The organism is Thermogemmatispora onikobensis (assembly GCF_001748285.1).
Lineage (GTDB): Bacteria > Chloroflexota > Ktedonobacteria > Ktedonobacterales > Ktedonobacteraceae > Thermogemmatispora > Thermogemmatispora onikobensis.
On the sequence record NZ_BDGT01000001.1, the window covers coordinates 1 to 57,671 of the forward strand.

General features: G+C 61.6%; 40 protein-coding genes and 1 pseudogene (1 of these 41 running past the window's edge). 20 read left to right on the forward strand and 21 right to left on the reverse strand.

Going from position 1 to position 57,671, the window contains the following annotated elements:
- The first annotated feature begins 203 nt into the window (after positions 1-203).
- Both BGC09_RS00005 and BGC09_RS00010 read left to right on the forward strand, forming a co-directional pair.
- Positions 204-893 carry a metallophosphoesterase gene (locus tag BGC09_RS00005; protein WP_069801148.1) on the forward strand — a complete coding sequence of 230 codons (690 nt, stop codon included), beginning with the start codon at positions 204-206 and terminating at the stop codon, positions 891-893.
- Positions 894-1,112: 219 nt separating this feature from the next.
- Positions 1,113-1,595, forward strand: a complete 483-nt coding sequence (locus tag BGC09_RS00010; protein WP_069801149.1) for an Hsp20/alpha crystallin family protein — start codon at positions 1,113-1,115, stop codon at positions 1,593-1,595.
- A 107-nt stretch (positions 1,596-1,702) separates the two neighbouring features.
- Here the strand turns inward: BGC09_RS00010 and BGC09_RS00015 are convergent, their stop codons facing one another.
- Positions 1,703-3,211 (reverse strand): glycosyltransferase family protein, encoded by a 1,509-nt coding sequence (locus tag BGC09_RS00015; protein ID WP_069801150.1) that lies wholly within the window; start codon positions 3,209-3,211, stop codon positions 1,703-1,705.
- A 389-nt stretch (positions 3,212-3,600) separates the two neighbouring features.
- Between BGC09_RS00015 and BGC09_RS00020 the strand changes: the two genes are divergently transcribed.
- From BGC09_RS00020 to BGC09_RS00030, 3 genes are all read left to right on the forward strand, one after another.
- Positions 3,601-4,101 carry a redoxin domain-containing protein gene (locus BGC09_RS00020; RefSeq protein ID WP_069801151.1) on the forward strand — a complete coding sequence of 167 codons (501 nt, stop codon included), beginning with the start codon at positions 3,601-3,603 and terminating at the stop codon, positions 4,099-4,101.
- A 520-nt stretch (positions 4,102-4,621) separates the two neighbouring features.
- Positions 4,622-6,067: an NfeD family protein gene (locus BGC09_RS00025; protein ID WP_069801152.1), complete on the forward strand. Its 1,446-nt coding sequence runs from the start codon at positions 4,622-4,624 to the stop codon at positions 6,065-6,067.
- Positions 6,046-6,885, forward strand: coding sequence for a slipin family protein (locus BGC09_RS00030; protein ID WP_069801153.1), 840 nt, complete (start codon positions 6,046-6,048; stop codon positions 6,883-6,885). Before BGC09_RS00025 ends, BGC09_RS00030 begins: the two co-directional genes overlap by 22 nt.
- A 180-nt stretch (positions 6,886-7,065) precedes the next feature.
- Here the strand turns inward: BGC09_RS00030 and BGC09_RS00035 are convergent, their stop codons facing one another.
- Positions 7,066-7,725 (reverse strand): orotate phosphoribosyltransferase, encoded by a 660-nt coding sequence (locus BGC09_RS00035; RefSeq protein WP_052889045.1) that lies wholly within the window; start codon positions 7,723-7,725, stop codon positions 7,066-7,068.
- A gap of 1,224 nt (positions 7,726-8,949) precedes the next feature.
- Between BGC09_RS00035 and BGC09_RS00040 the strand changes: the two genes are divergently transcribed.
- Complete coding sequence (locus tag BGC09_RS00040) at positions 8,950-10,950, forward strand: ABC-F family ATP-binding cassette domain-containing protein (RefSeq protein WP_069801154.1); 2,001 nt, start codon at positions 8,950-8,952, stop codon at positions 10,948-10,950.
- Positions 10,951-10,996: 46 nt separating this feature from the next.
- Here BGC09_RS00040 and BGC09_RS00045 read toward each other — a convergent pair whose 3' ends face one another.
- Positions 10,997-12,862 carry a caspase family protein gene (locus BGC09_RS00045; protein WP_069801155.1) on the reverse strand — a complete coding sequence of 622 codons (1,866 nt, stop codon included), beginning with the start codon at positions 12,860-12,862 and terminating at the stop codon, positions 10,997-10,999.
- Between the two features lie 249 nt (positions 12,863-13,111).
- Here BGC09_RS00045 and coaE point away from each other — a divergent pair, with 249 nt between their 5' ends.
- Complete coding sequence (coaE, locus tag BGC09_RS00050) at positions 13,112-13,720, forward strand: dephospho-CoA kinase (RefSeq protein WP_069801156.1); 609 nt, start codon at positions 13,112-13,114, stop codon at positions 13,718-13,720.
- Between the two features lie 181 nt (positions 13,721-13,901).
- Here coaE and BGC09_RS00055 read toward each other — a convergent pair whose 3' ends face one another.
- The gene (locus tag BGC09_RS00055; RefSeq protein WP_069801157.1) at positions 13,902-14,087 is read right to left on the reverse strand and encodes a hypothetical protein; all 186 of its coding nucleotides are present in this window, start codon (positions 14,085-14,087) and stop codon (positions 13,902-13,904) included.
- 63 nt (positions 14,088-14,150) lie between these two features.
- Positions 14,151-15,485 carry a hypothetical protein gene (locus tag BGC09_RS00060; RefSeq protein ID WP_141727561.1) on the reverse strand — a complete coding sequence of 445 codons (1,335 nt, stop codon included), beginning with the start codon at positions 15,483-15,485 and terminating at the stop codon, positions 14,151-14,153.
- A 266-nt stretch (positions 15,486-15,751) separates the two neighbouring features.
- Here BGC09_RS00060 and BGC09_RS00065 point away from each other — a divergent pair, with 266 nt between their 5' ends.
- Positions 15,752-16,054: a GlsB/YeaQ/YmgE family stress response membrane protein gene (locus BGC09_RS00065; protein WP_069801159.1), complete on the forward strand. Its 303-nt coding sequence runs from the start codon at positions 15,752-15,754 to the stop codon at positions 16,052-16,054.
- Between the two features lie 176 nt (positions 16,055-16,230).
- Here BGC09_RS00065 and BGC09_RS00070 read toward each other — a convergent pair whose 3' ends face one another.
- Positions 16,231-17,265 carry an extracellular catalytic domain type 1 short-chain-length polyhydroxyalkanoate depolymerase gene (locus tag BGC09_RS00070; RefSeq protein ID WP_176728796.1) on the reverse strand — a complete coding sequence of 345 codons (1,035 nt, stop codon included), beginning with the start codon at positions 17,263-17,265 and terminating at the stop codon, positions 16,231-16,233.
- A gap of 361 nt (positions 17,266-17,626) precedes the next feature.
- Here BGC09_RS00070 and BGC09_RS00075 point away from each other — a divergent pair, with 361 nt between their 5' ends.
- Together BGC09_RS00075 and BGC09_RS00080 are read left to right on the forward strand one after the other, a co-directional pair.
- Complete coding sequence (locus tag BGC09_RS00075; protein WP_176728797.1) at positions 17,627-19,507, forward strand: ATP-binding protein; 1,881 nt, start codon at positions 17,627-17,629, stop codon at positions 19,505-19,507.
- Positions 19,504-20,277, forward strand: a complete 774-nt coding sequence (locus tag BGC09_RS00080; RefSeq protein ID WP_069801161.1) for a response regulator transcription factor — start codon at positions 19,504-19,506, stop codon at positions 20,275-20,277. The genes BGC09_RS00075 and BGC09_RS00080 overlap by 4 nt, the downstream gene beginning before the upstream one ends.
- 304 nt (positions 20,278-20,581) lie before the next feature.
- Here BGC09_RS00080 and BGC09_RS00085 read toward each other — a convergent pair whose 3' ends face one another.
- From BGC09_RS00085 to BGC09_RS00100, 4 genes are all read right to left on the reverse strand, one after another.
- A complete protein-coding gene (locus BGC09_RS00085) occupies positions 20,582-21,052 on the reverse strand; it encodes a hypothetical protein (RefSeq protein ID WP_069801162.1) in 471 nt (156 codons plus the stop codon).
- Positions 21,053-21,275: 223 nt separating this feature from the next.
- On the reverse strand, positions 21,276-21,998 hold the full coding sequence (locus tag BGC09_RS00090; protein WP_069801163.1) for a universal stress protein: 723 nt from the start codon (positions 21,996-21,998) through the stop codon (positions 21,276-21,278).
- The gene (locus BGC09_RS00095) at positions 21,995-22,291 is read right to left on the reverse strand and encodes a hypothetical protein (protein ID WP_069801164.1); all 297 of its coding nucleotides are present in this window, start codon (positions 22,289-22,291) and stop codon (positions 21,995-21,997) included. The genes BGC09_RS00090 and BGC09_RS00095 overlap by 4 nt, the downstream gene beginning before the upstream one ends.
- Positions 22,288-24,036 carry an APC family permease gene (locus BGC09_RS00100; RefSeq protein WP_069801165.1) on the reverse strand — a complete coding sequence of 583 codons (1,749 nt, stop codon included), beginning with the start codon at positions 24,034-24,036 and terminating at the stop codon, positions 22,288-22,290. Before BGC09_RS00100 ends, BGC09_RS00095 begins: the two co-directional genes overlap by 4 nt.
- A 589-nt stretch (positions 24,037-24,625) precedes the next feature.
- On the opposite strand from BGC09_RS00100, the gene BGC09_RS00105 reads away from it, so the two are divergent.
- The 3 genes from BGC09_RS00105 to rsmG all read left to right on the forward strand — a co-directional run bounded on the left by BGC09_RS00105 (position 24,626) and on the right by rsmG (position 29,042).
- Positions 24,626-26,029, forward strand: coding sequence for a sigma 54-interacting transcriptional regulator (locus BGC09_RS00105; RefSeq protein ID WP_069801166.1), 1,404 nt, complete (start codon positions 24,626-24,628; stop codon positions 26,027-26,029).
- Positions 26,030-26,187: 158 nt separating this feature from the next.
- A complete protein-coding gene (locus tag BGC09_RS00110) occupies positions 26,188-28,287 on the forward strand; it encodes a VWA domain-containing protein (RefSeq protein WP_069801167.1) in 2,100 nt (699 codons plus the stop codon).
- On the forward strand, positions 28,287-29,042 hold the full coding sequence (rsmG, locus tag BGC09_RS00115) for a 16S rRNA (guanine(527)-N(7))-methyltransferase RsmG (protein WP_084657764.1): 756 nt from the start codon (positions 28,287-28,289) through the stop codon (positions 29,040-29,042). The genes BGC09_RS00110 and rsmG overlap by 1 nt, the downstream gene beginning before the upstream one ends.
- A gap of 78 nt (positions 29,043-29,120) precedes the next feature.
- Here the strand turns inward: rsmG and BGC09_RS00120 are convergent, their stop codons facing one another.
- Positions 29,121-30,161: an alpha/beta hydrolase family protein gene (locus tag BGC09_RS00120; protein ID WP_069801168.1), complete on the reverse strand. Its 1,041-nt coding sequence runs from the start codon at positions 30,159-30,161 to the stop codon at positions 29,121-29,123.
- 429 nt (positions 30,162-30,590) lie between these two features.
- Between BGC09_RS00120 and BGC09_RS00125 the strand changes: the two genes are divergently transcribed.
- The 4 genes from BGC09_RS00125 (at position 30,591) to BGC09_RS00140 (ending at position 36,165) form a co-directional block, all read left to right on the forward strand.
- Positions 30,591-31,481: an FAD binding domain-containing protein gene (locus BGC09_RS00125; RefSeq protein ID WP_069801169.1), complete on the forward strand. Its 891-nt coding sequence runs from the start codon at positions 30,591-30,593 to the stop codon at positions 31,479-31,481.
- A 384-nt stretch (positions 31,482-31,865) separates the two neighbouring features.
- A complete protein-coding gene (locus BGC09_RS00130) occupies positions 31,866-32,405 on the forward strand; it encodes a (2Fe-2S)-binding protein (RefSeq protein ID WP_069801170.1) in 540 nt (179 codons plus the stop codon).
- 6 nt (positions 32,406-32,411) lie between these two features.
- Positions 32,412-34,805, forward strand: a complete 2,394-nt coding sequence (gene cutA, locus BGC09_RS00135) for an aerobic carbon-monoxide dehydrogenase large subunit (RefSeq protein WP_069801171.1) — start codon at positions 32,412-32,414, stop codon at positions 34,803-34,805.
- Between the two features lie 139 nt (positions 34,806-34,944).
- A complete protein-coding gene (locus BGC09_RS00140) occupies positions 34,945-36,165 on the forward strand; it encodes a 3-keto-alpha-glucoside-1,2-lyase-like domain-containing protein (RefSeq protein WP_176728798.1) in 1,221 nt (406 codons plus the stop codon).
- Positions 36,166-36,308: 143 nt separating this feature from the next.
- Here the strand turns inward: BGC09_RS00140 and BGC09_RS00145 are convergent, their stop codons facing one another.
- From BGC09_RS00145 to BGC09_RS00155, 3 genes are all read right to left on the reverse strand, one after another.
- Entirely contained in the window at positions 36,309-38,252 is a 1,944-nt protein-coding gene (locus tag BGC09_RS00145; protein ID WP_069801173.1) for a glycosyltransferase family protein, read from the reverse strand.
- Between the two features lie 364 nt (positions 38,253-38,616).
- Positions 38,617-39,591 (reverse strand): threonine ammonia-lyase, encoded by a 975-nt coding sequence (locus tag BGC09_RS00150; RefSeq protein ID WP_069801174.1) that lies wholly within the window; start codon positions 39,589-39,591, stop codon positions 38,617-38,619.
- A gap of 320 nt (positions 39,592-39,911) precedes the next feature.
- Positions 39,912-41,318 carry a solute carrier family 23 protein gene (locus BGC09_RS00155; protein WP_069801175.1) on the reverse strand — a complete coding sequence of 469 codons (1,407 nt, stop codon included), beginning with the start codon at positions 41,316-41,318 and terminating at the stop codon, positions 39,912-39,914.
- 572 nt (positions 41,319-41,890) lie between these two features.
- Between BGC09_RS00155 and BGC09_RS23190 the strand changes: the two are divergent.
- Positions 41,891-42,502 (forward strand): annotated as a pseudogene (locus BGC09_RS23190) (TetR/AcrR family transcriptional regulator); the annotation flags it as partial.
- Positions 42,503-42,545: 43 nt separating this feature from the next.
- Here BGC09_RS23190 and BGC09_RS23080 read toward each other — a convergent pair.
- From BGC09_RS23080 to BGC09_RS00180, 5 genes are all read right to left on the reverse strand, one after another.
- Positions 42,546-43,637 carry a zinc-dependent alcohol dehydrogenase gene (locus BGC09_RS23080; protein WP_069801176.1) on the reverse strand — a complete coding sequence of 364 codons (1,092 nt, stop codon included), beginning with the start codon at positions 43,635-43,637 and terminating at the stop codon, positions 42,546-42,548.
- Positions 43,638-43,833: 196 nt separating this feature from the next.
- On the reverse strand, positions 43,834-44,958 hold the full coding sequence (locus tag BGC09_RS00165; protein ID WP_069801177.1) for a mannosyl-3-phosphoglycerate synthase: 1,125 nt from the start codon (positions 44,956-44,958) through the stop codon (positions 43,834-43,836).
- Positions 44,959-45,587: 629 nt separating this feature from the next.
- A complete protein-coding gene (locus BGC09_RS00170) occupies positions 45,588-46,820 on the reverse strand; it encodes a hypothetical protein (protein ID WP_069801178.1) in 1,233 nt (410 codons plus the stop codon).
- Positions 46,821-47,045: 225 nt separating this feature from the next.
- Positions 47,046-48,257 carry a glucosaminidase domain-containing protein gene (locus BGC09_RS00175; RefSeq protein ID WP_084657767.1) on the reverse strand — a complete coding sequence of 404 codons (1,212 nt, stop codon included), beginning with the start codon at positions 48,255-48,257 and terminating at the stop codon, positions 47,046-47,048.
- Between the two features lie 130 nt (positions 48,258-48,387).
- Positions 48,388-50,190, reverse strand: a complete 1,803-nt coding sequence (locus BGC09_RS00180) for a hypothetical protein (RefSeq protein WP_069801180.1) — start codon at positions 50,188-50,190, stop codon at positions 48,388-48,390.
- A 299-nt stretch (positions 50,191-50,489) separates the two neighbouring features.
- Between BGC09_RS00180 and BGC09_RS00185 the strand changes: the two genes are divergently transcribed.
- Positions 50,490-52,769 (forward strand): glycoside hydrolase family 3 N-terminal domain-containing protein, encoded by a 2,280-nt coding sequence (locus BGC09_RS00185; RefSeq protein ID WP_069801181.1) that lies wholly within the window; start codon positions 50,490-50,492, stop codon positions 52,767-52,769.
- A 140-nt stretch (positions 52,770-52,909) separates the two neighbouring features.
- Positions 52,910-54,481, forward strand: coding sequence for a glycoside hydrolase family 43 protein (locus BGC09_RS00190; RefSeq protein WP_069801182.1), 1,572 nt, complete (start codon positions 52,910-52,912; stop codon positions 54,479-54,481).
- A 152-nt stretch (positions 54,482-54,633) separates the two neighbouring features.
- Here the strand turns inward: BGC09_RS00190 and BGC09_RS00195 are convergent, their stop codons facing one another.
- Positions 54,634-56,577, reverse strand: a complete 1,944-nt coding sequence (locus tag BGC09_RS00195) for a methyl-accepting chemotaxis protein (RefSeq protein WP_069801183.1) — start codon at positions 56,575-56,577, stop codon at positions 54,634-54,636.
- A gap of 93 nt (positions 56,578-56,670) precedes the next feature.
- On the reverse strand, positions 56,671-57,671 hold the 3' portion of the coding sequence (locus tag BGC09_RS00200; RefSeq protein WP_084657768.1) for an ABC transporter substrate-binding protein. It continues 805 nt past the right edge of the window; 1,001 of the gene's 1,806 nt are visible here — the last part of the coding sequence; the start codon falls outside the window, past its right edge — the gene reads right to left on this strand; its stop codon occupies positions 56,671-56,673.

The following is a 57,671-nucleotide window of genomic DNA, read 5'->3' on the forward strand; positions in this document are numbered from 1 at the left end:
AGCGGTCGAGGTGAAGGCTGGTGACCCACGTTCGAGCCGCACACCATTGCTCGAATAGGCGAAGCCGGGGAGAGCAGCCCCGGGTCGGCAGCTTCTGGTTGGCCCGGCTGCTCCCTTCCTACTGGCGCCGTGCCGTGGTCCGCCTACGGGCATGTTTTGCCTGTTGTTGCTGTCGTCGTAGTTGAAAGGGAGGTGAACCGTTCATGCGGAAGCATGTGAATACCATTCTGGCAACGGCTGAACCCTCGGGTCAGTTAGAAGCGTTGGAGCGTCTGATGCGTCAGGCGCAGGAGCTGGATGTACAGGCAGTGGCCATACTGGGCAATCTGGCCGCGCGCAGCCTCAGCCGGCGCGACTACGGTCGCTTCTTCTCGCTGTTAGCCCAGAGCCGCCTGCCCACGTTCTACGTGCCAGGGCCCGAGGATGGGCCGCTGGCCCTCTACCTGCAGGAGGCAGCCCAGATTGAGGTCATCTATCCCTACCTGCATGGTGTGCACGGGACCTTCGCCCTGGCTCCGGGCTATGTGGTTTTCACTGGCATGGGCGGAGCAATTACCGATGACCCTCAACAGGCACGCGAGGAACAGGAAAACTTACGCTATCCAGCCTGGGAGGTGGCCTATCGCTTGAAGTTCCTCTCTGAACTCAAAGACTACGAGAAGGTTTTCCTGTTCCATACGCCGCCCTATCATAAGGGCTTCCATGAAGCGGGCAGCCCAACCCTGGCCGAGCTGATCAAGAGCTATAGCCCGCGCCTGGTCCTGGTCAGCGGCCCAGAACGCAAGCGCGAGCTGCTCGGCACCTCTGCCGTGGTCGCTCCCGGCTCGCTCGCCAGAGGCGAGTACAGCATCATTGATGTGCAACACCAGACTGTCGAGGGGCGGACACTGTAACTCTGTCTGTAAGAGAGGAAAAAAGAGCAGGGGGAGATTGATCGTCTGACCGGTAGCGGTCTGCCCCGTTTGTTCTCGGTTAGGCGTCTCTCCCGGCGGAGGGTGAAGAGCTGCCTCCTCTTGCTGCGCCTGACCCTGCCAGGAACCGGAATGTGACCAACATCACGGTGCATAAGCGTTGACGCTATTGATTGGACCGCATTGAAAGGAGGTCACAGCATGGCACTGACGCGCGGTTTCGATCCTTTCTCCGAAATGCTCAGCCTGCGCGATGCCATGAACCGGCTGCTAGAACAGAGCTTTGTACGGCCAGGCTCGACCCTCTTCGGCACAGGGTCACGCATGATCCCTCTCGACGTGCTGGAGACCGAGCAGGGCTATCGCATCACCGCCCTGCTCCCGGGCGTGAAACCTGAAGATATCGAGCTACTTGCTCATGAGCATAGCCTGACCCTCAAAGCCAAATACCGCGGCAGCGAGGAGAGCGAGGGCCAGCAACAGGGCACCTGGCTGCTGCGCGAAATCGGCAGTGGCACCGTTGAACGCACCCTGGCCTTTGATCGCCCCATCGATGCCGATAAAATCGAGGCGCGCTATGAGAATGGGCGCCTGACCATGACGGTTCCCTTAAGTGAAGGCAGCCGTCCGCGCCGCATCAATGTCCGGGCAGCCATACCTGTCTCTGCTGGCGCTACCCCCTGATTTCCAGGGCCTGGCAGATACCTGAACGACGGATGCGCTCGCGTGGCGCGGAAGAAGCAGAGGCGCGAGCGCCGGCGAGGCAGCGCCATGACCTGGCGCCCGTCTCCTCAGCGGCGCCCCTCTGCTTCTCTTATGCTTCTGGTGGCTGCTCTCTCCCCTCCCTGCGCGGCCTGGGCCACCAGCCGTGGCGCAGAGCGCCGACGCAGGCCCAGCGCATTGAAGAGGTAGCCGACAGTGAGCAGCAAGAAGAGCAGGTTGCGCAGCTCGACCAGAGGAAGAAAGCCCGGTACGCGCCAGACCTGGGTAGCGTCCTGGACCCGAGTATAGAGGAAGGGATAAATGAGCGAGGTCTGCAGGGCGATCAGCCCGAACCACAGCAACCAGCGGCGCTGCGTCGCCGTCAGATAGGCCACAAGCGGCATCAGCCACATCAGATACTGCGGGCTGAACACTTTGCCCGTCGCCACGAAAACCAACAGAGCCGCCAGGGACGCCTCAGCAAAGGCCAGCCGCCCGCGCGCACTCTGCCAGAGCACCAGTCCATAGCCGGCCAGCAGCGCCAGCGTACTGCCGAGCGAGACGGCAGGAACCAGGGGGCTGAGCAGGTTAATCGAGCCGTAGGTATAGGCAACGCGCACCGTCTGCCCGACCAGGGCCGCCAGCCAGATCACCAGCGTGCCACTCGACTCAATCTGCACAGGACGCTGAGCGAAATATGCAAGCTGGCTGGCCACCGCTCCCTGGAAGTCCAGAAGTGCAAAGACTCCCGTGGTCCCGAGCACCAGCGCAAGACAAAGCAGCAGGTTTCGCCAGTGGCAGCGCCGCAGCCACGAGAGCGCTTGCGCCACCCGTCCTGAAATCCCCATAGTAGCCCTGGCTGCCCCCTGCGCGCCGGTGATGCTCGTCGCCCTTGCAGCCTGCTGCTCGGCAAAGAAAAGCGGGGGCAATAGCAGGAAAGGATAGATCTTGAGCAGAATAGCCAGAGCCAGCGCGCTATAGGCCGCTGTCCAATGGCGGCGCTCTGCGGCCAAAACACAGAGCAAGGTCAGGGCCGCTGGTACGAGATCAAAGCGCAACAAGGCCAGGCCCCACTCGCCCAGGAATAAGTAGCAGGTGAAGGCCAGGGCCGCTCCGCGTGGTCCCCAACGTAACAGGAGCCAATAGATCAACAGCGCAGCCAGCGCCATCAACAGCCCGAAAACGAGGGGATAGTAAGCCGAGGGCACAAGCAGGCCGGGGGTGAAGAGGATGAGCGTCAACGGAGGGTACTCGATGGGCAGCGTATGCAAAGGCGGCAGCTTCTCCGCCCGGGCGGGCAAAAACGAACAATCGATCTGAGGAGCCAGCGCATGGGCCTGGCCTCCGAACCAGAACGCCAGCCCGTAGCACTCGTAGCGCGTCACGTCCGACGTGGCCCAGACCATCTGCCAGGAAGAAAGTGCCAGCATGACCAGGAGCGCCAGCGCCAGAGGCAGGAAGGAGAGCGCTCCCCCAGTGGGCTCAGCCAGCCGTTCTAGCCCCCCTCTGACTCCCTGGGCCACAGCCGAGAGGGCGGAGACGGGGGTCTCCGCAACGGGGAGGCCTCCCGAACCCGAACTGCTGCGCACATTTGACATACCTTTCTCACCAGACTACAATTCGGAACAGCATCAGAGAAGAACGGCCCGACAAAGGGGCTGGCTTCTTCCCAGAAGTATTTGACGACTGCCTGCCTGCCTTATCCCATCGGGAGGCACCGGGAGCGCAATGCTCAGCTCGGGGCGCGCCCACTCTTCTCGCGTGTCGACCTCGACCCCGGTGTGATCAGCGCAGTCCGAGGCCAGGACCAGAGGCTTCTCTGGGAAAGGCAGCTCGCACCAAGGATAGAGCAACGGCTCTGGTCTGTCAAGCAGCCTGGGGCAAGCATCCTGCTCGCTCACAGCACCCGCTCTAACCCGCTAGATAGATAGATGGATCAGAGGCCGGGCAACAATTGCACTGCTTGTGAGAGGAGGACCCAATTCAGATGGCTGAGTCCGCCCGTTCCTACACAAAGACGCTCAAGATCGGCGATGTCGCTCCCGACTTTACCCTCAAAAGCCATGTCCGCGAAGATTGGCATCTCGCCAACTTCCGTGGCAAGAAAAACGTCGTTCTCGCCTTTGTGCCTTTTGCCTTCAGCCGCGTCTGCTCAGCGCAGCTGCCCTCCTATGAGCGCGAGCTGGAGCGCTTCCGGAGCGCTGACACCGAGGTGGTTGCCATCAGCATGGACAGTGTCTATGCCCTGGATGCCTGGTCGCAGGCGATGCGCACCTCCTTCCCGCTGCTCTCCGACTTCTATCCCCAAGGGGCCGTTGTCGACCTCTATGGAGTGCGTCATCCAGCAGGTATGGCGGAGCGTGCTGTCATCCTGATTGATAAGGAGGGCATCATCCGCCACATTGAGGTCACCGCGAGCCCTTCCGACCTGCCTGATAACCAGAAGCTCTTCGAAGTCCTGCGCACACTCCAGGCCCAGGCAAACTAGCCCGGCCAGGAGCGTCCTTCTCCAAGTCAGCCAGCCAGGTGCTCACTCAGTCGATCAGTGGCTGCCGCCGGCACCTGCAAAGAGCCTCTGGACGGCTGGCTGACTGGAGAGCGATCCCCCCTCCGCCCTATTCCGCACCGGAGCAACCGGACAGAGCGCATTGACGTGCCGAAGAATTTGCGCTATCATCTCCTATAGCAATAAGCAATATCCCAGACCAGTCAAAGGAGGCACGCACGGCCAGGGCGAGCACAACGCCAGCCGGATCGGGACGGCTCAGTCCCAGGCGGAGCGAGCGAGCGAACGAACGAACGAAGGAGTGGAGAGAGGTGAGAGCAAGACCAGGGGAAAGGCCATAAAGACCAGCTTAAGGAAGCAGAGGGGACGGTGATCGGCGGGCGGATCTTCCTCTGGGCTGAGCGCGGGCCTCTTTAGATCGAACTGGCCTGGGGCCTGGGATCGGCAGCAGCAGAGAGCTGCAGCAGGGCGCTGCAGTCTTCCACCGCAAAGGACAGAAGCTATGGACATGCGCCATCATCGACGAGCGCCGAACGGCGTGCGGTCCCTGATGCTCGGGCTTGTCTCCCTGATCGTGGCCCTCCTGGCTGGGGCAGGAATAGCCAGCCTGGGCGCACAACCCGCGTGGGCCGCCTCCCCACACGTTGATGTGGCCAACCTCAACAGCGACATCAACCCGGGCGCGGCGCGCTTCCTCCAGCAGGCCATTGCCACGGCGGCCAGCGATGGGGCACAAGCGCTAGTCATTGTCATCGATACGCCTGGCGGTGATCTAGACTCCATGAAGCAGATTACCCAGGCTGAGCTGGCCAGCACGGTGCCCATCCTCACCTATGTCTATCCGCCAGGGGCGCGCGCCGCCTCGGCGGGGGCCTTTGTGGCGCTCTCCGCTCCAATTGCAGCAATGGCTCCTACCACACGCATCGGCGCCTCCAGTCCAGTGACCAGCACTGGCAGCAATCTCGATTCCACGCTGCTCAAGAAGATCGAGAATGACCTCGTTGCTCAGATTACCGGCACCCAGAACCGCTACGGACGCAACGCCACCCTGGCAGCGAAAATGGTCACCGAGGCCGCTTCCTACGATGATCAGACTGCTCTGCGTGAGCACATCGTCGACCTCGGCGCTCGTTCGCTCTCCGAGCTGCTGCAGAGCGTTAACGGACGGAGCGTTACCCTGGCCTCCGGGCGCAGCGTTGTGCTGCACACCGCCGGAACCGCTCTCACGACCCTCAATCCAGGGCTGTTCGAAGTGCTCTATAGCTTTCTTCTGGACCCCAACGTGGTCTTTCTCCTCTTCATTATCGCTCTGATCGGCCTCTACCTGGAGATCTCCCATCCAGGGGCCATTGTGCCCGGCGTTGTGGGTGGCATCGCTCTCATCCTCTTCCTGCTGGGGGCGGGATCACTCTCTCCTAACTGGACTGGCCTGCTGCTGATGGGCCTGGCCTTAGTCTTGCTGGTTCTGGATGTCCGCCTGCCCTCGCATGGTGTCCTGACTGTGGGCGCGGTTATCTCGCTCGTTATCGGCTCCTTGCTCTTCTTCAACAGCGACCAGGCGGAGCATGGTCCAGGAGTCACCCCCTGGATCGTCTACCTCATGGCGGGAGTAGTTGGCTTGCTCAGCCTGGCGCTGGTCAGTGTCGTTGTGCGGGCTCAGCGCCAGCGCCGGCCCTCGGGTGTTGAGAGCATGATCGGGGCCTGTGCCGTCACGCTGACGCCGCTGACACCCAGTGGCAGAGTGAACTACTGCGGTGAGAATTGGGCAGCCAGTCTGGTTGAACCCTATACTGCCCTCGATGAGGGCTGCGAGGTGACCATTGTGGCCGTCGAGGGCCTCCGCCTCTATGTCCAACCGGGCCTACCGCCGGCCCCACCCACCGACGGTACACCGACAGTCCCACCCTCAGAAAAGGAGGATTCCCAATGGGAGACTCTCTCGCTATAAGCGCCATTGTCGTCATTGTTCTCATTGTCGTGCTCATCTTGCTTTCTGGCCTGCGCGTCATCCAGCAATATGAACGCGGCGTCCTCTTTGTCCTTGGCAACCTGCGCGGGACACGGGGTCCCGGCCTGTGCTGGATTCCCCCGGTGATCGCGCGCTTGCTGAAAGTCGACCTGCGCATCGTTACCCTGACCGTGCCCCCGCAGGAGGTCATTACCCGCGACAACGTCACCGTCAAGGTGACCGCCGTCATCTACTTCTACGTGGTCAATCCCGAGGCCGCTATTGTCAATGTCATGAACTACCTGCAGGCGACCACGCAGATTGGCCAGACCACCTTGCGCAATGTCCTGGGACAGTCAGAGCTGGATGAGCTGCTCGCTCAACGTAACAAGATCAATCGCGAGCTGCAGGCCATCATTGATGAATTCACGGAGCGCTGGGGCGTCAAAGTGACTGCGGTAGAAATCAAAGATGTGGAACTGCCAGCTACTATGCAGCGTGCTATGGCCAAGCAGGCGGAGGCGGAGCGCGAGAAGCGCGCCAAGATCATTCATGCCGAAGGTGAGCTCCAGGCCGCCACGCAGCTGGCCCAGGCGGCCAACATCATTGCCTCCGAGCCAGGTGCTCTGCAGTTGCGCTATCTGCAGACCCTGACTGAGATCGCGGTGGAGAAGAACTCAACCATCATTTTCCCTCTGCCGCTTGATCTCATCGAGCCGCTGCTCAGGACGCTGCATGCTGCTCGTGAGGGCCGGGCTGCTCCTGCGCCCCAAGATGGTCCACGCCCTACACCAGCCTCGCCTTACCCCCAGGGCTGAGCCGATCGATGTAGGGAGCAGCGAACAACGTGCGAGAGACGAAGAGAAGAGGCCTCGGCCCATAACCCCACTGGCGCGGCGCAAGCCTCCGGCCTCTTCCTTCCCTTCGCTCGCCCTGCTGCGTGCTCAGTTGCTTGCTGGTCAGGCTCCCCCTGGCGGCCCGCTACCAGTCCTCGCTGGCTACGATTGTCGCAGCTCTGCGCGCTTGCTTTGGAGATACTCGGAGCATACCCGATAGGTCTCTTCAGAGATCAGCCCGCGTGACATATAGTGATTGAGCATCACATCAAGCTTGAGGATGCTGATCAGATTATAGCCGTGCTGACGAAGGCGCTCGGTTGCTCCATGCTCGCGGTCGATCAGCACAATCACATCCTTGACCTTCAGACCGTGCTCTTCCAGCAGGGCTGCGGTCTCCAGCACACTGCCCCCCCGTGTGATCAGGTCATCGATAATCAGAGCGGTATCTCCCGGTGTGTAGCGACCCTCGATCCCTCGCTGGCCCGTCCCCTCGGGGCGGATACGTGCATAAATCAGCGGCGTATTCGTCTCCAATGAATAGGCCGTTGCCAGCAGCAGCCCGCCGACTGGCACGCCAGCCACCACGTTGAAGGGATGAACGCGCGGACGCCGCAGCGATTGGGCGAGGCTGATCTCTTGCTGCATCAACTTGCTGGCTACGCGCAGCGCCAGCGGATTGCTGATCAGCACCTTGGGATTGACAAAGACCGGGGAACTCACCGCCGACTCGCTGACCGTGAAGTTCCCAAACTGGACACCGTTCAGGTCGAATAGGGCCTGGGCTAGCCAGAGGTTATCAAGAGACTGCTCTTTGACCACGTGACATCCTTCCTTGCGACGAAGAGTTGGGTGGTAGGAGGATAAGATAGGCCTCTCGCTTGAGCACAGTATACCATACCACTGGAACAAGAAGGCAGAGGAGCAAGACACCAGCCAGAGAAGAAAGCTCCCTGCTTGTCTGCTTCTTTGCTGCCCCTCCCCTTCCTCCTCAATGAAAAAACTGTCATGCCACTGGCGCAACTCGGTCCATATTCTCCCGATTCTCTGAAAAAATATTCATCTAACTGGGCGCGTAGTTCATGCAGAGTTCATGACGATGAGCTATACTCTTTGACGTGGATGGTTGCCCGTGCCTTATACAAGCACATGCATCTTTGGATATGACAGCTGGATAGGTGGCAAGGGAGAGCACTGGAAGATGGGGCGAGGATGCTGGATGGAGGAAGCAGAGTGGTAGGAGATAGTGAGGTGGGCGAAGATGCGAGAATGGCAAGGGTGTGCCGTGGCGTGGCAGGCGGGTGGGATGGATAGGGGTGGCAAGGATGCGCTGTATAGGGCAAAAGTCGATGACGCAGCGCGCGGGTCGTAGGGTGGAGAGGGGGGACAAGAGAGCGAAATCACCGGCACCGAGGAAACGAGTAAGTAAGGGCTGGCAAAAGCTGACCGCTGTTTGGGCTTATCCCAAATGGGGACGTTCTGGCTTAGAGAACGGGTGGCAAGGGAGGAGGCTGAGAATAGGTGGCATCGCTCACGGGCAATCTTCTTTTCAACAGGCGGCTGGCTGGACGCTGCTCTGATCGGTCCTCTCTGGGCAGTACACAGGGAAAAGACCGTCGAGCATCCGGTCAGCCGCTCTGTCTGTCTTCCTTTCGGTGGGAGTCTAGGGCTACGAGGGCTGCAGCTCTCTGTAGGAAGCCCGCGCGCCTGCTGAGGAGGGGAGAACATCTCAGAGGCGCCTGAGAGTGCTTGCACCTGGCCTGCTTTTATGATACCCTGGTCTCTACCTGCTGATCCGGGCGGGACGCGACGCAGGGCTTTCAGGAGAGGCAAGAGTCAATTCCCACGGCCAAAGCCGGGGGTCCAACGCCAGGGAGGAAGGGAGGGGGCGCGCGTCCACCTGACCTGGCGGCGAGGTCGCGCTCTTGCCAGCGGGTGCGGACGGCCAGGTCTGGTCGCGGCGGAGATGGTCAAAGCACGGCTGCTCCACACTCGTACTCACTCACTCACTCGCTCACTCTCACTCAGAAGCGACTGCACTGCCCTATGCCACTGATTAGTGTCAACAGTCTCGGAAAAGTCTACGGCGCCGAGCGGCTCTTTGCTGATGTAACCTTCCAGATCAACGAGCAGGATCGCATCGGACTGGTCGGCCCCAACGGGGCCGGTAAGTCAACCTTGTTGAAGCTCCTGGCCGGCTGTGAGGAACCTGACGAGGGTACCATCCTCGTCGCTCGCGGAACCCGCATTGGTTACCTCTCCCAGACACTCGACCTGCAACCAGAGCGGACCCTCCGCGAGGAGCTGCTGGCGGTCTTCAACGATCTGCGCTCCTGGGAGCAGGAGCTGCAGGAGCTTGCTCTGGCTATTGCCAACGCTAGCGAGCGTGGGGATGCTCTTCAACGCGAGCAGTTGTTGCAGCGCTACGCCGAGCTCCAGCTGCGCTTTGAACATGCCGGTGGCTATACCTATGAGCAGCGGGTGCAGCAGGTGCTGGACGGCCTCGGCTTCAGTCGTGAGCTGCACGATGTGCCCATTTCTCAGCTCAGCGGCGGTCAGCAGCGGCGGGCTGCCCTGGCGCGCCTGCTCCTCCAAGAACCCGACGTGCTCCTGCTGGACGAGCCAACCAATCATCTTGATCTCGATGCCCTGGAGTGGCTGGAGGATTATCTGCAGGCCTGGAAAGGGACCCTGGTCGTCGTCGAGCATGACCGCTACTTCCTCGACAAGCTGGTGACCCGTATTCTGGAGCTGGCCTTTGGGCGCGTCGAGGAGTATCCTGGCAACTATAGCAAGTATCTGCAGCTGCGCGCCGAGCGCTTTGAGCGCCGTCTGCAGGAGTACGAAGAGCAGCAGGAATTTATTCAGCGAACCGAGGAATTTATTCGTCGCTATAAAGCCGGTCAACGCAGCCGGCAGGCCCGGGGGCGGGAGAAGCTCCTCAGCCGCCTGGAGCGTCTCAATCGCCCCCAGGAATTCCAGGAGCTGCGCTTTGAGCTGAAGCCCGCGCAGGAAAGCGGGCGCAGTGTGCTCTCTACCCACGGGCTGGTCGTCGGCTATCGTCAGCCTGGCCGCGAACCCCGGGCGCTGGTGCGTATGCCCGACCTGGAGATCCTCCGTGGCGAACGTATTGGCCTGCTCGGCCCCAATGGTGCCGGGAAGACCTCGCTGCTGCGCACCCTCATTGGCCAGCTGCCGCCGCTGCGCGGCAAAGTGGCCCTGGGCCACAACGTCCACATTGGCTACTACTCGCAGACGCACGAGGACCTTGATCCTACTCGTACAGTTCTGGATGAGATTCGCGAGGTAGCGGCTCTGAGTGAGGAAAGTGCCCGTGCTTTGCTGGCGCGTTTCCTGTTCGAGGGCGATGATGTGTTCAAGCCCATCGGCAGCCTGAGCGGCGGCGAGCGTAGCCGCGTGGTCTTGGCCAAGCTGGCATTGCAGGGGCCCAATTTCCTGGTGCTCGACGAGCCTACCAATCACCTTGATTTACCGTCTCGCCAGTTTCTGGAGGAGGTTTTAGCCACCTTCAGTGGTACCCTGCTCTTTGTCTCGCACGATCGCTACTTCATTGATCGCCTGGCAAGCAGGATCTGGGTGATCGTTGAGGGCTTGCTGCTCTCCTATGAGGGCAACTACAGTGACTATCGCCTGCGTCTCCAGCACGAGCACGGGCGCTTGCTGGCGCGGGAACGCGAAGAAGAAAGCGCTCACGGGATCTCTCGGAAGTCGCTCGGTCCAGAGACAGTGCCTGCGGAGGTCAGACCTGACCAGGCCGGGCGGAGTCCCGGGCGCGGGCGGCGCAGCCGCCGGGTGGGGCAGCCTCGCCCACGCAGTCTGGCCGCGGTTGAGCAGGAGATCGAGGAGCACGAGCAGCGGGTCCACACGCTGGAGGAGGCCCTCAATGAGGCCGCTGGCAAAGGAGACGTTGCTGAGCTAGAGCGGCTGACCAGCGACTACGAGACAACCAAAGCAGAGCTAGAGCGGCTCCTTGCCGAATGGGAGCAACTGGCGGCAGACCAGGCTGAGGCTGAGGCCCCCCATTAAGGACCGCCTGGAGCCGTGGGCCACGGCAGTGCCCAGTCAGCCAGGCTTAGCGACGGCGCACGCCACGCAGCCAGCCGCTCAGCAGCCCAACCAATGCCAGCAGCAACGGCAAGACAGCCGCCAGGCCAAGCCAGAGCAAAGCAAATAGGATGGCCGTAAAGCCCTGTGGGTTGGCCCCGACCAGTGCCACCAGGCGCGTCCTTCCACTCTGTGTCAAAAGCAGGTAGACTGGCAGCGCAGTAGCCAGCAGACTCATCAAGGGGATGGGGAGAAAACGCCAGAAGCCGTCGAAATAGCAGCCGGAGAGCGCATTGGCAGAGAGCACCGCCAGTCCCAGGCCCTCGATGGTCAACGGGAGAACTCCAGGAACTCCCGGATGGGTGGTAGCCAGCCAGGCCCCAAGCCCCCCCAGTCCCAGGCCGATCGCCTGCAGTAGCAGGCTCATGAGCAAGGCCCGCCCCCGGCGACGTGCGCCTCGTCCACTCCCGGCAGGACTGCCAGCCGTGCCTGCAGCGCTCGTAGCGGGTGAGGCCGGTCCAGCGCTGGAGCTGAGCGAAGGCGCGCCAGTGGGCGATGCTGGCGTCTGGGCCACTGCCATCTTGACCAGAATCGCCGACCTGATCGTCTGGGTCTCCGCGTTGTGTGGGTCTAATGACAGCGAACGTTCTACAGCCTGGAGGGCCTCTTCGAATTGCCCCAGGTTAGCCAGGAGAGCAGCGCGCATGCTCCAGGCCAGGGCGTTGCCAGGCTCCTGATGCAGCACCTGCTCGACCGCCTGCATGGCTTCAGCAAAGCGGCCCGCGGTCCCGAGGAGCTGCCCCTTAAGAAGGAGTGCCTCGGTATGAGTCGGCATAAGCTGCAGAGCCTGCTCCAAATGGGAGAGGGCATCAGCGGGCCGTTGCTGCTGGAGCAGGGCCCGGGCCTGCTGGAGCAGCAGTGCTGCCTGCTGCTCTGCGCCTGGCGCCGCCATCGCCAGTGCTGGCTGCTGAGGAGAGAGTTGAGCGATGCCTGTGGGAGCTTGGGGTGGCTGCAGCATCTGACCCATCGGCTGAACAGTCTGCGGGGCTGGCCCCGGATCTGCTGGCCACTGTGGTAGACCAGGTTGACCGCTGCCTGGGCCTATGCCGATCCTGGCCGCGGCTGCTGCCGGCGTCTCGGTCTTCTCTTCGCCTACCAGGACCACTGGCCCGAGCCCCTGGCCAAAGAGCTGCGGACGCTGCTGCTCTCCAAGGCTCTGCTGCAGGTAGAGGGCAAGGCGCTGAAAAATGATCTGCCCGCTGGTGGGATCTGCTGCTCCCCCGCACAATCCGAGCAAGAGGCGATGGGCCAGCATGCCTACATTCTGTTCCCCCTGCTCGGGCGCGAACTCGTTCCCGCGACAGGAACAGAGCAGGAAGCGATTGGGGAGCTGCTGCAAGGCGGCCAGGAGCATGGGACCGGGCAGTGGCTTGCAATCGAAAGGCGAGGCTCGCCGCTGCCCCCAAAAGCGTCCTGTCTGGAAGCAGTCAAGCACACAAACAATGGCCCGCGCCGGGCTGCGCCCGAGCAGCTGCAGCAGCGTCGTGGCGAGCTGCAAGCCACTGGCGGGCTGCTGATAGAACGTATCTGCCAGCGCAAGATACCCCTCAGCTCGCCCTTCATCGAGAAAAGCATGCCCGGCGAAATAGAAGAAGAGCGTATCATCGGGACCTGCGACTTGGAGGCAGAGCTGCGTGAGACACTGCTCGATGCGCTGCCGTGTGGCCTGCGCTCCAAGCAGCAGTTGTACATCAGAGGAATTCCAGCGCCCTCCCCGGCTATTCGTCAGCCAGTGCGCAATGGCCCTGGCATCTGTCTCGGCGTAACGAAGGGGGTGAAAGCTCCTATCCTGGTACTGATTAATGCCGATCAGAAGGCCCAGGCGTCTGCCCATGCACGCTCCTTACTGCGATAGCAAAGATTGCGGAGTTATTGTACGATAAATTTCGCCAGCCTGGAAAGAAATGGCGTACGTCGGTACTTTTGGCAGGGTGAAGGCAAAGGCTGGACTGGGACCGGGCGAGGACAAGCCAGACCCAGATAAGGTGACTGGCTTGCTCCTCTGCGGTCAACTGGGCCGGAAGCCAATCCGGCGGGCACCTGCTTGCCTCGATCATCTTGCGAGAGGAGCATTTGTGTCTCTATGCCTCGTGTGATTGGCCTGACAGGAAATATTGCCTGCGGCAAAACAACCGTGGGCAATATGCTGCTGAAACTGGGTGCAGAGCGCTACATTGATGCTGATGCCCTGGTCCACTCGCTCTATGAACCGGGCCAGCCGGTTACGGCTCAAATTGCTCATGTTTTTGGCCCCTCCGTTGTGACATCGGAGGGGCGAGTTGATCGTCGGACCCTTGGTAATATCGTATTCCGTGATCCCGAGGCACTGCGTCGGCTGGAAGCCATCGTTCATCCAGCGGTTGGCGCAGCCTTGCTGGGAGAGCTGAGCCAGGTCAGCCCCTCTGGCATCGCGGTGATCGATGCCGTCAAGCTGCTGGAAGGGAAGACGGCTGCGCTCTGTCAGAGTAAATGGCTGGTCATCTGCTCGCCAGAGCAGCAGCTTCGCCGCCTGATGGAACGCAATCGGCTCAGCGAGGAGGAGGCCCTGGTGCGCCTGCGTGCCCAACCTTCGGTCGAAGAGCGTCTTCCACTGGTCGACGAGGTGATCGATAACAGCGGCTCACTGGAGGAGACTCGTCGGCAGGTTGCCAGCGCCTTCGCTCGCTTCTGCCAGCATTTTCCTCCCTTCTGAAGGTGCCAGGTGAGGCGCGCGGCGCGCTCCCTTCCCGCGAAGAGAACAGGAATAGAGAGCCGGCCTTTCTGGCCGGCCTGCTCTCCTGTCAGTCAGACTGCTTTCCTGATGCTGCCCAGCCCAGCCTGGCTATCTGGCCTTGCCCAGGAGCTGCCCACCCAGAGCCGTTAGACCTTTCTGCTTAGAGTTCCTTATCCTGGTTCTCCAGTTTTCGATGAAGCTCTTCGATACGCTCGATCACCTCATCGAGGGTCCGCAGGCCCAGCTCCTCCATGTCCTCACGGATTGTCTCCAGAATTTCTAGCATTTCGAGATCGTCATACTCTTCAGCATCAAATTCTTCTTCCTGTTCAAGGTCATCGGTCATGGTGATACTCCCTTCTGAAATTGCTGCTCCGGCTCAGCCGGCGGCAGGCGAACCACTTGCCCATTATAGCAATGGGCCCTGGAAGAGAAAAGAGACAGCGCTATCTTGATAGTTCCAGCCGACCTGAGTGATAGCACCGGTGGTCAGCAAACGGGGAGCGGCGAGGGGTTGACCTTGGGCATCCAGCGTTGCCAGATACAGGCCGTTGCCCTCGTGAAGAAGGCTTTTTCCCTGCCACCAGAGCCGTCCGCGTGTCAGGAAGACAAGGCTCCGGCTATCGCTCCCCCAGAGGCTATTGGGCACTGGCTGTAACAGAGCGCTGACGGCTGGCAGCTGCTCGCCGGCTGCGCTCATCGGCCCCAACGGGGTCCGGTCGCTCAAGAGCAGCTGCTGTCGCCCCGTCTGGATATCGACCAGCCAAAGGCTATGGCGTCCATCGAGGAGCAGGAAGCGCCCGTCAGGTGACCAGAAGGGGACGCTATCGATCTCTGCCTGGATGCTCAGGCGAAGGCTTCCATCGAGGTTGACAATGAGATAGCGGCCATCGGCTGTCGAAGCCAACACTTGCTGCCCACTGCTTGACCAGGCAAACTGTCGGCAGCTACAAGTGAGCAGCGTCCGCGTCTCACCAGTTGGCTGCTGCAGGATCAAGGAGATCTGACTCGCTGAGCCATTGGGTACCGCAGAGATGGCGTAGAGAAAGGCCGGTTGCGTCTGGTGTGGCTGCCAGAGGACACGCTCCAGCGTAGCTGGCAGCGGGTGACCGGGTGGCAGCGTGCGCGTGAGCCAGCGCTGCTCAGTGCCAGTGAGGTTGATGGTGAACAGGCCATGTTGGTCAACTCCCAAGATCCTCCCGCCAGCGTTGCTGAGCGAGGGAATGGCCAGGCTGGCCGGTAGCGTCCGCGTCGCGATGCCGCCAGGCTGGTCGTTCTGGGCCAATTCCCAACGCAGCAAGGAAGTCTCTCCTCTGAGGGTAAGACGATAGAGAAGGCGGCTTCCCGTGGGGTCCCACCAGGCGTCACTGATGCGCACGGCGGCACTGGAGAAGAAGATTGGGATGGGCGAGCCACCATCAACGCCAACGGTATTCAATCCGGCAGGAGCATCGGGCACCAGCCCGGTCAGAGAGTCTGGTTTAAGACGGCGTCCCGCTGTGCTCGCCGCATAATCACTATCCAGCGTGCGGAACACCAGCAGGTGGTGATCAGGCGACCAGCCTACTCCCACCACAGGAGGGGTGTTCTCAACGACTTTGTAGGCGCCGCTGCCGTCGGGATAGATGGTCCAGAGCTGACCATCGCGCACAAAAGCGATTTTGGTCGTGCCGCTGTAGCCCGGGCTGCAGGCACTTGGTCCCAGGGCAAGCACGATACAGCTCAGCAGGACCAGAGTCACCATATGCCGCCTGCTGCCATTCATGCCTCAGAGTATAGCGCTCCCTTCCTTGCTCGTCAACCTTGTCAGGGAGCTGCCGGAAAAGCCGCCCTGCTCGCGCCCCTGAAAGGCGAATCTTGTATCCCTTTTTGATCACTTCACCGTGTTAGAGATGGTGAGTGTGATTTGTGCCAGCCACCGAATGGGAAAGTAAAGCAGGCTATCGGGCATGAATTGCTGTTCACTACACTGAATCTTCTTTTGTTCTACTCGAAGGAGGGACACCTATCATGGCAGCAGCTTCGCTTGTGCTCGCGGCCACCTTGAATCCTGGAGGCATCATTGCCTGGCTTATCATTGGTCTGATCGCAGGAGCGCTGGCCGGCTTTCTGGTGAAGGGAGGCGGTTTCGGTATCATCGGAGACATCATTGTTGGGCTGATTGGGGCCTTCCTTGGTGGCCTCATCATGGATCTGCTGGCACCCGGCGCCAGCTTCGGCTTCTGGGGTAGCCTGGTTGTGGCGCTGATTGGGGCCTGCATCCTGATCTTTCTTCTGCGCCTCTTCTCGCGTGGGCGCGGCAGCACTGTCTAAGAGGACGGCGTAGGCTCGCTTGAATGCTGACAGCTAGATTCACTTACCAATCAGCAGAGGAGTGAGTCCTGTCTCAATGATCAGGCAGGTGCACGAGTAAGCACAAAAGGGCCTTGCTCGTGCACCTGCGTTTTTTCTGGTGGCTGGACCATGCAGCTGTCACCTTCCCGCCGCGATCAGGCAGCCTTGATGCTGGGCAGTGGGTGAGCCACGAAGAACTGCCAGATCACAGCGGTGGCGCTGAGGGTATGGGTTGTCTTCCCAAGGTAGGGAACAGGGATCAGCGAGCCAGGCCAGGTATGGCCGCCCCCGGCCACCCGGTAGTGGACTACCAGGCCCGGAGCTGTGCAGTGGGACCATGCTTCGCCGGTGATATCGCTCTGGGTCAAGAAGACCGTAGGTCCTTGCTGGCAGCCATCGCGCCTGGCCCAGTCCTCCAGCCACTGTGGAATGGGAGGCAGGCCCAGACCTGGCATCCCCTCATAAGGAACAATGAAGTCGCCTGTCCCGTGAATCTCCAGGAGGGGGACGCTCCGCTGAGGGTGGCAGCCCCCGGGCAGCGGGTAGAAAGCGCCTGCCACAGGCGCGAAGGCCGCGATTTGTGTCGAGAGACGGCAGGCCAGCAAGGCTGTCAAACCGCCTCCATTCGACAGACCAGTCGCAAAAATACGCCGCAGGTCAAGGCACCAGTGCCTTTCCAGCGTCTGGAGTAAGTCACTCGTGAAGCGTACATCATCAACGGGCGTGGGATGGGGGCCATAGGCGTTCCAGCCAGTCTTGCCGTCGGGGGCCAGAACGCCATCGGGATAGACCACCAGAAAATTGGCGCGGTCCGCCAGTGAAGAAAAACCCGTATAGGTCTCCTGCTGCTGACCATTGCTGCCGTGGCCGTGGAAATTGAGCACGAGAGGCAGGGGCTGATCCGGCTGGTAGCCTGGGGGGATATGCAGGCGATAGCTGCGAGTGACCCTGCCTGACTGCAGAGTCGCCACCAGTGTCGTACCGCGGGCGGGGGCGGGTTGTCCGCAGCCTTGACTCTTCTGACTCGCCCCCGTTGGAGCCGTTGTCGCCTGGCTATTGTGGTTGCTCTCCGGGCTCCCACTGCCACTGAGGTTGTCTGAAGCATTGTTGCCGTGGCAGCCGCTCAGCAGCACCAGCAAGAGGAAAATCACCCACGCCACACGGGTACCCCTCCAACGAGCTTCTTGCATCAGGGTTGCTCCTTTATCTTGAGTTCTCATAGGGGGGAGCGCGGGGCGGCCTTCTCTGCCACTCCCCTTAGAAAAGACGCTCCAGCCGGCTTCATCTGGCGAATGCCTTGGGCAATCTTGCTAGCCTCTGCCTCCGCTCACCCCCGGCTCGACCGGACTGAGGCCAGTCTCGCTTGTCCCCCCTTGTCTGTTAGCAGGAAAGCAAGCAAAGAATTATAATAAAGGGAAGCGTCAAGCAGGGAGAGATCGCTCCCTGCTCCCAATGGAGGAACGGGAGCTGTATCCCGGTCCGGCCCTGCCCTGGTTGGTTAGCTCCGGGGGCCGTGGCTGCGCCGGGTGCAGAGCAAGGGGCATCGCGACCATGAGAGAGCAACGCCATTCAGGTGACCACTTCCCGCCGTTATTGGAGCGACCGCAGCGTAGCTGGCGACGCCTGCTGATTGATACCCTGCTGGCCTTTTTCGCCGCGGCGCTGGTCACCGCCGTGATCTATACCTTCGCGCTCTATCCGCGCATTCCGAACATTTCGCTGCTCTATCTACTCGTGGTGCTGGCGCTGGCCAGCACACGTGGTCTCTACGCTGCGGTGTTGACATCCGTTCTGGCTTTCCTTTTCTTTGACTACTTCCTGGTGCAGCCGCTCTACAGTCTGACTGTGAATCGTTTCGAAGAGTGGCTCGCCCTCTTCGTCTTTCTCACCGCTGCCATCATCACCGGGCAGATGACCAACGCCCTGCGCAGGCAGGCAGACGAAGCCCGGCGACGTGAGCGGGAGACACGCATTCTCTATAATCTAGTGCGAGCAGCCAACCACGAAGAGGACTTCCAGCACCAGCTGACCATTGTGACGCAGGCCGTTGCCCAGGTCTTTGCTTCCTGGGGGGTCTGCGACTGCGTGCTGCTCCTGCCTAATGAGCAAGGCAGGCTGGAAGTGCTCGCGAGTGCGCGCCTGCCGCGAGAGCAACTCCGGCTCTCGTCGGACGAGCAGGCCACTGCGGCCTGGGTCATGGCCAATGGCCAGGCCGCCGAGCTGCATGATGTGCCTCTGGAGGGGAGTAGACCCTATGGGCGGGGCCTGCGTGCTACCCTGCAGAGTTCCCTGCGTGGCTGGAGCCGACGCCGCTATGCCCGGCTGCTGCCGCTCAAGACGGGCGGGCGTGTCCTGGGCGTGCTCCTGCTCGTCATGGAAGAGACCGAGTGGCCGCACCCGAGCAGAGTCAAGACCTGGCAGCCTCGCCTCACCGGGCCGACAGCGGCACTGGAGGGACCCTTTTTCTCAGCTTTTCTCGATCAGGCTGCGGCAATCATCGAGCGCGCTCGTCTCAGACAGGAGGGCCTGCAGCTCGAGCTGCTGCGCCAGACCGATGCACTGCGCACAGCCCTCCTCTCTTCCGTCTCACATGACCTGCGCACGCCCCTGGCCTCCATCAAAGCGGCGGCCAGTAGTCTCCTGCAGGAAGACATTGTGTGGGACGAGGAGAGCCGGCGCAGTTTTGCCCTCACCATCGAGCGCGAGGCCGACCGGCTCAACCGCCTCGTCGAAAACCTGCTCGACATGTCGCGCATCGAGGGCGGTGCCCTCAAGCCCGAGAAAGAGTGGTACCCTCTTGACGAATTGATCCATGATGTCCTGCTGCAACTGCAGCCGCTGCTGCAGCAGCGCCAGGTGGAGGTTGACCTGGAGGAGGACCTGCCGCCCGTGCCAGTCGATTATCTGCAGCTCAGTCAGGTGCTCACGAACCTGATTGAAAACGCCGTGCGTCATACCCCTGCCAGCAGCCCGATTGAGATCACAGCCAGACGCAGCAATGGCTACGTGCAGGTCAGTGTCGCCGATCGCGGGCCTGGCATTCCCTCCACCGATCTTGAGCGCATCTTCGACAAATTCTATCGTGTGAGGCGCGCACGAGGTCCAGGCAGCGGGAGTGGACGCGCCGGGGGGACTGGCCTTGGCCTGGCGGTCTGCAAGGGTCTAATCGAGGCCCACGGGGGGCGCATTTGGGCCGAGAACCGCCAGGGCGGTGGCGCGATCTTCCACTTTACCTTGCCGCTCAGCACTCAGGAGCAGGAGAGCACGAGGGAGCAGGCCGAGACCGCTGTCCCCGCGCCAGAGGGGACCAGGCCCAGGTCGACCACCTCGCCTCTTGTGGCACCGGTCTCGGACGAAGAGACGGCAGAGACGAGTAATCTGGCTCGTGTTGGTAAGCGAGAGCAGAGGGAGGAGGAACAATCGCGTTCATGAATGCAACAGGCGGGGCACGCATCCTGGTTGTCGACGATGAGATCGAGATTGTCCGCGCGCTCCAGCGCAGCCTCAGCGCCTACGGCTATGAAGTCTACGCGGCCAGCAGTGGCGAAGAGGCCCTCGAAGCGCTTAGCCACTTTCGTCCAGATGTCATGCTGCTGGACCTGGGATTGCCAGGGATCAGCGGGCTAGAGGTCTGTAAGCGCGTGCGTGCTCACTCGAATCTCCCGATCATCGTTCTCTCGGTCAAAGACAGTGAGCGTGATAAGGTGCTGGCGCTCGATCTGGGAGCTGACGATTACGTCGCTAAGCCTTTTGGGATGAACGAGGTGCTGGCCCGCATCCGGGTGGCGCTGCGCCATGCAGCGCCGCTGCAGGGAGGAACAGCCGCGATCTTTAAGGCCGGCCCGCTAGGCATTGACTTTGCGCGTCGGCTGGTACTGCTCAACGGCAAAGAGGTAAAGCTTACACCAACAGAATATGAGCTACTCAAGGTCCTGGTACAGAACAGAGGCAAGATCATGACGCGCCAGATGCTCCTGACCCGCGTCTGGGGGAGCGGCTATGGAGGTGAGGCTCACTACTTGCATGTCTACATTGGGCAGCTGCGACGCAAGATCGAGCCAGACCCAGCTCACCCTCGCTTTATTCTCACCATCTCCGGTGTTGGCTATCGTTTCTCCGCTGAAGAAGAGACGGCAGGAGAGGATGCAGAGGAGGAAGAGAGAGAAAGGAGTGGCGAGAGGGGGAAGCCTGCAAGGGAATAGGTGGCCAGACGCTCCTTCAAGCCCATCTGATCCAGGGCAGACGACTTGCGGCGTCAGGCGTACCGGCACGGAGGCAGCCGAGGAGCAAGAGACAGCCCTGAGAGTCACCGAGCGCTCTCCACGATCCTTGTGCGAAGGACTCATACAGAGACAGCTCGGCCACAACAACGCGATGCAGAAGATCGCTCTTTTCGTGTCTGGGAGGCGCTGTCTGTCTGTCTGCCTGCCTGTCTGCAGGCTTCCCAACCCAGTAGAGGAGCTGGTCCCACAGGTGTAGGACCACAGAAAGGCTCTCAAGAACCTCTTAGATGCTCACCCAGATCAGCGGCCAGAAATTCTGGACGCTGCCCTGCACATAGAAGCCATCGTTCGCCTTCTCCAGCAGGAACGAATAGTATCCAGCCCCACCTGTCACCGTCACCGTGCCGCCGGCCTCGGGCAGCCAGACCGTTCCAATGGGGACATCGTTCAGATAGAGAGTCAGCAGCATGGCATAGCCGGGGCGATAGGTGTAGGAGGTAAAGACCCACTGGTGCGTCCCAGCATCCAGATAGTACTCGTCGCTGCGTGTCGCTGCCGCAAAACTATAGCCAAAGCTATAGTGCTGGTCGGGGCTATTATAATAGAGACGTGAACGAAGAACAGGCAGCTGAGCCCGCGTCGCCGTCGCTGGCTTATGGGCCAGGGCTGCGGCCTGGGCATGAGCTGGCAACAAAAGCCAGCAGGAGACAACCATCGTCAGGGCAACACTCAAGGCAAGAACCCAGCGTTTCATCAACTGCACTCCTTTCCAGCATTCCCAGCTAGCTTGCGGTATCTGCCAGAGCTTGTAGCCCCTGCTGAACAGAGAACTACTAGTGTAATTATAACATATCTTTACAAACTAACAAAGTGATTTACATCTATTTATCGATATAGAATCTCCTGACAAGCTATTACGCAAGTCGTCAGCAAGACGGCCTGGGGGGCACTGCTCGAGGGGGGGAGATGGCAGCAGCCTAGCGGCTGCTGCCGCTAAGCTCCTGGAAGGTCTCAGGAGCGAAGCTGCTCCTGTCGGTCCCCTCTTCGGTGGTGGGGTGGGGGGAGAACTGAGTAGGCTCCTGCTCGCGGTGGGGAAGGAAGCGGGCGCCGCTCAGTACCAGCACCTCGCACGGGGCATGCTTCAGCACATACTCGACAGCGGGATCAATCTGCTGCAAGCTGCCGCGTACTCGCACGGGGCAGTTGGCCACAATGATCAGGTCGGCGGCGATCTGGGTCGCCTCATAAACAATGGCAGAGCCAGCCTGTCGCGCCTTGAGCACCCGCACCGTGAGCGCTGAGGGCATCTGGCGGGCCACCGAGCGCGCCCGCTCGACCAGAGCCTGGACGCGCTCCTCCTCTGTCCCCAGGGTGGCATCCAGGGGCAGCATAAAGGGCACCTCAATCACAGCCAGCGCCCAGACGCTTCCATTGCGATGGCGGGCCATCTGCAGGGCCAGAGCCAGGGCGCGATCGCTCTCCTCACTACAGTGCAGCAGCGGCACCAGAATCCGTGTCATCTTATTCAGCGAGCGCACGGCCCGGCTAGCGGTACGGCTTAGCTCAGTCTCTGGGGGCAAGTGAAGCATCCAGCCGAGAACCCCTATGATCGAGGCAGCAAAGAGGAGCGCAATGGCTACCCCGGTGGGAGTAACCAAGAGCGGATTCGTTGGCGTGGCTACCAGCGTCACCAGCATCATGGCTCACCTCCTCTCCGTTGGCGGGCGTGAGCCAGGCGCCGGGGAGGGAGCAGCTGGAGGCGCACCATACCCAGCGCCACAAAGGCCAGGCCCAACAGCACCAGCGTCCAGCTCTGCCAGCCCAGCCAGAGTGCCCGCAAACTAATAATGAGGCCCAGAGGAATAATGAGAACGCTCACCACCTGGCGATAGCGTCCTTGCCAGTCGCGGCTGTCCCGCATCACCTGCTCTTGCTTCTCACCTGCCTGGGTGATACAAGCATGTGCTCTCTCCCGACTTCGGCGGGCACTCATCCTTTCCTCCTTTGCTCCTCTTCACGAGCCGTTGTCGTTGTGCGTCGACCATTGCCCCGGCTCTCCTGGGAGGAGAGTGGTACTGGCACCACGCGAGTGGGAGGCGCAGCCAGAGGCGCCCGCGGCTCTTCACCCGCCAGGTGGCGTTTGCGCGCCAGATTCTCGCGCAGTTCCTCAACCAGGTCATACTCCTCGGCATCTGCATAGACAACCAGTTGTTCCTCGGGCCAGTCGCGCGGCACACTTCCAAAGATCGGCAGACCCGAGCGCTTGCGATGCCAGACATAAATCAGCAAGCCCAGCAGCAGCCAGCCCGGTCCGGCGAGCCGTCCGATAGCGTGTGTCAATACCACCATCACCAGCATACTGCTGATCCCCAGCAAGCCCAGGATGCCTACCACTGGCAGCAAGCGACTCTCGCCATCCTTTCCGCGGAAGCGAATATTCAGCGGCACCTTGAAAGGGCGCGGCGTCCAGGGATCGACGAAACGCAGCACCAGCAAGGAGATGAAGACCAGAATATAGGCCGTCGCAGCGCCAAAGGCGTACATATTGCCCAGCACGTCGTAGGCATTGGGCGAGAGACCTGCCAGCCACAGCTCCAGCAGGGCAAAGCCGGAGAAGACCACCAGCGTGCGCACAGGCGTGCGAAACTTCGGGTGCACTCGTGCCAGTTGCCGTGGCAGCAGATCGTAGCGGGCCATAGAATAAGTGATGCGCGAAGATCCGAAAACGCCCGCGTTCGACGAGATCAGCACCAATGTGGCGCCCAGCAGGGCCACGTAGGGGCCGGCAACCAGCCCGAGAAAAGGAATATGGCTGGCGAGCCAGGCGATTGGGTCGCCGTTGTGCTCGGCGAAAGACTGCCAGGGCAGCATCGCCAATCCCAGGTTCGAGAAGGCCAGGGCATAGATCAGTACTGTCAAAATCAGGGCGAGCGAGGTGCGCGGCACCACCTTGCCGGGCCGAATCGTCTCCTGGCTGGCCTGACTAATCGATTCCAGGCCCACGAAGGAGATGATCGCCAGCGATGCCCCATAGGCCAGATGGTAGGGATCGGGCCAGGACTGTGTCATCTGTTGCAGCAAGAGCTGTGGATCAAAAGCGAACAGGAAGCCGAAGAAAAGGATCGTCGACTCGCTGATCACATCCAGAGCGCCCAGCACCTCATTGAAGCGTGAGGACTCACGCACCCCGATAATATTGAGGATCGTCAACAGGACGACGAAAACAGTCGCTTCCAGGATGAGCCACGGCTGAACGCCGGGCAGGGTCAGCGCTCCCAGGTGCAGGTCGACGCGCGCATTCAGGGCCGGCAAGAAGAAGTTGATGTAGCCGGCAGAGGCCAGAGCGAAGAGAGAGATGTCGATAGTAAAATCCAACAGGACGGCCCAGCCGGCCACAAAGCCCCAGAAATCGCCCAGGCCGCGCAGCACGTAGAACTGGCCACCGCCGGCCATTGGATAGGCCGCTGCCAGCTCGGTGTAGGCCAGGCCGACCATCACGTAGACCAGGCCAGCGAAAAGGAAGGCCACATTGGTCGCGCCCTGAGCCGCGGCCATCACGATGCCCAGCGCCACATAGACATCGGCCCCTACGTCAGCGTACCCCCAGGTATAGGAACCCCAGATCCCCACCGCGCGCCTGAGTCCCGGTCCCACCTGCTCCTGGGCCGCTGCGGGAGTAGTGTGTGTATCGGCCTCAGCGGAGGCGAGCGGCGCTCGCGCTGACTGATTGCCGAGCATGAGACTTCCCTCCTTCTCTGCAGGGCGAGGCCGCAGGGGTGGCTGATCCGTTCCTTCTTCTCTTCTCTGCGATCTTCGGACCGGTTCCCGCTCGTTCCAGCTGGGCGCGCCGCGTCTCGGCTCCCGCAGTCTCGCCCTGTGAGCGTTACTCCCATTATAAAAGCGCCTGCCTCAAGGAAGCCTCAAGAAAAAGCAACACCTGCTCAAAAGCTGCTCAAGATGGCGCCTGTTCCCCGGACCGTCTACACACTGCCGTTGCCCTTGCGCTTTCTTTCTCTAGAAGATAGAATAGGATAGGTTCCACACGTTTTCCTGGTGAGTGGGCGTCTGGAGTGCCCCAGGCCCGTGGCCAGCCAGTCTGTCTGCCGGAGTCACTCGACCAGGCAAGAGCGTTGGCGACGGGCGGCAACGCAACGGCTGCCTTCGACCGGCTGCTCGCAGCAGCAATGCTCCTGGGCAGGAGCAGCCAGCGCATTGGCCCACATTGCGCTCACCCATGAGCGCAGCCTTGGGCCGAGTCGAGAAGGCGGAGCGCCGGAGGCGCAGAGCGCACACGTAACCACCCCCGAGAAAGGTAGCTTAGAGCGGAATGACCATCACAACACAACCGCGCACAATCGGAGAACTGCGTGAAAGTGGCTACAGAGTCCTCTCCGTCAAAGAAGAGATGCGCAAAAATCTGATCGAGAAAATTCGCAAAGGAGAGGAACTGTTTCCCGGGATCATCGGCTACGAGGACACGGTGATTCCACAGATTGAGAACGCGATCCTTTCCGGCCAGGACATCGTCTTCCTCGGAGAACGTGGTCAGGCCAAGACGCGCATGGCGCGCAGCCTGGTCAATCTGCTCGATGAGGAGATTCCGGTCATTGCTGGCTGTGAAATCAACGATAATCCCTACGCGCCAATTTGCAAAGCATGCCGCGATAAGGTAGCAGAGCAAGGCGACAAGGTTGAAATTGTCTGGCTGCCGCGGGATCGCCGCTACAGTGAGAAGTTGGCCACACCAGACATCACCATCTCCGACCTCATCGGTGAGGTCGATCCCGTGCGCGTTGCCGAAGGGCGCTATCTCTCGGACGAGCTGACCATTCACTACGGCCTGATCCCTCGTACCAATCGCGGCATCTTCTGTATCAACGAGCTGCCCGATCTGGCCGAGCGCATCCAGGTTGGCCTGCTCAATATCATGGAAGAGCGCGATGTCCAGATCCGCGGGTATAAGATCCGGCTGCCGCTTGATGTCTATGTGGTGGCCAGCGCCAACCCCGAGGACTATACCAATCGTGGGCGGATCATCACGCCGCTTAAGGACCGCATCGGGTCCGAGATTCGCACCCACTATCCGCTCGAAATCGAGCACGAGATTCAGATCATGGAGGCGGAGAGCAACCGTTTTCCCTCCGATGGGCTGGAGGTTGTGGTGCCGCGCTTCATGAAAGAGATCGTTGCCATGGTGACCCACCTGGCGCGGAGCAGCAATGACATTAGCCAGCGATCCGGCGTCAGTGTCCGTGTCTCGATCACCAACTATGAGAACGTGATCAGCAATGCCTGTCGCCGGGCCCTCCGGCTGGGCGAGCGTGTAGCAGCGCCGCGCGTGAGCGATCTCTCGGCCATCATCGCTTCAACCAGCGGCAAGATCGAGCTGGATACCGTGGGCGAGGTCAAGGAGGAGCGCGTTGTTGGGCGCCTGATCAATGGGGCAGTGGCGGAGGTCTTTGGCCTGTACTTTGAGCCGCGCGAGTTCGATCAGCTCCTGGCTGGCTTTGAGCGCGGCCTGAGCGTCCAGGTCGGCAACGACCTGCCGGCAATGGAATACGTCAACCAGCTCGCGCGCGTCGGCGGGCTGAGCAAGGCCATCGATAAGCTGCAGGCTCGCGGGCATCCCGCGACCATCGCTTCGGCGGTCGAGTTTATCCTTGAGGGCCTTCACCTGAATCGCCGCCTCAATAAAGACGAGATGAGTGGCAAGATCCGTTATCGACGCTAAGAGGCTCACTGCGGCTTCCCCTCTTCTGTAAGAGCCACCGCTGATCAGGCTGATCTGGGTATGCCGATGGGCGGACAAGCAGAAGCGGCACGCCAGAGATGGCCTCTCCCCAGCTGAAACTGGGGGGCAGAGGAGCGGGGAGCAGAGGGAGATTTCCCATGTTGAAGCGCTTTTTCCGAACCCGCTACGGCTATTCGCGCTGGGATGGGACCCAGGAGATCGAGGGTCTGGATGCCGATGACATCATGCGCGCCCTCGCGGATGACTACCTGGAGCAGGGCGATCTCCAGCAGGCCCTGCGCCGCCTGATGCAGGACGGTATGCAGCTGCCCGATGGGAGGCGCAATCTCGGTCTACGCGAACTGCTGGAGCGGCTGCGCGCTCAGCGTAGTCAGCTGCTCAATCGCTATAATATGGCCTCCGGCGTCATGGATGATCTGCGCCAGAAGCTGGAGGAGATTAAGCAGCTGGAGCGTGAAGGGATCGAGCGCCGTCTCAAAGAGGCTCAGGAGCTGGCCGAGGCCGAGCAGGCCCACCAGTCTGAGGCCGGGGCTCCGTCTCAGCCTGGCGAGGATACTGCTGGTAGCGATGCCCTGACGCCCGAGCAGAAGCGCCGTATGCTGGAGACAATCGCCCAGCGCAAAAGGCAGTACCTGGAGAGCCTGCCTCACGATCTGCCAGGGCAGATTAAGGCCCTCTCCGAGTACGATTTCATGGAAGAGACGGCGCGCGAGAAGTTCAATGAGCTGCTGGAGAGCCTGCGACAGCAGATGATGCAGCAGTTTTTCCAGGGCATGCAGCAATCGCTGCAGAGCATGACGCCGGAGGATATCGCTCGCCTGCGCGAGATGATCCGCGAGCTCAATCGCATGCTGCGCGAACGGCAGCAGGGCCTGAATCCAGACTTCGATTCCTTCATGGAGAAGTATGGCGAGTACTTCCCCGGGGTGAACACGCTCGATGATCTGATCGAGCAGATGCAGCAGCGCATGGCCGCCATGCAGGCGCTGATGGAGAACCTCTCGCCGGAGCAGCGCCAGGAGCTGGAGGACCTCGTGGAGCAGCTCATCAGCGACGACCGCATCCGGGTGGATCTGATGGAGCTGTCGCAGAATCTCCAGGCCCTGGCTCCCCTGGATGACTACCGCATGCGCTTCCCCTTCCGCGGCAGCGAGCCCCTACCGTTCAACGAGGCCCTGCGCATGATGGGCCGGTTGCAGCAGATGGAGGGCCTGGAGGAGCAGCTCCAGCAGGCCCGGCGCCTGGATGACCTGGAGGCCATCGATAGCGAGAAGGTACGCGAGCTGCTCGGCTCTGAGGAGTATCGCTCGCTGGAAGAGCTGAAAGAGCTGATGAAGGTCCTGGAGGAGGCCGGCTATATTCAAAGGAAGGGGAACCGCTGGGAGCTGACCGCGCGCGCCATCCGCAAGATTGGCCAGAAGGCGCTCCAGGACATCTTTGACAAGCTCAAGCACGATGGCTTCGGGCGCCACGTCAGCCCCTTCCGCGGCCCCGGCGGCGAGCGCACCGATGAGAGCAAGCGCTATGAGTTCGGCGACCCCTTCCTGCTGGACCTGCAAAAGACGGTCATGAATGCCGTCTATCGCAATGGCACCGGCACGCCCATCAGGCTCTCTCAGGAGGACTTCGAGGTCTATCGCACGGAGTTCACAACGCAGTCATCAACGGTGCTCATGCTCGATATGAGTATGAGTATGATCTATAACGGCTGCCAGCAGGCGGCCAAGAAGGTAGCAGTGGCCCTGGAGAGCTTGATTCGCTCACAGTTCCCGCGCGACAACCTCTACATCGTCGGCTTCTCGTTCGTGGCGCGTGAGTACAAGCCAGAAGAGTTGATCGAGATCGGACGCTACGATCATAGCCAGGGGACCAATCTGGCCCACGGCTTGATGCTGGCTCGCCAGTTGCTCTCACGCCATCGCGGGGTCAACAAGCAGATTATCCTGGTCACGGATGGCGGCCCGACGGTCTGGTACGAGGAGGAGCTGGGGGGCTGGCAATTCGCCTATCCCCCCAATCCCTGGGCCGAGCAGCAGGCACTACTAGAGGCTCAACGCTGTACCCGTGAGGGGATCACTATCAACACCTTCATGCTTGAAGATGATCGCTGGATGGTCAGCTTCGTCAATCAGATGGCTGAGATCAACCACGGGCGCACCTTCTACGCCGATAAGAACAACCTGGGCGAATACCTGCTGGTCGATTACCTTAATAGCAAACGCAAGCGAATCTCGTGATGAGCGAGGCAGAGGAGACGCTGCAAGCTTTTGTCCGGCAGCTCTATGCGCAGACGCCCGAGGCGTCCGCACAAGCCGCAGAAGCCCTGGCGCGCTTCTTGCGCTATCGTGAGGAGCTGCTGCGCTGGAACGAGCGCGTGAATCTCACCGCGATTGTCGATCCCGAGGAAGTGCTGACACGGCACTTCCTCGATTCGTTAGCGATCCTGACTGCGGTCGATCCACCGACCTGTCGCCTGCTGGACATCGGCAGCGGCGCGGGTTTCCCCGGTCTGCCGCTCAAGATCGTGCGTCCTGCCTGGGCAGTCAGCTTGCTGGAGGCGACGGCTCGTAAGGTGGCCTTTCTTCGCCATGTCTGCCAGGTGCTGGAGGTGGACGGAGTGACGATTGTGCATGGACGGGCCGAGCAACTGGGGCATGATCAGCGCTACCGCGGTGCCTTCGATCTGGTGACGGCGCGCGCCGTGGCCGCTCTGCCGGTTGTGTTGGAGTACGCAGCCCCCTATTGCCGGGTAGGTGGCACTATCGTGCTGCCCCGCAAGGGCGATAGCCCGGAGGAGATGGCACAGGGCCTGCGGGCAGCTGAGCAGCTGGGCCTGACGCTTGAGGCTCAGCGACCGATCTCCTTGCCCGGTCTCGATGATGGGCGCTATCTCCTCCTCTGGCGTCAGCAGCAGCTTTGCCCTCCGCACTTTCCTCGCAGCAACGCCGCCATTCTCAAGCGCCCTGCCGGTGAGCGTCTCGGTGGGCGCTGAGGGGCGGCCTGGCTGACCGTCCCCCTCAGCACCTACACGAGGTACAAGGAAAGGAAACGCAGAAACGCAAACAAAAGCTCATTTGAGCTTTGAAGGGAGGGGTGTCTTGCTCAGGAGCGCGTTGTTGATCGCCTGGGCCACCGCCTGCTGGATCAGGTAGCCGGTCAGAGAGTGGGGATCAGCGGGATTGTTCTGAACCGGCGTGCAGATCACAGCCTGGCCGGGAGGGCCGGGAAAGAGTGGCGCAAGCGCAGGAACAAGCGCGACAATATCGTTAGGGTCGTAGAAATTCTGCCAGGTTGCTACATTCGGTGGAAAGGGGTGCTTTTGCCCAGGCGGCACCGGCGGCAGCAGCTCCTGGTAGATGAAAGGACTCAGTCCCAAGGGCGATCCCAGGGTGATGAAGGCCGTAATCGGAATCTCGCGATGGGTGTTGAGGACGTCATAGGCAACAACCGTTCCCAGGCTGTGGGCCACTACGATGATCGAGCGACCCGCTTGCTGGCGCAGAAGCGCGAGCAGACGCCCCATGACCTGGGTTCGTAGCGCGGCATTGTGCAGGTAGAGATCGACATCACTGACAAAGAGCCGCAGCAGCTCGCGGGGAGCACCAAGGATGTGCTCCAGACCCTGGAGAATGTGCACCAGGAGCGAGTGGAGCCAGAGGAGGCCCCCCCCAGTATGGGGAGCCATCGCTTGTGGTGCCTGCTCTCCCCCAGCACTTCCGTTCCCCATCAGTCCGCGCCGGCTCGCTTCGCGCAGAATAGCCCGCGCCACATTGATCTGGTAGAGCGGATCTGCGGCTGTGTGGGCAGTGCGCTGGGCGGTCTGCTGCCCACTCGGGGTCGGTTGCTCTCGATAGCTGCCCGTTTCGCCTGGCCAAAGGGCTGCCGCAGCCAGGCGCTGACCAGCCGTCCCCCCGCTTGCCGGCGGAAGGACCACATCCGGGAGAAAGAGGTCGCCGTAGAAGGCCAACAGGATGCGCTCACGCCCGATCACGACTGGCGCAGGGAGTCTTCCCAGACCCTCTAGTATTCCTCCCTGAAAGTCAGCCAGGATCTGGTCCTTCAAATGCCACTGTTCGCTTCTTCCATGCACACAGACGATAACGCTATCCACTACTCGTTCTCCTTTTTCTAATGCTTAGGCAAGCAGCCGCGCCACGTAAATGTAAATACTCTCTTATTCTATTGTACTGATTCGCAAACATATACATATGCAAAAGCAGTGAAAGTTGAGGGAGGAGAAGATACTGGGAGAAGGGCATAGTGTTGCAGGAAAGTGGTGGTCAAGGGGTGGTAGGCTGGGAGGCTTGACAGCGCTTGGGAATAGGGGTACTCTTTTGGGTATTCCCTCACCCTTTCAGGCCGGGTCAGTGCTGGAAGCGAGGCAAGAAGAGCAAGCGCTCGCTGGTCCGGCCCCAGCTCTGAGTTCAGGTGAGTCAGGGCCTGCTGCCCGCGGGGGAGCAGTCGTTGGCGTTCTCTGAAGCCGCAGTCGAAGGAGAGAGCGCGAAACGATCAAGAGACTGGGAGCAAGGAGCAAGCAGCGATGAAACCACCACGCTTTCAATATTGCGCGCCGCGCCTCCTTGACGACGCGCTGGATCTGCTGGACCGCACTGCTGAAGAAGCGAAGGTTCTGGCGGGCGGTCAGAGCCTGATGCCGCTCTTGAACATGCGCCTGGCCAGGCCAGCCTATCTTCTGGACATTAACCATATTTCGGAGTTGCACTACATCGAGGAGGAGACAGACTATCTCGCGATTGGGGCTGTGACCCGACAGCGGCAGGTTGAGCGCTCAGTCGTTGTGCAGCACAAGCATCCGCTGCTGGTTGAGGTTATCCGCCATATCGGCCACTTTCAGATCCGCAATCGAGGGACCGTAGCAGGCAGCATTGCCCATGCTGATCCGGCGGCGGAGTTGCCGGCCCTGCTGGTCTGTCTGGATGGCACGGTGGTGGCGCAAAGCGCGCGCGGCGAGCGCCTGTTACCAGCGGCTGACTTTTTCCACGGCTATCTGACCACCGAGTTACGGCCCGATGAAATGGTGACCGAGGTGCGTTTCCCCTGGTTGCCTCCGGCTGCCGGCTGGGCCTTTGCAGAGTTCGCGCGCCGCTCCGGCGATTATGCGCTTGCCGGGGCCATTGTGGTGCTGACGGCGGGACCTGATGGGCGCTGCAGCTCGGCGCGCTTGAGCTATCTAGGGGTGGCCCCAGTGCCGCAGCGCGCCGTCGCGGTGGAGGCGCTGCTGGTTGGTAGCACCCTGGACGCGGCCACTCTGGAGGAGGCTGCGGAGGCAGCTCGCACACTTGTCAGCGAGGAGATGCAGGATATCCACGCTACCGCTGAGTACCGACGCGAGCTGGTGGCAGAGCTGACGCGCCGCCTGTTGCCCCTGGCCTGGTCGCGTTGCTCCCACGCTCGCCCCGGGCCGGTCTGAGGTGCATGCTCTCCGGTGTCCGTGGCAGGCCGCCCAGCAACTCACAGGCCCCGTCAAGGGGCCGTTCCTCTTCTCTGTTCTTTTTCTTTCTATCTTTCTTTCTTGCTTGCTTTTATCTTGCGAGCGGTCGGCCCATCAGCCACCTGGCCAATCAGCGAAGAGCGCCCAAGAGGCCAGAATAAGAGAGATGGCGGGCTGTGGCCTTGTCTCACTCGCACCCGTGCGCAACCTGCGCAAGAGTGGGCTGACGCGCGGGTCCTTTCTCAAGGTGCAAGCAGGCCAGGCAGCAAGCAGTCAGGCTGTCTTTCTCGCCTGCGCGGTGGGCGTGGCGTTTGGTCCAGCCACCTGGCAGCCTGGCTAGTAACGAGAAAGAGGTTATTGCCTATGTATGCCTTCGAAGAGCCTGGGTCTCCTCCGCAGTTCTGTGAGGAGTATGATCTGACGGTGACGGTCAATGGCTGTCTCTATCAGCGCCGTATCCCGGCGCGCATGCTCCTGTCAGATTTCTTGCGCCATGAACTGCATCTGACCGGCACCCATGTGGGATGCGAGCATGGCGTGTGTGGCTGCTGTACAGTGCTGCTCAACGGGGAGGCTGTACGCTCATGCCTGCTGCTGGCTGTGCAGGTGGATAACATGGCACTGACGACTATTGAGGGACTGGCGGGCAGTGCTGAGGAGCTGCATCCTATCCAGCGGGCCTTTCAGGAGAAGCATGCCCTTCAGTGCGGCTTCTGTACCCCTGGCTTCATTATGTCGATCCATGCATTCCTCCACGAGCATCCTGACCCGGACGAGCCTGAGATTCGCCAGGGATTGGCGGGAAATCTCTGCCGTTGCACTGGTTATCAAAACATTGTCGAGGCGGTCAAGTTGGCAGCCCACTATCTGCGCAGCTCTCAGTCTGAGAGGGAGGAGGCTTAAGCGCCTATGGCAACACGCTGGTTTGGTGCTCCAGTTCAGCGTTCCGAAGACCCGCGCTTGCTGCGCGGGCGGGGAACCTACGTCGATGATATCGATTTGCCGGCAATGGTGCATGCTGCCGTTTTGCGCAGCCCTTATGCCCATGCTCGCATCAGGAGCATCGACGCCTCGGCGGCGCGCGCCCTGCCTGGCGTGCACCTGGTCTTGACGGCGGAAGATTTGGGCGAGCTGCTGGAGCCATCGCCGCTGCTGGTGCCGCACCCGGCGCTGACGCAGCCGCGTACACAGCTACCGCTGGCGCGCGATGAGGTCCACTATGCTGGGGCCGCGGTGGCTTTTGTAGTGGCTGAGAATCGCTATCTGGCTGAAGATGCCCTGGAGCTGATCGACGTGGACTACGAGCCTCTGCCAGTCGTGGCGAGCCTGGAGCAGGCGGCAGCTGAGGGGGGGCCGCTGGTCCATGCCGATGTGCCGGGCAACGTGGCTGCGCACCTGGTGCAACGGGTTGGTGATCCCGAGGAGGTCATAGCTTCCGCTCCTCATGTGCTGCGCGAGCGCTTTGTGATGGAGCGTGGTTCGGCTATGCCAATGGAGGGCCGTGGGGTTGTCGCCCGCTGGGACCCCCACGAGGGCATGCTGACCTGTTGGATGTCAACGCAGGGGCCGATCCCCATCCGCAATGGTCTGGCGGCGATGTTCCACTTGCCAGAGCATAAGGTGCGCGTCGTGGCTCCCGATGTGGGCGGGGGCTTTGGCACCAAGATTATGATGTTCTACCCGGAGGAGATCCTGACGCCCCTGGCGGCGCTGCGGCTGGGGCGTCCGGTGAAGTGGATCGAAGACCGCGCCGAGCATTTCCTCTCGGCTAACCAGGAGCGGGGCCAGATCCACGACGTGGAATATGCCTTCAATGATGAGGGCATCTTGCTGGCGGTCCGCGATGTCTTTTTGCATGACACCGGGGCCTATACGCCCTATGGAATCATTGTCCCTATTATTACAGCCTGTACCTTGCCCGGCCCCTATCGCTTGCGTCATTATTATAGCGAATTCAAGGTCCTCTATACCAACAAGGTGCCGGTCAGCCCGTATCGCGGCGCGGGTCGCCCCCACGCAGTTTTTGTCATGGAGCGCATCATGGACCGCATTGCGGAGGAGCTGGGACTCGATCCGCTGGAGGTGCGCAGCCGCAACTTTATTCGGCCTGACGAGTTTCCCTGGGATGTCGGCCTGGTCTATCAAGACGGCGGGCCAACAATCTACGACAGTGGCAACTACCAGGCCGGCCTGGAGCGTCTCAAGGAGGCTCTGGGCTACGAACAGTTTCGCGAGGAGCAGCGACGAGCGCGCGAGCAGGGGCGCTATCTGGGTGTAGGAGTCGCCTGCTATGTCGAGGGCACGGGGATCGGTCCATACGAGGGAGCCCAGGTGCGCGTCGAGTCGGATGGACGGGTCTATGTCTCAACGGGCGTGACGACCCAGGGACAGGCCCATCAGACGACTTTCGCCCAAATTGTGGCCGACCAGCTGGGGGTTGATCCACGGGACGTACTGGTGACGACTGGAGACTCGCAAGCCTTCTATTGGGGCGTTGGCACCTTCGCCAGTCGGGCTGCCACAGTGGCCGGCTCGGCAATCCATCTAGCGGCGGTCAAGGTTCGTGAGAAGGCCAGGCAGGTGGCGGCGGACCTCTTTGAAGCCTCGCCGGAGGATATCGAGCTGGCTGATGGCAAGGTCTTTGTGCGTGATGCACCTCAGCGGGCACTGACCCTTGGCCAGGTGGCCATCGCCTCTAATCCCCTACGCTATTCGTATGGAGAGAACGCCCGCAAGTTGATGCAGATGCAGCTGGCAGGACCACGTCCTGGTCCGGCACTGCCGGAGGAACGTGGCGGCCCAGGGCTGGAAGCAACAGCGTTTTATAGCCCCCCGCGCGGTACCTTTGCCAGTGGAGCGCATGGGGCCATTGTGGAGGTTGATCCGCGGACAGGTCTGGTCACGTTCCTCAAGTATGTGGCCGTCCACGACTGCGGGCGAGTGATCAACCCGTTGGTGGTTGAGGGCCAGGTGCATGGAGGTGTGGCCCAGGGCATCGGCGGCGCCTTCTACGAGCGCCTCGTCTTCAATGAAGAGGGGCAGCTGCTCAACGGCAGCTTTATGGATTACTTGCTGCCCACCGTCGAGGAGATCCCCCCACTGCAGGTCGAGCATGTAGAGACCCCTTCGCCGCTCAATCCGCTGGGCGTGAAGGGGGCAGGCGAAGCCGGTACCATTCCGGTGGCGGCCCTCTTTGCCTCGGCTCTGGACGATGCATTGGCCCCCTTCGGCCTGCGCATCCGTGAGATGCCCCTCGATCCCTGTCGTTTGCAACAGCTGCTCAGAGAGCGTCAGAATACTTGAAGCGCATGGATCGTGTGAGATACCGCGATTTGTGAAAAATTACCGGTAGACATTCAGGCGGCGATATGCGATACTCAACGTGGCTAGCCATGCGTGTGAGCCGAGTATGCCAACCAAGAAGAGTGGAGGGTCCTATCTCATGTCCTCAATGTATCCTCCGTATGGGGGAGGGACCGCAGGTCAACTCTGTCAGCGCTGTAGGATGCCGTTAGCACCCAACGAGGTCTATTGTAGTAACTGCGGATACTATAATGCACCTGCCAGCAACCAGCCGGCGCCATCGAATCCGGGGACGCCCTGGGGAGAAGGGGCGGGAGGCTATCCGCCGACAACCTACGGTCAGCCGTATCCTGGTGGCGGGACGCCTTCGCAGTGGGGCCAGCCAGAGACTCCTGTCTCGACGCCCCCGCCGCCGTCTTCGCCTGGCTTTAGCGGAGCACCGGGCTACTATGGAGGCACGCCGTCGTCCTCGACGCCCCCCCCGCCAGGGTACTCCTTTCCTGATCAAGGGGGCGCTCCTCCCTATGCTTCTCCGGTCCCGGGCAGTTACCCCCAGGTAGGGGGCTATCAGGTACCGCCCCTGCCTCCTTCCCAGCCGCCTGAGCGACCTCGCCAGGGGCCGAATTTCGGCCTGATCGCCCTGATAGTGGTGGTGGTCCTGGTGCTGGTACTTGGCGGAATCGGCGTTTTTGCCCTCACGCATCGCAGCGGGGGAACCGCGGGTACCCAGACCCCAACACCTGCGCAGGGCACGAGTGTCCCGACTGCCACGCCACTGTTCAGTGACAATTTTGCGAACAACAACCACGGCTGGGATCTGACTAGTGTGCCGGGACGTTACTCGGTCAAGCTTGGGAACGGGCAGCTGCTCCTGGAAGAAGATAACAATCGCATCCTGCCAGAGTTCGTGCCCGGCAAGACCTTCGATGACTTCAGGCTGGACGTCGATGCCACCATCACCAAGGGAACGCAGGAGAACAGTGGCTTTGGTATCTATGTCCGCGCCTCGGCCAACCAGAATACTGAGTTGGCAACCTACTACCGCTTCGCGATGTATGGCGATTCAACCTACGCCATCTTCAAAGGCGTTGTTGATTCCTCGGGTCAGCCACTCGATGACCAGAAGCTGGTGGGCTATCTGTCGACCACAGCTCTCAAACCGATTGGCCAGGTCAACCATGTTGAGATCGTTGCCAAGGGGTCGACGATGACGCTCTCAGTGAATGGTCAGGTGCTCAACAGCGTGACCGATACCAGCTATAAGAGTGGCTCGATCGCCCTCTATGTCTCGAATCTGCCCGATACGCCCAAGGGCGTGGTAGTGGCCTACTCGAATCTGGCGATCTATCCTGCTGCCTGAGCTGGCAGGTGCTGTATCCTGCCGGCCCAGGGTGATCAGACGGATCTCTCTGCAGTGCCAGGTGGAGGTAGATGGGAACCCGGGGGTTGGTCAGCTGGCCGGCCTTGGTGGCAGAAGCCGATACCGTCCCGAGCCTTGACCATTCAGGTTCCTCCTCCAGGACCGGCCCCGTTGGCGGCTGAGGGCGTGGCTGCTGATGAAGGTGCTGGCCGAGGCTGGTAGATGAGGTAGCCAACAAACTGGTAGAGGTGGTAGGTCTGTCTGGCCTTGGGGGAGGAGAGTACTTGTTGCTGGAAAAAACTGGCTTGCTGACGTCCCGTGGCGGCATCGAGCAACCCGTTGGCAACAGGAAAGACGTAGGCGGGCGTGGGGGCGCTCTCGACAATTTGACGGTATGGTTCATAGCGGTTAAAGCCCGGTCGTAGCTTGGAGTCGAGCACGCTGCAGATGATACGTTCCTGGCTCAGGAAGACGAGCCAATTGCAGGTCCAGTATTCAGAGTAGACCCGGGTGGCTCCAATCGTCTCTAACTTCTGAATTAAGGCCAGACGCCGCTGGTAGTCGGCCTGGGAGGCCGGAATGTCCGCGAAGGTGCGGGCAGTTCCAACCACGAAGGTCGCCCCTACGAGCGACAAGAGAAGCATCAGAGGAAGCGCCGTGGCCATTCTGGCCCCGTGGTCACGAGCGCCGATGCTGGTGGGGAGGGGCTGCTGCCTGGCCTGACGGAGATGTCCCAGAGTGTGGGCGCTCCGCTGCCAGAGTGGCCAGAGCAGGACTGGAAGAGCCACCAGGGCACAGGTCAGGTAGCGGAAGGTAGTCTCCGGCGAGACGGCAGCAACGGGCGCAGCAGCGTAAAGGAAGAGCGTCAGACCAACACTTGCCAGCAGGGCCAGTTGCACACACTGGCGTATTGTCTCCTCGTGGGCCGCTCCAGTCTCCAGCAGCTTTGGCTCGGCGCTCGTCAGATGGAGTTGAGGCCAGCAATGACCGGGCCAGGGTAGTGACAAAGAGTGGGTCCACCGGAGTCGCTGCAGGCGGCGGAAACAGAAGAGGGTTGCCAGCAGAGCCAGCACCACGTAGGCAAGTCCCCAACCCATTTGAGCTGAGACGCAGAGCCAGGTCTGCGAAGTCGGTAGTCCCCAGGGTGGAATCGCACTGAGCGGGCAGCGCGGCTGGTAGCCTGTGGCCCACGGCAGGGCGATGAAGAAGGCTCCGCTCAGCTGGTGAAAGCCAGTCAAATGGCGAGCGGCTAGTTCATCAGCGCCGCCGTGATGGATAGACAGTAGCACGGCTAGTGAGTTCTGACTGAGCGGAGCCGTCAGATTGTAGTAGAGCAGCGGCTCCGCCCCGACCATCATCCCCAGTAGCAGGCCCAGGCCCGCGCGCCCCCACAGCTCGCGCCCGCAGAAAAGCACCAGCAGCGCCAGGGCAGCCAGCACGAATGGACCGATCAGGAAGTCAATCCACAAGGCCAGGCCGATGCTGACCCCGAGCAGGACATAAACCGCCAGCCGCCTCCAAGAGGGTGATCGGCGCTGCACCCTGCTGGCAGGGAAGGAGAGGGCCAGCCAGCCAGCCAGCAGTAGAATCAGAGGGGCGAACATCAGCATCTCGGGGTATTCTCCCACCGCGCGTAGCTGAAGGAAGAGCACATCCCCCGAGCCAAAAGTAAAGAGCAGGAGGCAGGCGAAGGCAAAAGTTCTGCCGTAGAGAAGACGCACCAGACCGTAGCTGCTCAGTAGAAAGCCAGCGACGAACGGCAGCAAGGCCAGGCGCAATGTGAAAAGCGAAGGGCCGAAGAGACGGAAGAGAGCGGCGGCGACATATCCTTCGACTGGTCCCATATAGGGCAAGCCGTAGAAGAAGATAGGATGATCGCCCTGAAAAGCGACGTGCAGCGCTACCAGGCCCATATTCGCCTCATCGCTGTTGGTGATGGGCCAGGGGGAGCGAATCAGCACGAAGCGGAGCGTCAGAGCCAGCAGCAGGATCAGGGCCACGGCGAGCCATTCCAACAAGCCAGAGCGAGCGAGGCCTCTGGCGTGCTGAGGACGCTGCACTGAGACGGTAAGCTGATGTGTGAGCATCGTTCTTCCGGATCTCCGTTGCTGAAGGTGGTATGAGCTGAGCAGGGCCAAGCGGGGAGGTTAGAAGTGGACACTCCGGCGAGCCGACCCATTGCATTGTCTTCGGGACCGGAGAGAGAAGCGCCAGTCCAGCAGGTGTCTGTTCTCTGCCATGTCCCTCCCAAGAAAAGAGGAACGAGTTTCAACGGAAGTGAGTCACGTCCCCGTACCCTGCTCCTGAGAAGCCCGGCGCATCTCCCTCCGTCCAGAGCCGTGGCGCGAACCTCATGAAGGCAACCAGGCCCGTCAGAAGGGAAAAGGAACGTAGAGGGAGGGAAGCAGGGAAGCAGGGAGCCGAAGAGGATGAGCGCCAGCTCACACCAGATTAGGGCCAGGCGCTCAGGGCCTGGGCATAGACTGCCGGATCGACGTTGCCGCCGCTCACGATGCAGCAGACACGTTGACCACGGAAGCGCTCCGGCTGGAGCAGCAAAGCCCCCAGGGCTAAAGCACCTGTCGGCTCAACCTTCAGATTAGCCAGCAAGAAGAGACGGCGTAGCGCTTCCAGCGTGACCTCATCCGGGACCTCGATGATCTCCTCTACTCCCTGGCGGATGATCTCCCAGTTGAGTCGCCCCAGGGAGAGGGTGCGCGCCCCATCAGCAACCGTTTCCGGCTCCATTCCATTCGAGAGCAACTGTCCGCTGCGTAGCGAGCGAGCGGCATCATTGCCAGGCAGCGGTTCTGCCCCGACGATGCGTGTTGAGTGCCCGAGAAGATCACGAGCGATGACCTGTCCTGAGATCAGTCCACCACCGCCGACCGGTACCAGCAGTACATCGACCTCTGCCTGGCGCAGAATCTCCTGGCCGAGGGTCGAATTGCCTGTCACCACGCGATAATCGTCGTAGGCCGGAGCGATGAACGCCTCGGGCACTTCGCGGGCCAGCTCTGCCACACGCTCCTGACGGCTGACACGGCGGACATCGGTCAGCTCGACCCTTCCCCCATAGGCCTGGACGGCCTCAATCTTCACACGGGCCGCAGTCGAGGGCATGACGATCGTTGCCTCTTTCCCCAACAAGCGCGCCGCGTAGGCCACAGCCTGGCCAAAGTTACCAGAAGAGGCAGTGATAATCTGCCGCTGAGGAACACTGGCCAGCAGGTGGTAAGCGGCGCGGAATTTAAAGCTGCCCGTATATTGAAAGGTCTCACTGGCGAGCAGCAGCTGACAGCCCAGGGCTTCGGAGAGACGGGGTATAGGCAGCAGGAGCGTAGGACGCAGGTGACGCGGCAGCCTGTGCCAGACCTCCTCAACGTAGGCTGGAGTCAGCTCGGGAGCCAGATCGTAGCGGTGCATAGCAGGTATCTGCGTCTTTCCAGGGCAAGATCGTCAAGCGGGCAATGGCCCAAGCCACAAGCCAGCAACTGACCAAAGGAGCGCCGCCCCAATGGCCTTCCTTCTCTGCCAAGGCGGCAGGATGGGATCGCAGCAAAGTGTCTCTACGGCGCTCCTCTGGTCATTGTACCACTGTCGACTTGCAGAAGACAAGGCACCGCCGCCATGATCGGCTCAGGCAGGCACTGGCCTGCTCCTTCTCGGGCGGATAGAGGCCCACCAAGGAAGAGGGAGCAAGACCAGGAGGCAGCTCTGGGCCGAAGTGAAGCGGACAAGCCAGGTTATGCATGCTGCTCCGGTGGTTCTGGCTCCAGCGAGCGCTCGCCTGCTGGATTCAGGCCCACAGCGGCGTCGGCTGTCGCTGCCTCCTCCGGCTCCGGCTCTGGCTCGCGCAGAATCTGGTAGAGGATAATTGATCCAAACGTTGCCACGCCGATGGCGCTCAGCTGGAAGCTTCCAATAGTGAGCGCCAGATTCCCGGCCCCCACGATCAGAGCAAAGGCCACCGTAATCAGATTACGGCTCTTCGAAAAATCCACGCGGTTCTCGACCCAGATGCGACCACCAGTGGCGGCAATCAGGCCGAAGAGGACGATCGCCAGGCCACCAATCACTCCGGAGGGAATGGTCATGATCAGGGCGCCGAACTTCGGGCAGAAGCCCAGCAAGATGGCCACGATGGCAGCAATGATGAAGATAGCAGTAGAATAGATACGAGTAACGGCCATAACGCCAATATTCTCGGCGTAGGTTGTCACCCCGGTACCACCGCCAAAACCGGCCACAATAGTAGCAAGGGCATCGCCGAGGAAGGCGCGGCCCAGATAGCGATCCAGATTGCGCCCTGTCATGGCTGCCACTGCCTTGACATGGCCGGTGTTCTCTGCGACCAGAATGACGGCCACCGGGGCGATCAGCGCAATAGCCCCGGGTGAGAACGTGGGCGTTGAGAAGTGGGGGAGGCCGATCCAGCTCGCCTTTTCCAGTCCTGAGAAATCGATAGGCTTGCCCAGATGCAGGCCATTAGCGAACAGCAGGTAGATCAGATAACCGATGATACCGCCGAGCAGAATGGGCAAGCGACGCAAGGGGCTGGGGAGGAAAACGGCCACGAACGCGACCGCCAGCACAGTAATGAGGCCCATCCAGGTATCGAACGCCGAGCCGCTGACATCGCTCACGGCCACCGGGGCCAGATTCAGCCCAATGACAGCGACAACGGCGCCAGTTACCACGGGGGGCATCAAGATATCGATCCAGCGATAGCCAGCGGCTATCACGATCAAGGCAATGATGCCGTAGACGACCCCCGCGGCAATGATGCCGCCCAGGGCTACCCCAATGTTTGGATTGAGGCCCGAGCCGTGGAAGCCGCTGGCGAAGCCAGTAGCAGCCAGCACCACTGCGATAAATGAGAAGCTAGAGCCAAGGTAGCTCGGCACTCTCCCGCCCACGACCAGGAAGAACAAGAGCGTGCCAATACCTGAGAAGAAGATGGCTGTGTTTGGATCGAAGCCCATCAAAATGGGAGCCAGCACGGTTGAGCCAAACATAGCCAGCACATGCTGCAGCCCCACCAGAATAGACTGCCCCCAGGGAAGGCGCTCATCGGGCGCAATAATCCCTTCGGTCTTGAGCGTCCAGCCGCTGAAATAGCCGCGTTTCTCCGCGGTGTCGCCTGTTGCCATGCGGAAAACCCTCCTCATAGAAACAGTTGGCCAAAGGTGGATGCCAGAATCGCGAGAAAGAAACGAGAAAGAAAAAAGAGGGTAGTTCGTTCCTTGAATGTGCTACCCAGGGTGTGAGCGAAACGCTGAGGTGATTGACTGAGGTTCGGACCAGATCGGTGGGACAATCTGTGAGCGCTGTGGCCTCCTTTCTGGTACCTGCGCGGCAGGCCGGCGGACGCAGCTGACAGAGGTGACTGACCGCGGACCGAGCAGGCAGGGCCTATTTCCCTAGATTATACCCTATTCTGGCCTCAAATGCGAGCCATCCCTGGAGGCGCGAGCAAGCCACGCTGATAGCAGGCAGACCTCATGCTCGCTGGCCAGAGCGAAGAAGGAGGCGAGGGAGTGGAGTACGCTGCGGCTCTTTCCCGGCCCCTGTGCTCTGGGCAGGTCAGGGCTGCTCTGCTAGAATAGGGGCAAAGCCTGGGAAAGAGGACAAGAGCATTATGCCCCAGGCGCCAGCGGCAGCCGGAGGAGCGCTGTCGGGCTGTGTGTCTGGGCAGGACAGGACAAGACAGGTAGAGAAGGGCATGAGGCCATCTCGTGATCAGCAGCCAGAGAGGAAGGATCGAAGCAACGTGAGAAACAGCCAGCTGAAGCGACAGAGCAGCGAGGCGCCAAGTGGCCAGGTCAGCCACAGCGAACCCCGCTCCGTCAGAGAGACCATCCTGGCCGCCGCCGTCGAGCTATTCGCTCGCTACGGCTACCATGCGGCCCCCCTACGCGACATAGCCCGTATGGCCGGCATTCAGGCGGCCAGCATTTACTATCACTATGCGAACAAGCAGGCGCTGCTTGTTGAAATCATGGAGACCTACATGCGCCACCTGAACGCCAACCTGGAGCGCATCATACGGGAGCAGTCGGGGCCACTGGAGCGGCTACGGGAGGCCATTGCCAACCACATTCGTCTTCATACCAGTTTCAAGAACGAATTCTTCATCATCGACACCGAGATTCGCGCGCTGGAGGGGGCCAACCGTGACTATATTATTGCCCTGCGTGACCACTATGAGCACCTGATTCAGGAAATCCTGCGCGATGGCATGGAGCGAGGAGTCTTCAAGCCGAGCGACATCAAGGTCACCTCCTATGCCCTGATTGCCATGTGCACCGAAGTCGCCACCTGGTTCCGTCCGGGTGGGCGACTCGGCGTGCAGCAGGTCATAGACCTCTACAGTCAGCTCATTCTGCAGGGTCTGCTGTGCGAAGGAGATCCCGAGCGAAGGCCGGCGGGATCAGGGCATACTTTACCCCCTGCTTCTGGAGCAGCAGGTGAAGGGCCGTCACGGCCTCAGCCAGAGGGAAGCGAGCCGTGATGAGGGCCTCGACGGGGATCTGTCCGCTGGCGATCAGCTCCAGAGCGCGTGCGAAGTAAGTAGGGGTATGATGAAAGACCCCTTTGAGGGTGAGCTCATCGTAGTGCAGCGGGCGTGTCTCCAGCGAGATGCGTGTGCCCGAGGCGCAGCCCCCAAAGAAATTCACCAGCCCGCCGCGGCGCACCAGGGAGACTGCCAGTTCCCAGGTCTCGGGAGTGCCCACGGCCTCGATAACCACATCGGCCCCGCGTCCCTCGGGGGTGGCCTCCCGCAGCAAGGCGCGCTGCTCTTCGGCGGAGAGGGAGCCGGTTTCAAAGACCTGCGCGGCGCCGAAGTGACGAGCGAGGGCCAGGCGTTGCTCGCCGTGCCCGCTGACCAGGACCCTGGCCCCTGCCAACCGGGCGGCTGCCGTCAGCAGCAGGCCCAGGGGGCCAGCCCCAATGATCAGCACCGTATCACCGGGCTGGATCTCGCTCTCCTCGACCCCATGCAGGGCGCAAGCCAGGGGCTCTGTCAAGGCAGCCGCCGTAAACGAGAGGCCCTGCGGCAGGCGATAGAGATTGCGCTGCACAATGCGGGCCGGAACCAGCAGATACTCGGCGTAGGCTCCATTCAGCAGCAGCAGATCCTCGCAGAGGCTATAGCGACCGCGATGGCAGTAGAAACAGCGATCGCAAGGGGCGGAATTGGCCGCCACCACGGCATCGCCCTCCTTCCACCCCTGGACGCCCGGGCCGACAGCCGCCACCACACCCGCGGCCTCATGGCCAAAGCCGGCGGGTGGATGTTTGAACAAGAGAGGATGGCCGCGCACATAGGTCTTGACATCGGTGCCACAAGTAGTAGCTGCCGCGATTTGCAGAACAAGCTCGCCGGGGCCTGGCTCGGGAATAGGGCGCTCCTCCAGACGCACATCGCCCGGCGCATAGAACATCGCCGCCAACATCTGTCCAGGCATAGCGTGTGACTTCCTCCCTTACCTCTCACGTTGCAGCTCGTTTCATTGTGGCCTCTTGAAGAGAGCCTGTCAAGGGGCGAGCGGGGGCCAGTGCTCTCACCCCGACAGGCACAGGTTGCGTTGCGAATGCCAGACGCCGGGTCGCCGGCCTGATCTTCTGACCTCACACGCCAGCCGGGCCACCAGACGAAGGGGGCTAGCTCAGAGAAGTCTCCAGCAGGCTATCGCTGCCACGGCCAGGACTCTCGACAGGCTCTAGCAAGCGGTAGCGATCGGGGAGATCCTCTTCGCCGCTGAGGTCCAGCTCCTGCAGAGCAGGATAGACCAGCGGCGGGGTGAGCGTCAGCTCCAGCTCCTCACAGGTGCGTAGCAGGGCCTGCTCCACCTGGAGCGGGAGCTGTTCCTGAAAGAGCAGGAGAGAGCCGAGGCTTGCCGCGATCATCTCGCGGATATGTTCCTCATCGCGCTTCGTGTGGAAGTGGGGGCTGTGGGAATGATACTGCTGCAGCAGCGCTGCCATAGGGGTGGGATGAAAAGGGCTGGCCTTGAAAAGCAGATCGAGGAGCAAGAAGGTTTCCACGGAGAAGCCGGAGGCGAAACGCAGGGTTTGCGCCGTTGTCGAGGTCATTCCCTGCTCTCCGGCATTCGGGGAGGTAATTGTCTCGGAAAGACCAGACCAGGACTGGCAGAGGAGGGAGACAATCGGCGAGACTACGCTCGTGCAGCGGCCAGCGCTGGCCTCGACCAGCATGCCATTACGCAGGCCGGGCTTGGCAGCCCAGCAGATGCGAATATTATGTAAGGTCCCACTGGCATGATAAGCGTACGTCGTATGGGCAGCCATAAACAGGCGGCCCATTGCCAGCGTATACTCCAGCAAAGCACAAGGGACCAGGTTATCGGCATCATAGAAGATGAGCCAGCGGGGGAAACGCAGCAGGTGCGCCAGCAGCGTTCCGAGGTACATGCCTTCCCCCTTCCCATCGCGCACATGGCCGCTGCTATCCAGAATGTGGGCCACGCCGTGGGCACGCAGCAGCGTGGCCAGAACCTCGTCCTTCTGGTGCACCACGAACAGCTGACGGTGGGAGGCCAACCGGGCCCGCAGGCCCAATCTGAGCATCTCATACTCCTCTGGGGGGCAGTTGGTCACGACAATGATCGGACTGTTCACCGGCAGATACCAGAGTACTCCGGCCAGCGTCTCCAGGCTCTCGGACTTGTGGGAGATGATGAAGGCGGTGTGGGCCAGGAAATGGGAAAGATCGTGGAGGTTGTGCTCTTCGAGAAGATGGGCAAATCGGATGGTGTCAATGAGCATATCGCTTGCTTTTCCTTTCTAATCGAGAGGAGTTGCGTCTGTCGCGACCGGAAAGATTCGACCATCTGTAGAGAAAAGACGCACGGAGGAGGGTTTTCCTCTCAGCGAGGTTGGCAGGAGTACGGAAAGGCCCGGACTGTGCCGGCCCCGGCTCTGCCCACGACCGACCACTAAGAGAATGAGCCACTCCCCCGGGCACCGCCATTCTGCTTCAGAGGCGAGGGCGGTGCTCCAACCCTGGCTAGCATCCTCGCTAGCCAGCCAGAAGGGAACTCTGCCGTACAGTAATACGTTCGCTTCCCGGAAGGCGCGCCGCCTGCTGGCTCAAAGTACTACTGCCTGCTTGTATGGATGGCCAGGCGGAGAGGCAGAACGGTCAGCACCGGGGAAAACAAGAACCAGGCCTGTACGGCTTTGTAGACAGGCGCTACTCGCGCGCCCCAGGCGGGGCATCACGGCCCCAAGAGCGCGGCCCGGGGTGCCGAGAGAGGACGAGGTGGGCATCCGGCAAGGGAGCAAGGCTGCTTGCCCGCAGTGGGCAGGCGCCGGGCCAGGAGCCGGATGGGGAGAAAGGAGACAGGTGCTGTCTTCTCAGCTCCCTCCTTCCTTCCCAGCTTACTTCGCTCAGATCAGAGCGAGCCGTCGTGACTATCGAAGACGACGGAGGGGGGACTGGGAGAGAAGTGCTCCAGGAATCGGTAGAGGCGTCGTAATTGGCGCTCGTGTTCTCCTTGTTGCTGTTCGACGTTCAAATAGAGCTGCGAGAGCAACTCATAGCGCTGGGTCTGCTCATTGAGCCGCAGCAGCAGCGTTCCCAGCTGCTCCTGTTGACCGGCCAACACCCCCAGCAGCTCCTGCTGTGCCTCCTGTTGGACTCGCCGGCGCTCCTCCAGCTCGCGCTCGAGATAGCTGAGCTGAAGCCCCTGTTGCTCTTGCCGGTCGTGCTCTTGTTCCAGGCGTTGGCGCTGCTCGGCCATCTGAGCTGTCAGAAAGGTCACCTGCTGGGTAAGCTGCCCCAAGGTATGCGCCATCTGCTCTTGCTGGATGCGTTGCTCCGCCAATTGGGTCGTCAGGTGCAGCATCTCTCGCGTGAGCTGCTCATGGATTTCAACTTCCTGCTGCACATGAGTTGTAAGCGCCTCAACCTGCTGACGAAGCAGTGCCAGCGTCTGCTGCCACTGTTCACTTGTTTGCTGCAAGTGCGTGGTCAGCTCTTCGAGTTGCTGCTCCAGCTCAGTCTGGCGTGCACTGGTCTGGATCTGGAGGGCGGCGATCTCATCCTCAAAGGAGGTTTGCAGCCGGGCCAGGGCCTCATCGACAGCGAGACGCTGTTGCGCAGAGGCCTCTTGCTGTTGCTGAAAACGGGCCTCCAGTCGGCTGCGCAAGCGCTCCAGGGCCTCATGCTGGCGCAGTGACTGCTCGCGGATCAGCCTGCGCAGGGCGGCCACCTCATGCGCGACAAACTCGGGGGAGGCCAGAGGGGCCTCCTGAGTGGCTCCTGTGGCTGGTCGCTCCCGCTCAGGCGATGAGCGTGGCTCAAGCTGACCGACTTCTCTTCTGGCCGGGGGCGGCGTTGGCACGGTGTTAGCCGGCGCGGCAACGCTGGCGTTAAGCAAGGCCAGATCGCTGGCGCGGATCAGACGGAGCTGGCTTCTACCCTCTGGAGAGTGGCGGCGTACCGGCAAGAGACCTTGACCGATCCAGCGTTCGATGGTCGCCTCGCTCTGCCCGCTGGTACGAGCGGCCTGGCTAATGGTCAGCCAGCGATCTTCTGGGCTGGCCAGCTCGTCAACGAGTTGTTCCTGCTCCACGGCTTCTTCTGTTCTTGCAGGCGCGTGTTCCTGCGTGTGTTCCTCGAACATGAAAGCAACTGCCTCCAGCTATCCGCTGGTCTCAGTATATGTTGCCAGCCCGGGGACGTCAACAGCAGAAGGCAAGAAGCTGGTTTCGACTAGTACGAGTGGCTAGTTGAGATCAAGGACGGGGGGAGAAGAAAGGCTGGCCCAGATAAGGTAAGTGGAGCCTGGGACCGGGGCAGGAGACAGGCACAGGCGCAAGCGCCCGTAGCTCGTCGGTCCTCGCTCCCATTATGGGGTGGGGGCTTGCGCCTGTTGATCCTGCCCGGCTTGTTTACTCTGCTGTCGCCAGAGCGTTACCTGGCGCTCCACCATCTGGATAAAGGTTTTCACGACCAGGGGGTCACGACTCTGGGTATAGGCGGGAACGAGCTGCCCAACGGTGGCGAGGCCCTGCTGCTCCAGGTAGGAGTCGTGCACATACTGGTACCAGTCGCGGATGCCGTCCTCCCAGCTCTGGTAGCTTCGATAACCACTGAGAGAGCGGCAGTGGCAGTCAGCAGTGACTGGGGCGTGCAACAGGCCAGGCGAGTGGGTGACGCGGGCCAGACCTACGGTGCCGAAGGTGCTATCGTGCAGGAAGAAGGCCAGGGCATAGACGGGGTCGATCCCTGTCTGTTTCCCACTCTCGTAGATCAGCTGAGCATCGCCGGCCAACGGTGACCGGTAGTGGCTCAGCAGGCTCGCGATGAAATCGACCGTGATTGTTGGCTGTCCCCGGAGCGGGTAACCATCAGCGGGATAGGGCGTGGCAGTGGCGCTGCCGCTGGCTGAGGGCCCAACCGCTGTGGGGGTAGGTACCGGCGTCGGCTGTTGGCCTGTGCCGCTGGTGGTCGCGGTGGCATCGCTGACCGGACCGAAGAGCCGCACCTGCTCGTTGCGCCAGGTGTCGACTGCCGTCTCCACTGCCCGAATGTACCCCGCCACGTCATTGTGGTCCGCCGCTGGGGCATAGCGCGGAATGATCTCCTCGACAGTGCTCAGCCCCCAGCTATCAATGTAGACGGTGCGAATGAGCCGATACCAGGCGATGAAGCCGGCTTCCCAACTGGGGAAAGCTGCAAATCCATCGATGCAGGCGGCATCGGGGATGCAGCGCAGGTTGCCCAATGACAGCGTCGTCCGGGCGATCCCTGCTGTTCCAAAGGTGCTTTCGTGGAAGAAGAAAGCCAGGGCATAGACGGGGTCGATCCCATATTCGATGCCATCGTCGTAGAGGGCCTGGCCTTTGCCGGCTGCTGGCGAGTGATAGCTGGTGAGCACGAGGTCGATCAGCGCAGGGCTGACAGAGGGTGGTCCCGCCAGAACGTACGTGCTGGCAGGCTGCGGGGCGGCTCGCAGTGGTGCGCTCTCCGAGGCAAGGGAGGCAACGCTAAGGAGAAGAAGCAGAAGGCTCACGGTGAGAATTTTGCTGATCCGCTGCATGCGTCTACCTTTCGTCATAGCCTCTCTTCCCCTAATGATACCCTATTTCGCGCAGAAAAGGCAGCCCCCTTGTGACTTCCTCCTCTCACTGCGTTGGCCCGATTCTTTCGAAGGCGCCCGCCCTGGCACAGGTGACGAGCAAGCCAGTTCAGGGGTGCCCCTGGCGTAGGTAGAGTACAAAGCCAGGAAGGTTCACGCGCCGGTAGTGGCGGCTGGCAAGGAGGTGGGCCTGACTGCTGAGCAGAGGGAACTCTCCATGCTGGGCGTCGCTGAAGAGATAGGCGGCCTGGGGGTCGGCGCTGACTTCCTGGTAATAGGGTGGATAGCGCACCAGGTCATTGCGCGTGAGCCAGGGATTGATGGTCGCGCAGATCACCTGCTCCTGGCTTACGAAGGTCAGGCGGTCGCAGATCCAGTAGCCGGAATAGACGTGGTGAATGCCCCGGCGCTCCAGGGTGATGGCCAGATCGACGTATTGCTGCTGACGAGCAGCGGCAGCGGGGAGCTCAGCGAAGTTGGCCAGCGTACCCTCCAGAAAGGTTAGGAAGAGCAGCGTCAGCATCATTCCGGCGAGCAGGAGCTGGACGCAGGCGCAGACACGGGCACGGGCGCGGTCGACAGTGCGCGCGAGTGTTGGTAGCCGGGGCTGGTCCTGGAGGAGGGCGAGGGTGGTGCTGGGGCACAAGCTCTGTTGAAGGAGAGAGACCAGAGGCCAGATGAGGGCAGGGGTCATGATCAGCAGGCCGACCAGGTAGCGCATGCTCTGAGGACGCTGGGCCGCTGTGAGACTGGCGGTGTAGCTGAGCAGGGTGATGAGGCCTGCGAGCAGCAAGAGCAGGCGACTGGCATGCAGGGCCAGCTGCTCTCGCTTTGCTCGTCGCAGAGGCTGGTCTTCTTGCGAGAACAGCCGAAGCTGCCAGAGCGGGCGCAGGGAGAAAAAGAGAGCGCTGACCACCAGGGAGAGGTAGACCAGGCTCCAGCCGCCATAGAGTGCGGCGCAGCTCAGGCTCTCTCCGCGCTTCCAGCCGTAGAAGGGCAGTGCTTCCAAAGGGCAGGTCGGGGTCATACCAGTCGCCAGGGGCAGGCTGTAAAGAAAGGTGCCGGCCAGCTTCTTGAGCCAGAGCTGCAGGCCCGTGGGAGGCACTCCGGGGTAGCGGTTCTGACTGTAGAGGGCCAGGAAAATGCTGAGCGAGTCCTGGCCGGGGGGAGCCTGCAGGTTATAGAGGATCAGGGGAAACGCCCCAAGCACCAGGCCGGCCAGCAGCAGCAAGGGCAGGGTCGGGCGCCTCAACCACTCGCGCCAACAAAAGAGGACCAGTAAGATAGCCGAGCAACAGAGAAAAGGCAGCACGAGCCAGTGACTCCACAGGCCCAGGCCCGCCACCAGCCCCCAGGCGAAAGAAGCCAGCAGACGGCTCCTGGCCCCTGACGCACCTGGCGCTGCCGGTTGAGTGTGGGCCAGCCAGGTCGCCAGGAGCATGGCCAGGGAGCCAAACGCCAGTGTCTCGACGGCCCCTCCAACGGCGCGCATTTCGGGCGTCAAGATATAGCGAGGTGCCAGACAGAGTAGCGCCAGCGAGAGGAGGGCCACCAGGCGCCCATAGAGCAGTCGGGCTAGCTGGTAGAGGGCGAGCGCGAAAAGGAGGAGAAAGATCAGCATGGCCAGGCGCAGCGAAAGCAAGGAGGCGCCAAAGAGGTGAAAGAAGACGGCGGCCACGTAGGCTTCGCCAGCCCCCATATAGTTTTGCCCATAATAGAAGATAGGCCAGTCCTGGCCGCGAGCGATATGGAGGGCCATCAATCCCATCGTCCCTTCCTCGCTGTCGGTGCCAGGCCAGCCAGCGAGGCTGAAACCTAGGCGGATTCCCAGCATAGTGGCGACGAGGGCCGGGGCGGCGATCTGACGCGCTGCTCTCCACTGCTGGATGCGCAAGATCGACAAGGAGGCCATCGTTCCTCTCTCTAGAGAAGAGGCAGGCAACACCTGCCTGGTCCGGGGGCAGGTCTCACCTTGCGGCTCGCTACTTCAGGTGGCTCTATTCTAGATGACCGACGAGATGTTGCCTAGACGGTTGGACGAAAAATACTGGCCTTGGCGGGTTGGCTCCCCCCGCCCTCCGGTTTGACCGTAACGAGGCAAGGCGGGGGTGATCGATCGCTGGGGACGAACGCGAACCGCGAGATTTTGGTGGGGCAATTCAGCTATACTGTCTCGTATCAAGGCTGATGACGGAGGAGAAGAAGCTGACTATGAGCCGAGATGAACACGCTGGGCAGGTCCAACAACGGATCGAAGCGTTGTTGGCCTCGATGACCCTTGAAGAGAAAGCCGGGCAACTCACGCAGTACTTCTACTTTCCAGGTTTCACGCTCCAGACCGCCTTTGTGGAGGAAGAGATCCGCGCCGGACGGGTAGGGAGCCTGTTGTTTGTCGCCGACCCGGCTCAGACCAATCGCCTCCAGCGCCTTGCGGTTGAGGAGAGTCGCCTTGGTATCCCGCTGCTCTTCGGCTTCGATGTCATTCACGGCCTGCGCACCATCTTCCCCGTGCCGCTCGGGCTGGCGGCCTCGTGGGACCCGGAGCTGGTTGAGCAGGTGCAAGCGGTGGCGGCGCGCGAGGCGCGGGCGGTCGGTATTCACTGGGCCTTTGCTCCGATGGTGGATATTGCCCGTGATCCGCGCTGGGGCCGCATCGTCGAGGGAGTCGGCGAAGATCCCTATCTGGGGGCGCGCCTGGCTGCTGCTCATGTGCGCGGCTTTCAAGGCGAGGGAGATGGAGCAGCCGGGCAGATTGTGGCGGGGCCGAAGCACTTCGTTGGCTATGGGGCAGCGCTGGGTGGACGCGACTATGATGAGGTCAATCTTTCCGAGAGTGAGCTGCGCAACGTCTATCTGCCGCCGTTTGCAGCGGCAGTTGAGGCGGGAGCCGCAAACATCATGAGTTCCTATGTGGGGATCAACGGGGTGCCAGCGGCGGCGGATCGCCGGCTGCTCACCGAGGTGCTGCGGAACGAGCTAGGTTTCCGGGGCTTTGTGGTGAGCGACGCCAACGCAGTGATCGACCTGACCACCCACGGTCTGACGCGCGACGATCGCGATGCGGCGCTGCGGGCGCTCCAGGCCGGCCTGGACATGGAGATGTCCCTGGGAGTGCAGTTTGTGGGCGAGCACGGCCCAACGGCGCGCCCTGCGGCCTTCGCAACGCTGCCGGAGGCGGTGCGAGCTGGCCAGGCCGACGAGCGTCTGCTCAACGAAGCAGTGAGGCGGGTGCTGGCCCTCAAGTTCCGCCTGGGCCTCTTTGAGCAGCCGTATGTCGACGAGGCACGTGCCAGCGTGGTTCTGGGAGCGCCCGCTCACCGTGAGCTGGCGCGCGTGGCCGCCGAGCGCTCGGCGGTGCTGCTGCGCAATACAGGGGTCTTGCCCCTCGACCGGGCAGCGCTGCGCCGGCTGGCTGTCATCGGGCCGCTGGCAGCGGATCAGCGGGCGACCCTTGGCCCGTGGGTATTTGTGCCGGATCTGGAGCGTACGGTCACCCTGCTAGAGGGACTCCGCCAGACGGCAGGCCCTACAGTGCAGGTCGACTATGCGCCAGGGGTGCCGCTGCCAACCCGGCCTATTCCCTCGCCATTCGCGGCTCTTGACCAGCTCGTCGCCGGCTCTTCCCTGGCGGGGGAGCCGCCATTTGATGAGCGGGAGGAGTTCGAGCGAGCCATTGCCCTGGCCCGTTGTGCCGATGTGGCCGTGCTGGTGCTGGGCGAGGCGGCAGACATGAGTGGTGAAGCGGCTTCGCGCTCCACGCTCGATTTGCCGGGCCGTCAGTTGGAGCTGTTGGAAGCGGTGGCCGAGACTGGGACGCCGCTGGTCCTGGTGCTGCTCTGTGGTCGACCGCTCGACCTGCGTCGCGTGGTTGAGCGGTCGGCGGCCATCCTGGTAGCCTGGCATCCCGGCAGTGAAGGGGGCAATGCGGTGGCCAGGTTGCTCTTTGGCGAGGTCGCGCCTGGGGGAAAACTGCCTGTGAGCTGGCCGCGCAGTGTGGGGCAGGTGCCCTTGATCTATGCGCATCTGCGCTCGCACCAGCCGCAGACGAGTGGTCTGCGTTACTGGGAGGAGGAGAGCACGCCCCTCTATCCTTTCGGTTTTGGCCTCAGCTATGGCGAAGTGGAGTACAGCGATCTCCAGTTAAGCGCTAGCTCAATTGGCCTGCACGATACGCTGGATGCCAGCGTGGTGCTCTCCAATCGCTCGCAGCGCCCTGTCGAAGAGGTAGCACAGCTGTATCTGCATCAGCGCTATGGGCGGGCGGCCCGTCCGGTGCGTGAGCTAAAAGCCTTCGAGCGTGTAAGCCTGGCCCCAGGAGAAAGACGCACGCTCCATTTCAGGCTTGGACCAGAGGCGCGGCGCTACTGGAGCGCTGCGGTGGGGGGCTATGTGCTTGATGAGTCCGTCTTTGACGTTTGGGTAGGCGGCTCATCGCAGGCCGCCTTACACGCCGAGTTCAGCGTTCAAGCTGACGGTCTGGCCGGCTCCTGACCCTGTTCAGGAAGAATGCCAGCGATGCTGTAGCTGGTGGGCGCTGATCTCCAGCCCTGGGAGGGCCTCGGGATAGCTTCCCCGGGGGGTCAGCGCTCAGGTCAATGTTTGTTGACAGCCTACGGAAGGCGAGGTAGACGATGCAGGTGCAAAATCCGATCATTCCCGGTTTCCACCCCGATCCCAGCATCTGCCGCGTCGGTGACGACTACTACCTGGTGACCAGCTCCTTCGAATATGTTCCTGGCGTACCGGTTTTTCACAGCCGCGACCTGGTCCACTGGCAGTGCATTGGCTACTGCCTTACCCGCCCTGAGCAGCTTCCCCTGCCGCGGAGCGAGCCGTCGCTAGGGATCTTTGCCCCTACCATCCGCTTCCACCAGGGCATCTTCTACCTGGTCACCACGAACATGGACCTGTATGAAGAGAGAAGCGGGCGTTGCAGCTTCTATGTCACTGCCCGCGACCCGCGCGGTCCCTGGTCCGATCCAATCTGGCTTGAGCAAGGGGGGATCGACCCATCGCTCTTCTTTGACGACGATGGCCGTGTCTATCTGACAAGCACCGCTGAGAGTGAGGAGCAGGCGATTCAGCAGAGCGAGCTCGATCCGGCGACAGGCAAGCTCTTGACGGAGCCGCGTCTCCTCTGGCGGGGCACTGGGGGCGCCTATCCTGAAGGGCCGCATCTGTACAAGATCGCAGGTCGCTATTACCTGATGATTGCCGAAGGAGGCACCTCCTACGGTCACATGGAGACGCTGGCCCGTGGCCCAACCCCGTGGGGACCGTGGGAAGCCTGTCCCCACAATCCCATCTTGAGTCATCGCAGCCTGCTCAGCCCGATTCAGGCGACCGGCCATGCCGACCTGGTGCAGGCCCAAGATGGCAGTTGGTGGCTCGTCTGTCTTGGAGTGAGGCCGCAGCCCTTCACCGGACTCCATCATCTGGGGCGAGAAACCTTCCTCGCCCCAGTGGTCTGGGACAGCGACGGCTGGCCCCACGTCGGTGAGAAGGGGCAGATCAGGCTCACCCTCGACGGGCCACAGCTGCCCGCGGCGCCCTGGCCTGCTTCCCCCACACGCGATGACTTTGACCAGCCCTCGCCCGGCCTTGAGTGGAACTTCCTGCGCTGGCCTCCGCCCGGCAGTTGGTCGCTGACCGCTCGTCCTGGCTTCTTGCGCCTGCTCGGAAATGCTGCCACGTTGGATCGAGGCTTTGGGGTGGCCTTCATGGGGAGGCGGCAAGAGCACGGGCAGTGCACCGCCTCCACCCGGCTCGAATTTGCCCCCCAGCGAGAGGGACATGAGGCCGGCTTGACTGTCTGGATGAACCGCGAGCACCACTATGAGATCGCCGTCGTCTGCCAGAACGGGGAGCGCTGGGTCATCGTCCGCCAGCGCCTTGGGGGCCTGACGGCTATCGTCGCCCGCGAGCAGGTGGAAGCCGGATCGATCTTCTTGAGCGTTGAGGCCATTCAGCCGACACAGCCGGCGTTTCGCGCTTCCTCCCACTATCGTTTCTCATACTCCCTGGGCGAGGGAGCAGCACGCGAGCTGGCCCGGGGCGAGAGCCGCTATCTGGCTTCAGAGGTCGCCGGCGGCTTCACTGGTGTCTACTTCGCCCTCTATGCGACGACCAACGGAGGGACGGATACCGCCGTCGCCGACTTCGACTGGTTCGACTACCTGCCCTCTCCAGACGTTGCCTCCTGAATGCACTCAGCGGGCGGGCCGCAACAAATCGCAGGACCAGAGGAGCAGGGGTCGCAACCTCCCCTCCCTACTGGTCCTGCCCTGGCCTGCGTTCTGTCGCGCAAGATGATCCGACCTGTCTCCTGCAGACATGGGCTGGCTACTGGCCTTGCTCAGGCAGTGCTGCCCTCGCGCAGACGGAAGACCTCAACCGAGCGGCGCAGGTACTCGACCCGCTGCGCCAGCGCCTCCACATGCTGCGAAGCCTGGCGCGTATTCACATTCATCTGGCGCGTTGCCTGAGAGAGGCGCTGCATAATCTGCACAATCGACGTGAACGCCTGCAGTTGCCGGGCCGCCATATCCGTAATGCGCTCAATCTCGCGTGCCTGCAATTCGACCGCTGCCGAAATTGTCTCCAGTGCAGAGCCAGCCTCCTGAGCACGCTCTGCCCCAAAGGCGCTTTCTTGTTCTGTCGTGCGCATTGAACTGGTCACGGTGCTGATATCCTGTCGTACCCCTTCGACGATGTGGACGATCGAGCGCGCCTGGCTATTGGCGCGCTCGGCCAGGCGTTGGATATCTGCCGCGACGGCCCCGAAGCCACGCACGGACTCCCCTTCGTAGGCGACCAACGCTGCTGCATCCTGGGCCAGACGGTTCGTCTGCTCAACAATGGCCGAGATCACCTCGACGGTGCTATTAATGGCACGCGAATGCTCATCGAGCTTTTCAACCTTGGTGGCAGTGGCCTGCACATTCTCATAGATGCGCTTCAGCCCCTCAAGCACTTGCTGAACAGCCTGTCGACCCTGGCGCACATGCTGGAGCGACTCATGGGTACTCGTTTGAAGCATATGAGCGCGATCAGCGATATGGCGGCTGGAGGAGGCCATATGCTCGATCTCGCGGCTCGCGCGGGCGATCTGCTGCAGTTGCTGATCACCTGTTTCCACCAGGCGCGCCAGGGCATCGACCACAACGGTCGTCGAGATGGCCACCTCGCGCGCCGCTCCTTTGACACGCATGACCAGGCTGCTCAACTCGGCCAGCATATAATTAAAGGCATTGGCAATAATCTGCAGCGTCCCGCCGGTCATTCGAGCGCGACCGCTCAAGTTGCCCTGGCTGACCCCGCTGACATCGCCCACCAGGGCCTCAATCTGCTTCTGCAGGGCGTTGCGCTGAGCTTGAATCTCCTGGATCAGGCGCACCATATGGTCAAGCATACTATTGAGGGAGCGCGCCACCAGGGCGATCTCATCACGGCCCGAAACCGAGGCTCGAACACTGGTGTCACCGCGGGCGATACGGCGGGTCAGGCGAGCCAGCTGACCCAGGGGGCGCGCGATCGTCCAGTAGACAAAGGTCCCGACCAGCAAGACGACCGCGATAATCAGGATGGCGGCCAGCACGATCTCAATCGCCGTCTGCGTAGCCTGGGGTCCAGTCACCTCGACGACCTTGTCACCTACGGTTTCCGTGAGGTCGACAAGATGCTTCCAATCATTTTCCAGAGGGGTATAAGTGCTATTGGCCTGCTGCAGCAGCTGAGTTGTCTGACTGGTCTTGCTCGAAGACTGCAACGCAGCCAGCTCGCGATCTTGCGCCTGCAGGTAGTGCTCCCACTCACCTGACAAGATGCGCTGCAGCGTCTGCTGTTGATCGCTGGCCAGGCCGCGGGTACTGCTCTCGCTCTCGAGCAGGGCGCGGATAGGGGTCATCTGCGGCGAAGTGGCCAGCAGATAATGCTGCTGGTAGCTTGTCAGGCCCTGAGCAAAGGTCGACTCCAGGGTCTTGATCTCGGTAGTCAGGCGCTGGCGCAGGGCGGACAGATCCGTATTGGGGGCTCCGGCGATCGTCGTTGACACGAAAGTCTGGGCCTGCAATGCGATCAGGTCGGCGTGCATATGCTGTAAAGTTGCCAGCTGCGTGGTGGCAACATGGACGGCGTCAGTGCTGACCTGGACCGCCTCGCTGCGGCCATTGAGCGCATCGATATAGGCACGTCCGAGCAGCCAGAGGATGATGCCCGGGATGACCGCCACCAACATGGCTGCCAGGAAGAGGCGCCGCACAATGGGCGCCTGCGAGATCCATCTCATCGGAACCATCATGCTCACATTCCCTTCTTGCTTTGCGGCATTGCTTCGTCCTCAACACAGGGACCTGGAATGAGATTGGTTGGACAGGTGGGCCACTCGGACCACTCAGACATGATGCAAGGTGAGCGCCACTTGCTCATTATCGGGATAGCTGTAGGGGGAAGGCACGGCGTAGGGGTTGTGCTCATCGGGCCATCCCACAAAGCGGGCCGTTGTATACTCGTACCAGTTGACGCTGTAGAGCAAGGGAATCGAGGGCAACTGCTCCACCATAATGCGCTGCAATCCATTGAGAGCCTGCTGCTGCACAGCGGGGTCGGTTGAGTGAGCATACTGAGCCAGCAGGTGATCGGTTGTGGGATCGCTCCAGCGCTCCCAGTTCGAGGGGGCGGACTTTCCGATCGGTGCCGTGTTAGCGCTATCGAGCAGCGCATCGTACAGGTAGTAAGGAGAGGGGCCGCTGTTGGTCCAGGAGATCGCACTCTCAAAGGAACCCAGCTGCAGATCCGAGATATAGGTATTGAGCGAGAGGGCCTTGACAGTGACCGAGATGCCGATCGCAGCCAGATCCTGGGCCATCAACTTGCAGTCCTTCTCCCAGTCGGTCCAGCCAGAGACGACCTCCATGCTGAAAGCCAGCTGCCGGCCCTCGCGATCTACAAAGATGCCATCGCTTCCCCGCACAAAGCCAGCCCCTTCCAGTAAGCGGATGGCGCGGGCTCGATCGACCTGGAACGAGAGCGAGCGATACTGCGGAGCCAGGAAGGAGCGGTAGGCGGGCAGAACAATGCCCGTTGGATGAGGCGGTGGCTCGTAGCCATTCTCTCCCTCTTTGGAGAGGCGCTCACGGTCGATTGCCAGACTGATGGCCTGGCGCACAGGGAGGAGATTGAAGGGATAGCGAGCCGTATTGAGATAGAGCATAACGATGGCGATAGGGGGCAGCCAGTAGCGATTGTGAGTGGGATCGCGTCCCACAAAGCTCTGCAGATTCGAGCTAAAAAGGCCGGTCCAGTCAATAGAACCCTGGGCCAGGAGCAGGTCGGCGCTGGCGTTGGAGACATAAGCCGGATAACGCAGCTGGCTGATATAGGGCTTGCCGGGCT

Bases quoted from the DNA above. Each gene is read 5' to 3' on its own strand.
- coaE (WP_069801156.1), top strand. From the start codon at position 13,112: ATGCCTCGTGTGATTGGCCTGACAGGAAATATTGCCTGCGGCAAAACA.
- BGC09_RS00030 (WP_069801153.1), top strand. From the start codon at position 6,046: ATGGGAGACTCTCTCGCTATAAGCGCCATTGTCGTCATTGTTCTCATT.
- BGC09_RS00020 (WP_069801151.1), top strand. From the start codon at position 3,601: ATGGCTGAGTCCGCCCGTTCCTACACAAAGACGCTCAAGATCGGCGAT.
- BGC09_RS00040 (WP_069801154.1), top strand. From the start codon at position 8,950: ATGCCACTGATTAGTGTCAACAGTCTCGGAAAAGTCTACGGCGCCGAG.
- BGC09_RS00060 (WP_141727561.1), bottom strand. From the start codon at position 15,485: ATGGTGACTCTGGTCCTGCTGAGCTGTATCGTGCTTGCCCTGGGACCA.
- BGC09_RS00180 (WP_069801180.1), bottom strand. From the start codon at position 50,190: ATGGCCTCCTTGTCGATCTTGCGCATCCAGCAGTGGAGAGCAGCGCGT.
- BGC09_RS00155 (WP_069801175.1), bottom strand. From the start codon at position 41,318: ATGGCAACAGGCGACACCGCGGAGAAACGCGGCTATTTCAGCGGCTGG.
- BGC09_RS00140 (WP_176728798.1), top strand. From the start codon at position 34,945: ATGTCCTCAATGTATCCTCCGTATGGGGGAGGGACCGCAGGTCAACTC.
- BGC09_RS00175 (WP_084657767.1), bottom strand. From the start codon at position 48,257: ATGACGAAAGGTAGACGCATGCAGCGGATCAGCAAAATTCTCACCGTG.
- cutA (WP_069801171.1), top strand. From the start codon at position 32,412: ATGGCAACACGCTGGTTTGGTGCTCCAGTTCAGCGTTCCGAAGACCCG.
- BGC09_RS00170 (WP_069801178.1), bottom strand. From the start codon at position 46,820: ATGTTCGAGGAACACACGCAGGAACACGCGCCTGCAAGAACAGAAGAA.
- BGC09_RS00080 (WP_069801161.1), top strand. From the start codon at position 19,504: ATGAATGCAACAGGCGGGGCACGCATCCTGGTTGTCGACGATGAGATC.
- BGC09_RS00070 (WP_176728796.1), bottom strand. From the start codon at position 17,265: ATGCAAGAAGCTCGTTGGAGGGGTACCCGTGTGGCGTGGGTGATTTTC.
- BGC09_RS00100 (WP_069801165.1), bottom strand. From the start codon at position 24,036: ATGCTCGGCAATCAGTCAGCGCGAGCGCCGCTCGCCTCCGCTGAGGCC.
- BGC09_RS00010 (WP_069801149.1), top strand. From the start codon at position 1,113: ATGGCACTGACGCGCGGTTTCGATCCTTTCTCCGAAATGCTCAGCCTG.
- BGC09_RS00055 (WP_069801157.1), bottom strand. From the start codon at position 14,087: ATGACCGATGACCTTGAACAGGAAGAAGAATTTGATGCTGAAGAGTAT.
- BGC09_RS00145 (WP_069801173.1), bottom strand. From the start codon at position 38,252: ATGCTCACACATCAGCTTACCGTCTCAGTGCAGCGTCCTCAGCACGCC.
- BGC09_RS00110 (WP_069801167.1), top strand. From the start codon at position 26,188: ATGTTGAAGCGCTTTTTCCGAACCCGCTACGGCTATTCGCGCTGGGAT.
- BGC09_RS00015 (WP_069801150.1), bottom strand. From the start codon at position 3,211: ATGTCAAATGTGCGCAGCAGTTCGGGTTCGGGAGGCCTCCCCGTTGCG.
- BGC09_RS00190 (WP_069801182.1), top strand. From the start codon at position 52,910: ATGCAGGTGCAAAATCCGATCATTCCCGGTTTCCACCCCGATCCCAGC.
- BGC09_RS00130 (WP_069801170.1), top strand. From the start codon at position 31,866: ATGTATGCCTTCGAAGAGCCTGGGTCTCCTCCGCAGTTCTGTGAGGAG.
- BGC09_RS00005 (WP_069801148.1), top strand. From the start codon at position 204: ATGCGGAAGCATGTGAATACCATTCTGGCAACGGCTGAACCCTCGGGT.
- BGC09_RS00085 (WP_069801162.1), bottom strand. From the start codon at position 21,052: ATGAAACGCTGGGTTCTTGCCTTGAGTGTTGCCCTGACGATGGTTGTC.
- BGC09_RS00105 (WP_069801166.1), top strand. From the start codon at position 24,626: ATGACCATCACAACACAACCGCGCACAATCGGAGAACTGCGTGAAAGT.
- BGC09_RS00125 (WP_069801169.1), top strand. From the start codon at position 30,591: ATGAAACCACCACGCTTTCAATATTGCGCGCCGCGCCTCCTTGACGAC.
- BGC09_RS00150 (WP_069801174.1), bottom strand. From the start codon at position 39,591: ATGCACCGCTACGATCTGGCTCCCGAGCTGACTCCAGCCTACGTTGAG.
- BGC09_RS00065 (WP_069801159.1), top strand. From the start codon at position 15,752: ATGGCAGCAGCTTCGCTTGTGCTCGCGGCCACCTTGAATCCTGGAGGC.
- BGC09_RS00095 (WP_069801164.1), bottom strand. From the start codon at position 22,291: ATGAGTGCCCGCCGAAGTCGGGAGAGAGCACATGCTTGTATCACCCAG.
- BGC09_RS00195 (WP_069801183.1), bottom strand. From the start codon at position 56,577: ATGATGGTTCCGATGAGATGGATCTCGCAGGCGCCCATTGTGCGGCGC.
- BGC09_RS00090 (WP_069801163.1), bottom strand. From the start codon at position 21,998: ATGATGCTGGTGACGCTGGTAGCCACGCCAACGAATCCGCTCTTGGTT.
- BGC09_RS00165 (WP_069801177.1), bottom strand. From the start codon at position 44,958: ATGCTCATTGACACCATCCGATTTGCCCATCTTCTCGAAGAGCACAAC.
- BGC09_RS00045 (WP_069801155.1), bottom strand. From the start codon at position 12,862: ATGGGCAGACGCCTGGGCCTTCTGATCGGCATTAATCAGTACCAGGAT.
- BGC09_RS00075 (WP_176728797.1), top strand. From the start codon at position 17,627: ATGAGAGAGCAACGCCATTCAGGTGACCACTTCCCGCCGTTATTGGAG.
- BGC09_RS23080 (WP_069801176.1), bottom strand. From the start codon at position 43,637: ATGCCTGGACAGATGTTGGCGGCGATGTTCTATGCGCCGGGCGATGTG.
- BGC09_RS00185 (WP_069801181.1), top strand. From the start codon at position 50,490: ATGAGCCGAGATGAACACGCTGGGCAGGTCCAACAACGGATCGAAGCG.
- rsmG (WP_084657764.1), top strand. From the start codon at position 28,287: ATGAGCGAGGCAGAGGAGACGCTGCAAGCTTTTGTCCGGCAGCTCTAT.
- BGC09_RS00025 (WP_069801152.1), top strand. From the start codon at position 4,622: ATGGACATGCGCCATCATCGACGAGCGCCGAACGGCGTGCGGTCCCTG.